Source organism: Virgibacillus dokdonensis (genome assembly GCF_900166595.1).
Classification (GTDB): domain Bacteria; phylum Bacillota; class Bacilli; order Bacillales; family Amphibacillaceae; genus Virgibacillus; species Virgibacillus dokdonensis.
In genome coordinates, this window is record NZ_LT745763.1 from 2191517 (window position 1) to 2249187 (window position 57671).

Below are 57671 nucleotides of genomic sequence, written 5' to 3' on the forward strand. Positions count from 1 at the left end.
GCAATGCTGTTTCTCCTATTTGCCAGCTTCCCCATGGAAATGGAACACTCATAAGAATGATGAAAATAGGAATTAAAAAAATACGTGATAATGTTAGCTTATTTGGTAAGTTCATTACTATTCCTCCTTCGAAAAACTTGGCTCCGCCAAATCTTTATGACGAAAAAAGCCGTCATTTTTCTTATTGTCAACCCTAAAAAATTATAGTTTAGTATAAAATGATTGACCCTTCCCAAAAAGTTGAAAGGAAGGGTCGATGATATTTATTCAGCTTCTTGTTTTAGTTCCACCCAAATATTTTGTCTTACGTTACTTGGATCAACAGGATACTCCATTTCTTTACCATTTATTGTTATGGTTAGCACAGATGCATTGCCAATTTTAAAGAATACGCGTTCTTTACCAGTAAGGTCTAATTCAAGTGGTGACTGCTCGGCATTAAACATATTTTCCTCAAAGAGGACATCTTCTTCATCAGCCTTCACACCAAGCCAAGTATCGTCTGAAGCTTCTAATGTAGCTTTTACTTCATCACCTGTATAAGAGAATGCAACTGTTGATTCTGGTGTATTACCTGTTCCTTCTTCTATAACAGTAAATTCAGGCTCTTTTGCTTTTTCATTTGTTTCTTCCGTATCTTCATCGTTACCATCTTGTTCTTCATTATCTTGATCTTCATCTGCAGTATTTTGATTAGCTTCACCGCCATCACTATCGTCTTTAATCACAATATCATTGCCTTTTCCATCATCCTGATTTACAGGATCTTTACTTTCTGTTCCCGACATGTTTTGGGCAATAAAGAAAATAGCGACCGCAATAATACCAATAATAAGTAAGCCAACAATTACTGTAGGAAATAAGGAAAAATTAGATGTACTTTTTTCTTGACTTTTACGCGAGCGTTGTATACGTGAGTATTGTTCTTCTGTAGGCTCCTCTGTTTTCGGCACTTCTTCTTTATATTCTTCCATCAGTTCATTTGGGTCCAACCCAACAGCATTTGCATATTCTTTCATAAAAGCTCTAGCATAAAATTTACCCGGAAGAATTTGCAAGTTCCCTTCTTCAATTGCTAGTAAATACCGCTTTTGAATTTTTGTAATTTCTTGTAGCTCTTCCAAAGAAAGATTCTGAGCTTCCCTTGCTTCTTTTAGTCTTGCTCCGATTTGCATTTCCAACACCATCCATTTTAGAAATCAAACATTGAAAATTCATTTTCTTGACTGAACTGTCTTGATTCAACAGGCTCATATGTAATTTCTTCTTCTTCATGACTTCTTAGTTCAATAATGTAATCAAAATCCTCTATTTTATATTCTGTCATTTGTACAAACGCATCTGGATGCTCTACTACTTTGACAGCAGGTAGCTGCATTACTTCTCTAATCAACTGCCAATGCTGCTCGGTTGCACGCCGAGTGGATACAATGCCATCAATAATATAAACATTATCGGGATTGTACTCACCTTCAATAAGCTTGCTCCGCACTGTTTGCCTTAATAAGGTACTGGAAACAAATAACCAACGTTTGTTTGCACACACACTTGCAGCTACTACCGATTCTGTTTTCCCTACTCTTGGCATACCACGGATCCCTATTAATTTATGGCCATCTTTTTTATACAATTCTGCCATAAAATCAACAAGCAAGCCTAAGTCATCGCGAATGAAACGAATTGTTTTATGATCATCTACATCGCGATATATGTATCTACCATGGCGCACAGCCATTTTATCTCTAAGTTTTGGCTGTCTTAACTTGGTTACTTTAATGGTTTCCATCGTTTGTAAAATTGACTTGAGTCGTGTTATATTTTCGTCATATTTAGATAAAAGTAACATACCACGCTTTGCGTCCTCGACCCCATTAATCATAATAATATTAATTCTTAGCATCCCAAGTAAAGACGATATATCACCAAGCAAGCCTGGTCGGTTAATTTGAATTTCGTATTCAAGATACCACTCTGTTCTCGTCATATAATGCTCCTTTATAATAATGAGGTTTTCAACTATTTATAGAAAAACTTGATTAATTTCGAAGTATTAATGGCAGAAGCTCTTATACTATAAAATTAAAATAGCTATTAGAAAATAAAACTAAGCTATGTACAATAAATATATTTAATTAGCTACTGAATAATTACCAACCCTTAGTTTTAATTAACAAACTCCGAGTATAAAAACACTTAGATAGCCTTTCACCTGTACTTAAACCACATGCAATAAACTTTAATGCGTTTTAAATTATTAACAATTACAGTTTATATAAGTATATCATAAAGCATTTTTTCGCAAGTGAAAAGGTTAGAGGTAAACTATATCATATTTATCTTAACAGAACCATTGGTTATTGACAAAATAATTTTTTATAAAATGATTCTTCAATTCAGTAGGGGTCTTTCACTCCAACCGATTGTTTATTAGCCCAAAAAGGTATGATCTAAAGATATCTTACGAAAAAAAGGATTTAGGTGCTGTCATCTCCACTTAGACTTTCCAGTTTACACCTTCATAGATCCCCCGGGATAAACAGAAAATGTTCTATGTGCATCCTGCGTTCGTAGAATAAATAAGTATCATACACCTGTTTTTCCAATAAATTCTGCCACGCTACAGACGAAGCGTGGCAGACAATTGGAATTTCATATAGATTGTTCAATTTCCTTGGTTTTGAACATATTTAATCATCGTATTAGCTAGTACTTGCTGTTCTTCATCAGAAGCTGAATTCCATAAGTCACGCAGTACAGCCTCTTCTTTGTTTTTAGCATCAACGTGCTGTGCTAAATAATCACCAATCTCATGAGCAATATTTTGAACTGTTTCATTACTCATTCCTTGTTGTTGTGCTTGTGTAAGCTTATTAGCTAAAAAGCTTTTCCATGAATCAAAATTATCAAGAACGGACATCTTTTTTCCTCCTTCCAATTTATACATGCATAGTATTTGAGAGATTTTCAAGTTTATGCATGTTGGGTAGAAGAAAAGTTACCAACCGCCTGTTACATCTAAAATTGCCCCTTGTATATAGCTCCTTTCACTAGCTAATAGAAAAGTTACAAAAGATGCAATTTCTTCTGGTTTCCCCGCTCTATTCATTGGAATTTCTGTTAAAATTGCTTCTCTTTCTTCCTTACATAAATGATGATTCATCTTTGTTTCAATATAACCTGGGCTAATGGCGTTAACCGAAATCCCAGAAGGTGCAACTTCTTTCGCAAGTGCTTTAACAAAGCTATTTTGTGCTCCTTTAACTGCAGAGTAAACGACTTCGTTACTGGCACCTTGTTCTCCCCAAATCGATGTTATAAATAAGATGGAACCTGCTTGTTTTGCAATCATATCCGGAAGAAGGTATTTGGTAATAAGCCAAGGTGATTTAACATGTAGTTGAATCATAGCATCCATCGTTTCCTCACTAGTATCTTGAAACAAACCGTAATGTGCTTTCCCGCTTGCAAAGACCACTCCATCAATAGCGAAGGGTAAACTCTGCATCAACTGTTCACAAGATCTGTTTTTACTTAAATCTGTTTGATACGTGGCTAAAATAGATTCAGGATATGCGTCACAAAGTTCATCAATTACTCGTTTGTTTGTATAATAGTGGAGTATTAATTGGTAACCATGTTGTAATAATTGTTCAGCTATTGCTGAACCGATATCTCCACTAGCCCCTATTATAAGAATGTTTCTTTTCATTGCAGCTTACTCCGCATCGATCGTACAAACTGATAACCGTTCTTCGTCTATCCAAGAATACATAAATTGCTTCGCATCCTCCAAAGTTAACTCTCGAACAGCTGAAAGTAATGTAAAGAAGTCAATACCTAGCATATGATAATGTGTATAAGCGTTTGCTATGTTCTCTAAGCGGTTCATCATACGTAGCAGCTGACCTATTTTCTTCTTCTTTATACGCTGGAAAGTTTCTTCATTTAAATTCGCTTCCCGGATACCAAGTAACATGGATTTTAAGCGTTCGGAAAAGTGTTCTGGGTGTCTCGTATTACTACCAATCAATACATACCCAAAATCTCGATCAATATTTGATTCAAAAAAGAAACTATCATCAATTAGATTTTCATTATAAAGTTCCTCGTAAAATGGTCCGCCTTTTGAAAAATAATAGTCCAATAACATATCCTGAAGTAAATCTTCTATTAAAAGCTCATCTTTAGACAGTTGCTGATTAACACGTTTTATTCCTAGCGTACATTTAGGAATCGAGACAGGCATAGTTATTCGCTTTTCTCGCTCTGCTACCGCATTTGGCTCATTAGGGAACTTCCGTTTTAACTGCTCCATCTTGGCAAACTGTTTTTTGTCTTGATTCTCTCTAATTAACTGCCCCATTTTTTCCGGTTCAAAGTTTCCAGCAATAAATAAAACCATATTCTCAGGATGATAAAAGGTATGGTAGCATGTATATAAATCTTCTTTTGTGATTTGGTAGATCGATTCAACTGTCCCTGCAATGTCTACATTAATTGGGTGATTTTGAAACATTGCTTTAATGGTGCCCATAAAAGCTTGCCAATCAGGCTGGTCATCATACATCCTTATTTCTTGAGCAATAATCCCCTTTTCTTTCTTTACGGATTCATCTGTAAAATAAGGATGTTGGACAAAATCAATGAGTGTTTCTACATTTTTCTCAATTTGATCAGTTGCTGTGAAAAGATACGCTGTTTTCGTAAATGAAGTGTAAGCGTTCGCTGAAGCACCTTGTTTAGAAAAGTCATGAAATACATCCCCTTCTTCACTTTCGAAGAGCTTATGTTCTAAAAAGTGAGCTACTCCTTCTGGAACAGTAATTACTCCATCTTTACCTATAGGCGCAAAATGCAAATCAATTGAACCATAGTTCGTCGTAAACAAAGCATGTGTTTTTGCTAGTTCTGGTTTCGGTAATAAAAATACGGTTAATCCATTAGCTAATTTCTCCGTATATAGCGTTTCATCAATATCACTATATATGTGCTTATTCATGACTATCTCCTTTCTCTGCCGTTAATAAATAAGTTGTGTCTTCTTGCAAGCGTTTAGCAACAGCAACAATCTCTTCTTTTGTCACCTTATTCAATTGCTCTACAAAATGAAGAGGAGTAATTTTTTTGTTTGCTAAAACTTGTTGATATAAAAATTCAATTGTTCCTTGCGGGCTGTCGAATGTCTCTAATAGTTGGTTAGTAATAACGGCTTTGGCTTCCGCAATATCTTGCGTTGTAAAGTCTCCTTGCTTCATTGCTTCCACCTGTTTTTTTATAATGTCTCTTGCCTTTTCAAAATCTTCTGGAGCAATACCACTAAAAACAAACAATAATCCTTTATGACTTTCCATACGAGAAGCAGCATAATAAGCAAGACTATTCTTTTCTCGAACATTAATGAACAATTTTGAACTTGGAAAACCACCGAAAATCCCATTTAGCACATGAAGAGCATAATAAGCAGGCTCTCCAAACGTAACGTTTGTGCGGTAACCGATATGTAATTTTGCTTGCTGAACCTTATCTGTTTCCACAATTTCTTTTGGTGTAACATCAGTTTTGTTAAAATGGCGTTCTTTCAAATCTTTATGCTTTAATCTTGGTTGATTTTTGTTTGCTTGTTGAAATACTTTCTTTATTGCCTCTTCCATATTTTCCTTTGAAAGATCCCCTTGCACATAAATATCAATTTGATCGTTTGCAACTACTTGTTGGTAATAAGAAAAAAGAGAAGCCGGAGTTATTGTTTCCAAGTCATCCAAATATCCATGCACATGAACTGCATAAGGCTCGCCTTTACACATTTCATCAATTAAACGGAGGTTAGCATAACTCATCTTGTCATCTTTTAAGCTCAGGTTTTTTTGTTTTAAGGTCTCCTTCTCTCGTGAGAATATAGACTTATTGAAGCCTTGGTCATCAACATTTGGATTAAATAACACATCATAAAGCAGCTGTAGACCTTCTTCAAATACAGAAGAATCTCCTGCTAAAAACTTCTGATTGGCAATATCTAGTCGCACACTAATAATATGGTTTTCTCCTTTTTTGGCGCCGTCTATAGAAAGAGAAGCTCCGTATAAGCCATCTAATTTTATTTGCAGTTCTTGTTTAGATGGGTATTGTTTCGTACCTTGCTTTAGTACATATGGTAACAATGCTCTTTTTGTAATCGTGTCCCTATCTAAAGGTGCACGCAACTTTAAAACAACAGTCAATGTTTTATACTTTTGATTAGGAATATAATGAACATTAAAACCGTTAATATCTTTTATGTTTTCCTGAATTTCTTGCATGGTAATCCTCCCTTATATAGACTTTTCATTTATTCTGCTCACATTTATCATTCGTCATCCATTATAAAGCAAAAAAAACTCGCTTGCGACTTTTTTTACACAAACAGAGCTTTTTTATCTTTTTAGAGAAACTTGGCTATCGCCAAGTAATTATGGCGATAGCCGTAGTTTTGCTTATACTATAATTCATGAAAATTTTATACTTTCCTATAGTGTAAATATAAAAGATTCACCTGCATGAATTTCTTTGTGGCGTTACTCCTATACTTGTATTTATTAAAGAATATGACCAAGTAAGTTTTTAGCGGTTCCCCTTAATATAAGGCACTCCATTTGCTTTTGGCGCTTCTGCACGACCAATAAAGCCAGCTAATGCTAAAATAGTTAATACGTAAGGAGCTATGAGTAAAAATACTTGCGGCACATCTTCTAATAGCGGAATACCTCCACCAATAACACTTAAGCTTTGAGCGAACCCAAAAAACAAAGCAGCGCCCATTGCACCGAGCGGGTGCCATTTTCCAAATATAACGGCTGCTAGAGCCATAAATCCTTGTCCTACAATTGTTGCATGTGAGAAATTGAAAGCAATCGTTAAAGCAAATACTGATCCACCTAAGCCACCCATGGCACCAGAAATAATCACAGCGATGTAACGCATCTTATAAACATTAATACCATTTGTGTCAGCAGCCATCGGATGTTCACCTACTGCACGTAGACGTAATCCAAACGGTGTTCTGTATAAGATATACCATGACACAAAAGCAAGGAAGATAGCTACATAGGAAGTTGGGTAAATTCCTTGAAAGAAAACAGATCCAATTAAAGGAATATCTGCTAAAACAGGAATATCTGTTGTATAAAATGGTTGCGTCACCATATCTGTTTGACCTTTATCATACCACTGCTTTGTTAAGAAAATGCCGACTCCTAAAGCTAAAAAGTTAATTGCTACACCACTAACTACTTGATCGGCATAAAAAGTGACGGAAGCTAAGGCATGAATGATGGCAAAGATAGCACCAACTCCCATGGCAACAAGAATAGATACCCATGGCGTCCAAGCACCAAATACGTCAGCAAAGGTGAGATTGAAAACTATACCTACAAATGCTCCCATTACCATTAAACCTTCCAAGCCAATATTAACGACTCCTGAGCGTTCACTGAATACCCCGCCTAAAGCAGTAAAAATAAGTGGAGCTGAATAAAAAAGTGCAGTTGGGATTACAGATTGTAATAATTCTATAAAACTCAATTATTTTCCCTCCCTTTTAAACCGTAATATTATCCAGCGAATGAGATAGCTTGAGGCGACGAAGAATATAATTAAAGCAATAATAATATCTACCAACTCATTTGGAACTCCAGCTTGGGTTGGCATATTTAAGGCCCCTACTTTTAAAGCTCCAAATAGGAATGCTGCAAGAACAACACCAAATGCATTGTTTGCCCCTAAAAGTGCTACAGCAATTCCATCAAAACCGATATTGGAGAAACCAGAACTCGCAGTCATATTACCGTACGTACCTAACCCCTCCATAGAACCTGCTAAACCAGCAAACAAGCCAGAAATAACCATAGCCAAAATAATATTACGTTTTACACTCATACCTGCATACTTCGAGGCATGTTTGTTATACCCTACTGACTTTAGTTCAAAACCGAGTTTTGTCCGTTCAATGATAAACCACATGGCAACTGCTGCCAGTATTGCTATGAATATGCCATAGTGCATTCTGGAAAAATAAGTGGCATTTGCTAACCATTCAGAAGCTAATGAAGCAGTCGAAGCAACCATATCCGTTTTATCTGCGTTTTCCGTTAAAACGCTGCGGATGATGGCATTAGAACTATATAGGGCAACATAGTTTAGCATAATCGTTATGATTACTTCGTGTACTCCCAATCCTGCTTTTAGCAAGCCGGGAATAAATCCCCATAATCCTCCGGCAATTGCTGCTACAAGTAAAGCTAGTGGTAGGTGAATATACATCGGAGCGTCTATTGCTGTGCCTACCCAAACAGCTGCCAACCAACCAACAATGACTTGCCCTTCAGCCCCAATATTAAATAAGCCAGCTCGAAATGCAAATGCAACGGCTAAGCCTGTAAATATGTAAGGCGTTGTCTGTCTAATAGTTTCACCAAAAAAGTATAAATCACCGAATGCTCCTTTAAATAAAGCAATGTAGCCTTGTATAGGATTATAGCCAAAAAACAACATAATCAAAGCCCCAGCAAAAAGACCAATGAGAACAGAAATAATTGGTACAAGGATGTTAAACCATTTATTTTCCATCACGATTCTTCACCATCCTTTACACGACCGCTCCCAGCCATTAATAAGCCTAATTCCTGTTCACTTGTCTCTTCTGGCTTTACATCTGCTACAATTTTCCCATCATAAATAACAGCGATTCGGTCGCTAACGTCTAGAATTTCATCCAATTCAAAAGAAACTAATAAAATTGCTTTTCCTTTATCTCGCTCTTCTATGAGCTTTTGGTGAATGAATTCAATCGCCCCAACATCTAATCCTCGTGTAGGCTGAGCAGCGATTAATAAATCAGGAGATCTATCAATTTCTCTAGCTATTATAGCTTTTTGTTGATTCCCCCCAGACAACGCACGCGCTTTTGTGTATGGAGAAGGTGTACGAACATCATACTCCTCTATTAGCTGTTCTGCCTTTTGCAAAATTTGCTTATAATTTAATACTTTGAATTTAGAATAAGGTCGTTTATAATAAGTTTGTAAAACGAGATTTTCAGCAACAGAATAGTTCAACACAAGCCCAAATTTATGTCTATCTTGAGGTATATGGCCGACACCACTCTCTGTTACTTTACGAGGAGAGAGATTTGTAATTGGTTTTTCATTTATAACAACACTCCCGCTATGCGCTTTGCGAAGACCAGTAATTGCTTCAATTAATTCACTTTGTCCATTCCCATCAATACCTGCAATACCTACAATTTCACCAGCACGTACATTTAAATTTAGCCCTTTTACCATGTCTACTTTTCTGCTATCTCTTACAAATAGATTATCAATCTTCAGAACGGTTTGTTTAGGTTCAGCTGGTTGTTTGTTCGTTTGAAAAGATATATCTCTACCAACCATTAAAGAAGCTAACTCTGTAACAGTTGTTTCTGCTACGTTTACGGTGCCAATACCTTTACCTTTTCGAATAACGGTACAGCGATCACAAATTTCCATAATTTCTTTTAGTTTATGCGTAATTAAAACGATAGATTTTCCTTCTGCAAGTAAAGTTCTAAATATTTCCATTAACTCAGCAATCTCTTGTGGTGTTAAAACAGCAGTTGGTTCATCAAATATAAGCACATCTGCTCCACGATAAAGCGTCTTTAAAATCTCCACACGTTGCTGCATACCTACAGAAATATCACTTATCTTTGCCATTGCATCTACTCGAAGACCATACCGATCAGACAATTCTTGCACTTCTTGCTCTGCTTGCTTTAAATTAATTTTCCCCTTGTTTGTTGGTTCAATACCGAGAATAATATTTTGGGTAACAGTAAACGGTTCGACTAACATAAAATGTTGATGTACCATACCGATTCCTAAATTGTTAGCAATGTTGGGATCGGTGATGGATACTTTCTTACCCTTCACTCGAATTTCTCCTTCCTCAGGTTGATATAACCCAAAAAGGACGTTCATCAAGGTCGATTTTCCTGCACCATTTTCACCCAATAAGGCATGGACCTCTCCTCGCTTTAATTGGATGGTTACATCATCATTAGCAACTACTCCCGGAAACTCTTTTCTTATATGCAGCATTTCGATCACATAATCTTCCAACTACATCACTCCTTTACTACAAAAACAGTTTCCCCTTAAGAGGCTCCTGTTGATCATCTTTCGAGTAAGGCTCAACATTTCATGTCTAGACTTATATTTCATAAAAATTCAAAAGAGGCTGGCTGACTCCAGCCTCTTTTTTTACAACGACTTTTCAAATTCTTCTAGATCTTTTCGCGTTTGCGGTACATCTACTTCTTCGTTAATAATTTTTTCTTTCCACTCATCAACTGCTGAAGCAATTTCTTCTGTGTAAGCATTCTCATTCGTATCAGCAAGATAGACACCGTCGTCTTTTAAAGCGAATTCCAATATTTCACCGCCTGGAAAATCCCCATTTAAACCAAGATTACTTACTTCTTGAACAGATAAGTCCACTCGCTTTACCATAGATGTAAGTGTTACATTATCTTCGCCTATTTTCCCTTCTTCATGCTGATCGCGATCTACACCAATCACCCAAATTTCATTATCAGGATCGTTCTTTTTCATATCTTTTGCTTGGTTAAATACGCCATTTCCAGCTGCACCTGCTGCATGATAAATAATGTCTATATCGTCACCATACATCCTTGTAGCAATTAACTTTGCATCATCAGCTGAACTAAAATCACCAACATATTGAATATCCACTTCAATATCTGGATCGACAGATTTTGCCCCCGCAACAAATCCAACTTCAAATTTATTAATCAAATCAGAATCCATGCCACCAACAAAACCAAGCTTGTTTGTTTTGGTTTTCTTAGCAGCTGCAACACCTGCTAGAAATGAACCTTCATGTTCAGCAAATGTAATACTTGCAACGTTAGGAGCTTCCACAACGGTATCGACAATGGAAAAACTTGTATCAGGATTTTGTTCTGCTACTTTTGAGATCGCATCTTCTAGTAAATATCCAACACCAAAAATCAAGTTATAGCCATCTCTTGTTAAACGAGTAAGGTTTGGCAAATAATCAGACTCATCATTAGACTGTGCATAATCATAACCGTTTCCTTTTGATAATCCATGTTCTTCTCCCCATGCTTGCAGCCCCTCCCAAGAAGATTGGTTAAATGATTTGTCATCAACTCCGCCTTCATCTGTTACCATAGCGATGGAATAATCCGTAGACCCTTCGCTTTCTTCTGTTTTTTTACCATCATTTCCACCACTTGTTTTATCTTCATTATTAGAACCACCACACGCAGCTAAAACTAAACCAAAACTAATAAAAATAGTTAGTAATAAAATAAGCTTTCTACTTTTCAAAACAATAGCCCCCTCTTTTATTTTTTGTTTCCGACAACGATTGATCACACTATTTTCGAGCGCACCACCTCCTTTATTTGAAATCGCTTCCATTTTATTATAAATGTTGTTTTACGTACGTTTACGTAAAACATGAAAGCTAAACATATCGGATCGAAAATAGTTTGCTGAGTATAAAACCGCTTCATCTTCGGAAGTATAGTGCATTTGCCTAAGCAACAATAATGGTTGTTCTTTGTGGCAGTTTAAAGTCTTATAAATGCGTTCATGGTAACCAATTGGCTCAATATATGTCACGGCATAGGCAACCCTTTTATTAGCGTAATCCTCCATTAATTTAAAAAAGGAATCTGCTTGTTGGACACTTTCTACCGGAATGATCTCTTCAGGAATTTTATCAACACAAAATACAACTGGTTCCCCGTCGGCTGTACGAACGCGCTCAATTTCAACTAATTGCTCTACAATATGAGGAGCAAATCGACTCTTTTCCTTGTCCGTTGCTTCTCTTATATCTGTAAATAAATATTCTGTTCCGGCTTTTTTTCCTGATTGCTCAATCATGTATGTAACACTTGTAAGTTGTTCAATACCAGAAGAAAATACAGGCTTAGGGTTTACAAATGTACCAACACCGTGTTTCCTAGTGACAATATTATCTTCTTCTAATATTCGAAGTGCTTCTCTTAAAGTTGCCCGAGAAACACCTAGCACCTTGGATAATTGAAATTCCGATGGGAGCTTTTCATTCTCCTTGTACGTGCCATTATGAATATCTTTTTTTATTTGATCAATAACTTGTAAATATAAATGCCTTGAATCATGTTTAATAGACAAACTTCATCACCCCAAAACTGTATTCCCGATTAGATATCTGACCTCTGACATTCTACTAGTTTATAATTTCATCATAGCATGAATAGATTTAGAAAGAAATACCTTTTCAACAAAATTCAACAATTATATAAATCTAAAAAATAAATGGCGTGTGCGCTAAAGGGTAATGATTCGGGGGACCATAGAATTATGTCATTGAAAAGCATTGACTTTTCTTCTACGTACAATTCTTTGAACAGCAACTTGTAAAACCAATCACTTGTTCATTACAAAAAGCTCCTTAGCAAAACTTGGCTATCGCCAAAGTAATTATGACGATAACCAAGTTTTGCTTACGCTATTAACTCTAAATATTAATACTTTCCTATAGTGCAAAAAAGCTACAATGGCATTTTCAGCAAGCTCTTGCGTTAAAGAATTTACTTATGAGGCTTTATTCCAACATTAATGTGAAGAAGTATGTTCTTCAGCTGTTTGACTGATAAGAACTGTACGTGGCTTACTCCCCTCATACGGACCAACAATACCTCTTTGTTCCATGGCATCAATTAGCCTTGCCGCTCTAGTATAACCAATTCTAAAGCGGCGCTGTAACATAGATACACTAGCGCTTTGCATTTCGGTGATTAATTGAACAGCATCATCATACAATTCATCGTCTACTTCTTCTGCAACCTCATTGACTTCTTCTGGAATCATTTCTTCTTGATAAGACGCCTTTTGCTGTTCAATACAGTGGTCTACTACGCGTTCAACTTCTTCATCAGACAGAAAAGCACCTTGTACACGAGTTGGCTTAGAAGATCCAACCGGGATAAACAACATATCTCCTCTTCCCAATAACTTTTCTGCTCCGCCACTATCCAAGATGGTTCTAGAATCTGTTGCCGAAGATACACTAAAGGCAATCCTAGAAGGAATATTCGCCTTAATTACCCCTGTAATAACGTCTACAGATGGACGCTGGGTGGCAATAATGAGATGAATTCCCGCAGCACGTGCCATTTGAGCTAATCGAGTAATTGCATCTTCCACATCACTTGAAGCTACCATCATTAAGTCTGCTAATTCATCTACTAACACGACGATGTATGGAAGATTCGGCTCTGGATCTTCAACATGTTGATTATGTTTTCTAATATATTCATTGTATCCTTCAATATTACGTGTTCCTGTATCGGAAAAAAGTTCATATCGTCGCTCCATCTCTGCAACTACTTTTTGTAGAGCTCGAGAAGCTTTTTTCGGATCCGTTACAACGGGAGCAAGTAAATGTGGAATACCGTTATACACATTTAATTCAACTTTCTTAGGGTCAATCATCATCATCTTCACTTCATGTGGTTTAGCACGCATTAAAATAGTAGTAATTATCCCATTTACACAGACACTTTTCCCGCTTCCTGTAGCACCTGCGATAAGTAAATGTGGCATTTTATTTAATTCGCCAACGATTGCTTCTCCGGATATATCTCTGCCAAGAGCAAATAGTAGTTTAGAAGATTGTTTTTGTGCGATACTCTCTAGCACTTCTCGTAAAGATACCATGGCTACTTCTTGATTTGGAACTTCGATTCCGACCGCAGATTTCCCTGGAATTGGTGCTTCTATCCTTAAATCTTTTGCAGCTAGGGCTAATGCCAAATCATCATGTAAATTAACTATTTTACTCACCTTTACACCAGCTTCTGGATATATTTCATATTTCGTTACCGCTGGACCTACATGCACTTTCGTAACACGCGCTTTTACTCCAAAACTAGTAAATGTACTCTCTAATTTTTTAACCGTCGCTTGAATTTGCGATTTTTCCTGTTGCTGCGAATTGTTTGTTGGCTCTGCCAATAATTGCATAGAAGGAAGAATATATTCATAGTTTTCTACTTCCGTCATCGGCATATTATCTAAACTATCATTTGCTTTTTCCTCTTGTTGAACCATAGAAATTTGTTCTGTTTCTTCAGGAAATTGTTCATTTACCGTAGTATGGTCTGTAAAATCTTGAATCACAGGTTCTGAGATAACATGCTCAGTAATCTCTTCGCCATTTTGTTCAAATTTAGGTTCGTTTTCTTTTATGGAACGTTTCGCAGTTCGTTTTTGCCTCCATGTATCTTGCAAGTGTTTTACGTTACTTGCAATCCACTTCCACATTTTAGAAAACACATCGCCTACTGATAAATCAGTCATAAAAATAATACCGATAATAATGGAAAAAACAGCTACAATTTTAGCACCTGTTAAGGAAAATAAGTAATAGGAAAAGGTAAGCAATAAAGCTCCAGTCATTCCTCCTCCTAAATATTCGGATGATAGTTGATTTTCCATATAACTAGAGTAATTTTCCCAAGTCGATCCAAGTATTGATATTTCTTGAGTGGATGCAATTACTTCATCAAACATTTGTGTGTGTGTCATGAGTAATACGCCACCAAATATAATATAAAAGCCAACCATTCTTTTTGTTGCAAAGTTAGGTAATTTCCGTTTTACTACTAATTTAATACCTGTTATTAATAAAAAAACCGATGCAACAAAATACCAAATCCCTAAAAAGAAGCGAAATAAGTGCTCAAGGCCCCCTGGTATAGCTCCATCACTTATGGCACTAGCTCCACTTCCAAAAATGCCTAAGAAAATGAATAAGAGACCTATTAGCTCTAGTTTTAATTGTTTTTTTAATTTGCTGCTGCGTCTTTTTTTCTTTCTTGCCATACTTTCACCTCAATCATTTTTGGCAATCTAATTAGATGGTAACATTCATTGGATAAACACTTTTTTCTTTACTATCGATCAAATGATTCATGTCAACAATCAATTTGTTCTACATTTAAATATTACACTAAAAAAATTTCCATTCTATTATGAAGTTATGGAAAATATAATTATAATATATGTATAGCCGATTTAGTCAACTTTCATATTCTACCTTATCTATGTCATTAACAAAAGCAATTCCGCTCTACTTAGTATATCATAATGTCAATAAAGTGACATTGAAACAATGGAAAACGATTTAATCAGAACAGAGGCGCAAGCGCCGTTTAGTAACGCAATGAATGGCACACATTAACGGAGATAAAGGAATAAAAGGGTATGTCGACGTCGAGCGGCAAGCCGTTTTTAGTCGGCTTTCCTCTTAACGACGAACCGATGATGACTTATCGTAGGGCGATTTCGTGAAGTTACTTAGTTATTAGATGATGGAACAGTAGTCGCTATTCGTTATTTCGTTATCCGCAAGCACCTCATTTTACACTTTCTTATCTTTTTTAAAAAACTGCCTTCAACCAAAGATTAAAAGCAGTTTTATTACATTCAGTTTTCATTCATCTGAGAAATAATCGTACCGGGGGAAAACTGATGATTTAAAAAGTCCTTTGGATCGGTTGATAATAATTTAACAATTTCTAAGGATCCATCTGCTCTTTTTTCACAATATAATGGTTTGCCATTGTATGAAATCATTTGTCTTTCCGTGTATTCCTGGGAGGTATAAAAAATATCTTCTTTTGATAGTGGTGTATAAATAATCATTGCATCACCTGCTGTTCGTGATTGCCATTTTGCTTAATCAATTCATTCACTTTTTTCATTGCTTCTTTAACACCGCCAACATCATCAATTAAGCCATATTCTACTGCTGTTTTCCCAACAACATTTGTACCGATATCACGTGTTAAATTACCTTTTGCAAACATTAAATCTTTAAATTTTTCCTCTGTTATATTAGAATGATTTACGACAAAGTCAACCACACGATTTTGCATTTCATCCAAATACTCAAACGTCTGTGGTACACCGATAACTAAACCTGTTAAACGAATTGGATGTATCGTCATCGTAGCAGTCGGTGCAATGAAAGAATAGTCCGTAGCAACAGCTATAGGCACCCCAATGGAGTGACCTCCTCCAAGCACAATCGAGACTGTAGGTTTAGATATAGAAGTAATCATTTCAGATAAGGCTAACCCCGCTTCGACATCACCACCAACCGTATTTAATAAGATAACTAAACCTTCAATTTTCGGATTCTGTTCAATGGCAACTAATTGTGGCAATAAATGCTCATACTTTGTTGTTTTGTTTTGTGGTGGGAGTTGTACATGCCCTTCTACTTGTCCGATAATGGAAAGCACATGTATATTTGAATCTGGCGCTTGTGGTACATTAGATTGTCCTAGTTGTTGAATCTTTTGCACTAAAGCAGAGGAATTATTATCTTGCGTTTGATCGTCCTTTTTTTCTGGCTGTTTATCCATTTACTTACACACTCCTCATTAACAAGTTATTCCTCTCATAGTATGAACGGAACATCCGATAATCATGCAGGCTTCTTTTAAGAAATATTACTGTGTTCTTTTTCCGGTAAAATTTGTTTCACCTTACCGGTTAGACAAATAAAAAAATCATTTATTTTTACACTTGACGACAGTTTATCAAATGAAACAGGTAAACATTTACCAATCAATCTCATAACTATGGATATTTTTTATGCTACCTTAGAAAAACTTGGCTTACCGCCAAATCTTTATGGCAGGAGCTTTAGTTTTTCTTATACTATAAACCTTAAAACTGTATACTTTCCTATAGTATAAGAAAATACCGGCATTATATACCGGTATTTTCTAAGATCGTTGTTAATTTATCTTTATCCTGCTGCGATAGTTCAAGTAGTGGCAAACGCAAACCACCAACTTCTATTCCTTTTATGCGAAGGGCAGCTTTTACAGGTGAAGGAGAAGGCGCCATAAATAACCCTTTCATAACAGGCAACAATTGACGATGAAGCTTAGCTGCCTGACACGTGCTTCCTTCTTCAAACAATTGAATCATTTGCTGCATTTCATTTCCTATCACATGAGAAGCTACCGAAATAACACCTGTACCTCCAACAGACAATATTGGTAATGTCATACTATCGTCACCACTATATACAGAGAACGAATCATCTGTTAGCTCAATTATTTGAGACACTTGATCAAGATCACCACTAGCTTCCTTGACAGAAACAATATTATCTATTTTACTTAACGCTACAGTTGTCTCCGTGGTTATATTTACAATCGATCTTCCTGGTATATTATAGAGCATCACAGGTAGCGATGTGCTTTGAGCTACAGTTTTGAAATGTGCAAATAGACTACGTTGATCTGGTTTATTGTAATACGGTGCTACAAGCATCACCGCATCCACACCACAACGTTCTGCTTCCTTGGTTAAATCTATCGAAGCTTGCGTGTTATTCCCTCCAGTCCCTGCAATAACAGGAACGCGTTTATTTACTTGACCAACGACATGTTTAAACAGACTCACTTTTTCTTCAGAAGTTAAAGTTGGTGATTCACCTGTTGTTCCTGCAATGACTAAACCCTCTGTACCATTTTGCAACAAGTGTTCAATAAGTGCATCTGTCTGCGTATAATCAATATTTCCATTTAAATCAAAGGGTGTGACCATTGCAGTTAACACTTTACCAAAGTTCATTCTAATCACCTTTTCTATTCATTGTGCGGAGTTGATTATGTGACTCAATTCAAAAGCTTCATGCAATGCATTTACTGCCGCTTTTAAATCTTTTTCATGTACGAGTACCCAAATGGTTGTATGACTGTCTGCTGACTGCAGAATTTGCACATTCGCATCAGTCAATGCTTGCACAATTTTTGCAGCAACACCAGGAACATCAGTCATGCCAGCTCCTACAGCTGATACCTTTGCACAGTTCTCAGTAATTTCATGTTCAAATCCAAGCGTGTTTAATATGTGTACAGCCTTTTCTGTGTAAGCATTTGGTACAGTATAGATCACCCCTGTAGGTGAAATGGTAATGAAATCAACAGAAATCCCTGCTTCAGCCATTGCTTTAAATACGTCTGACTGCATCCCAAATGCTGCCTCTTTCGTTTGTACTTGAATCTGAGTTATAGCATCCATATGTGCAATTCCAGTAATTAATCGATCAATAATGTCCATCCCTTCTACACGTGAAGACGTAACAAGCGTTCCTTCATCTTTGGAGTAGGTAGAACGCACACGCATAGGAATTTTCCCTTGCATAGCAATTTCTACTGCTCGGGGATGAATGACTTTTGCTCCTTGATATGCCAAGTTACAAATTTCAGAATACGTAACTACATCAAGTGGTCTTGCTGTTTCAACAACCCGTGGATCAGCAGTCATAATACCATTTACATCTGTGAATATTTCAATCCGCTCAGCTGATAAAGCAACACCTAATGCTGCAGCTGTTGTATCACTTCCACCACGTCCTATTGTCGTAATGTCACCAGATGTAGTAGTTCCTTGAAAACCTGCGACAACTACCACATCATGCGTTTCTAATTCTTGCAAGATTCGTTCTGGCTTTACTTCTTTAATTTTTGCTTCTGTAAAGTCATCTGTTGTAATGAATCCTGCTTGTGAGCCAGTTAGAGCCGTTGCAGTAATATGTTGCTTTTGTAATTCATTAGAAAGTACAACGGATGAAATAATCTCACCACACGACATGAGCATATCCAATTCTCGTGAAGCATTTTTATTCGCCGGAAAATCTACCAGACTGAGTAGCGTATCTGTAGCATAAGGATCAGGTTTTCTGCCTAATGCAGAAACGACAACTACAAGTTTATATTCTTTTACTAAAGCATCTTTTATATGTTTAATTACATGGTCTCGGTTTTCTTGTGACTGTACCGAAGTACCACCAAATTTTTGAATGAGTATTTCCATTCGTACACCTCTATCGTTGCAACCAATTATTTTGAATTAACTCTTGGGCGATTTGTACCGTATTCCAAGCTGCGCCTTTTAATAAATTATCAGATACAATCCATAGATGGAACCCGTGTTTATTGTCTAAATCCTTGCGAACTCTACCAACAAATACATCTTGTTTACCCTCTGCAGCTAAAGGTGTTGGATAAATCTGCTCTTTTGGATTATCCTGCAACACGATCCCCTCTGCATGCTGTAACACTTCCCAAATGTCCTTTACCATTACATCTTCATTCTCTACTTCAATATATACACTTTCTGCATGAGACGTAAAGAATGGCAAACGTACACAAGTTGCAGCCACTGATAGGTCTGGTGCATGCATAATTTTCTTCGTTTCATTAATCATTTTTAATTCTTCAAAAGTATAACCATTTTCTTGAAAGAGATCAATTTGTGGTAGTGCATTAAATGCAATTGGAAAATGGTTTTCATCTCCTTTAACAGGGAGGATAGTTGCTTTCATTTCTTCATTAGACAAATAAGCTTGTGACTGATTCGCTAACTCATCACATGCTTCATTACCTGCACCTGAAACGGCTTGATAAGTGGATACGATAATACGTCTTAAACCAAATTTAGCTTTTAGTGGCTCTAACGCTGCCACCATTTGAATGGTAGAGCAATTTGGATTAGCAATAATTCCCTGGTGATCTTTTAAGTCTTCTTTGTTGACTTCAGGAACTACAAGTGGCACAGACTCATCCATACGAAAGGCGCTTGTGTTATCAATTACTACTGCACCACGTTTCACAGCTTCTGAAGCGAGCTTTTTAGAAACTGAACCACCCGCTGAAAACAAAGCAATATCAACGCCTTCAAAACTTTCAGGTACTGCTTCTTCGACCATGATTTCCTCTTGGTTAAAAACCTGTTTAGAACCAGCAGATCGTTTGGAAGATAAAAGCTTCAATTTATTTATTGGAAAATCTTTCTCTTGTAATAATTCCAGTATTTTATGACCAACTGCGCCTGTTGCTCCAACCACAGCTACATTATAGGCTGATTTTTGCGACATGAATTTATTGCTCCTTTCCAAAACTAGATTATTAGACTTCTAGCTTATCATTTTATCACAGATCAGCTTCGATGAGGAACAATAACTGGTTGTAGTTGTTTAAATTCAAGTGCAGATTCAATAGTCTCTGGTATTAATTCCATTTTTGCAACAAGTGAGTTTGGCTTTAAATAAGGATCATCTTGCCCATATGGAACAAAGTAAATAAACTTACTAGCCATTAAACGCATTAGATTAACTCCATTTAAACCAAGTGCATCGTTTGTAGAAACACCCACTACTACAGGTTGTTGATTACGCATTGTTGCCTTAGCTGCCATTAAAACTGGTGAGTCTGTTAAAGCGTTGGCAAGTTTGCTTAAGGAATTTCCGGTTAGCGGAGCAATGACCATACAATCTAATGGCATTTTAGGCCCTAGCGGTTCTGCCTCAGGCATCGTAGTTATAATTTCTTTCCCAGTAATGGCTTGAATCTTTTCCATATGGTCCTGAGCATCACCGAACTTCGTGTCAGTCGTTCTTACTGTGTATGTTACAATTGGAACAACTTCAGCACCTAGATCCATTAATTTCTCCATTTGTGGAAAAACTTGGTCATATGTGCAATGGGAACCTGTTAAGCCAAAACCAATTCTCTTACTTTTTAAACGCATTGATCGTACCTCCTATGGAAATTAGTATTTATTGTGTAGGATTTCTATCCTTATGAAAAATTGCCATTAAAGCTGGCAAATGAATCTTTTCCTTTTTTATCTAGCACTGAAATAACTTTCAAAAACACAAATAGCTAAATGTTCAATACGGATTTTGAATGATTTCTTGTTTTATAACATTAGCTAATATTTTTCCTGCAGTTTTAGGTGCAACTATACTTGGTAAACTGCGCGCCAACATGGCTTTAATACCACGCTGTTTTGCATACGTAAAATCAGTTCCTCCAGGCTTTGAAGCCAGGTCAATGATAACTGCATGCGATGGAAGATGTTTCATCTCCTCTTTTCTAATTACAGGAGCTGGGATAGTGTTAATCAGTAAATCACACGCTTGCATATGAAGCGCTAATTGATCTAGTGGGATTGCTGTTAAGCCCATTTCAGTTACTCTTGCTAGATCTTTCATGTGAGTCGCGCTAACGGATACTTTTGCACCTAGAGAAGAAAATTTATTTGCAACCGTATGTCCCACTCTGCCAAACCCAACTACAACGACACAGGAGGAATGGATCGTGAAATCTGTATGTTCAATGGCCATCATAATCGTACCTTCTGCCGTTGGAATAGAGTTATATATAGCAACATCATCTCGGTCTAACAGAGGAACTAACTTGATATTTGCTTTGCTTATGGCATTTTTCAAATAAGCATTGGCTATTCCAGAAAATACAATTGTTGATTTTTTCAGTTGTTGAAACCAGTTCGTGGAGAGGTGGATTTTTTTTTCTGAAAAAACAGGTTCTACCATCCCATTAGAATCCGTACCAGTTATAGGTAAGATAACCGCGTCTAATTCGCTCGGTGTGACTTCATCAATAGCCAATTGTTTTAAGCCTGTGAATCCTTGCTCTAATTTATCAAACCCAATAAGCAAAAGTGTTGTATCTGTTAATGCTTGGAGTTGGCGAATTAATTCTAAATAACGGGCGTCTCCGCCGACTATTGCAATTGTTCGGTTCATGTTTGTAAAGACCCTCCAAACGTACCATTTTCATTCACATTTCTTTATAGCTTATGTATGGAGATCGAGTTAGTGATTACATTTTATGAAAACAATTACTATACACAAATTTAAGAAGCAAAATTCTAACTGGGAAAGACGACTACATAAAAGATAGCATCATTTTATGGAAAATTCATACGTTTTTTAAAAGGGCTTTTACAAAACAGGACGTATGCTGTATTCCTTCTCTAATTCTGAGGTAAAATCTTACATCATCTTGTGTTGGGGCAAATAGTTACCAAGATGATTTTCAATTGTGTGGCAAAGAACAAATGTGCGGAGCGCCCGTTTAGCAACGTAGCGAATGGAACGAATCAACTAAAGATTTAGGAATCATTCCACTAAAACAGCAGTATGCCGAAGTCGGGCGGCAAGCCCGTTTTTAGTCGGGCCTTCCTCTTAGCGATGAATAGATGATGACTTATCTAGGTCAATTTTGTGAATTCACGTCGTTGCTGGACGATGGAGCTAGAAATGGCTATTCGGTTATTTCGTTATCCATAAGCACTTCATTTTATCATTTCCTATGCAAATAAAAAAAGCCTTCCAATTTGGAAGACAGCAACGTTTGATTTAGCACTGTTTAAAAAATCAATGTGGGAGAAGTTTTCATCTGAATCATGGTTTAATATAGGGATACGACCTAAAGGTCTCTTCAAAGATGGGGATTTAGCTGCTGTTATGTCTCGCTTAAACTTGTCAGACCGCATCTTCCAATTCCTCAACTGGGTGTACTAGCAGCTATTTGATAAAATGTCATATACTGTTCTCTGTATCGATAATAATCATATCCTCGCCCACTTTTTTAATTGCATTCCAGCGAATTTTGGTTTCTTCCGCTTCCTTTTTTAAACCAAACCATTTGTAATTTGGAATAATAAAAGCTTCAATTTGACCAGTAGTTTCATTAATTTCTAAATCTGTTTGTCCCAATACGCCTAACCTTGCTCCTTCTTGTACGTTTACAATTTCTTTTCCACTTATTTCTTTATACCGCAATTCATTCCCTCCTGTTTTTATTATTTGTAAAATCTATAGGCAAAAAACCTATGATTTCATAGGTTTTTAACACAATAGGACAAGATAAATTTTTATGTTTTTATCATAGAATAAGCTACAAATATAGTTACGTATTTTCCTGTTTGCTCGTGTGAAGAGATATCCCTAATTTCCTTTTGGAGATATTAATGCAATAGATGGTGATTGTTGAAAAACAATATCCATAACCTGTTGAATATGAGTATGGTTCACATCATCAATCATTTCTACTATTTCATCTAATGTATAATGTTCTTTTAAAACCAACTCATTTTTCCCATTTCTGCTCATGCGACTAGTTGTACTTTCCAGGCCTAAAAGCAGACTTCCTTTTAATTGCTCCTTACTACTTTGTATTTCTTTATCAGATAAACCCTTAGTAATAAATTTATCAATTGTTTTTTGTATGACGTGAAGTAATTGCTCCGATTGATCTTTTGCGGTGCCGGCGTATATGGTTAGTAGTCCGCTATCCATATAAGAAGAATGATAAGAGAAAACGGAATAGGCTAATCCTTTTTTCTCTCTAACATCTTGAAATAATCTAGAACTCATACTTCCGCCTAACACATTATTCATAATGATCAAGCTATAAATAGCGGCTTCATGGACTGCTAAGCCGTTGTATCCTAAACACAAATGAACCTGCTCCGTATCTTTATAGCGCTCAATCTTTTCACCAAGAAAGGTTGGTTTAACAAGGGCTTCAGATGATTTTGTAAATGTGTAGCTCCCAAAATACGCTTCAACTGTTTGAATAAAAGAAGTATCTACATTACCTGCAACCGAAATAACCACATTATCCGGTGTATACCTTAATTGCATATAATCTTCTAGCATCTTAGGTGTGAACGTAGCTAGCTTTTCTTCCGTCCCTAGAATCGGTAACCCTAATGGATGGCTACCATAAGCTGCCTTAGCAAGCAAATCATGCACTAAATCATCTGGAGTATCTTCATACATTTTAATTTCCTCGTAAACGACTTTCTTTTCTTTTTCCATTTCCTCTTCTTGAAATTGGGAGTGGAAATACATATCTGCTAAAATATCTAAAGCTTTATACTTATATGTATCAACAACTTTGGCATACAAGCATGTATATTCTTTTGATGTAAATGCATTTACTTGGCCACCAATCGCATCAAATTCTTCTGCAATATCCTGTGCAGTTCGTGTTTTCGTACCTTTAAAAAACATATGCTCTAAGAAATGGGAGATACCGTTTATTTCAGCATGTTCATGACGTGAACCCGTTAGGATCCATATCCCTATCGTGACAGAACGAACTGTAGGAACTTTCTCTAGTACAACACGTAAACCATTTTTACAAGTGTGTTTTTCTATCAATGCATATCCTCCTAAAAATATAAAGCGACACAAATTATCGCTTCGTTTCTACCAATTTTTCTATCGTATTTAACTTATAGTTTTTTTCTTTAATAGAGGATATTAATTGCTTTAATCCTCTTTTAGTTGCTTCTGTAGGGTGCATTAAAATTGTGGCTCCAGGGTGAAGTTTTTCATTCACTCGGTTAAGCATAACAGAAACAGACGGGTTCTTCCAATCAATTGTATCCACCGTCCATAGTACTGTTTCCATTTTAAGATGATTGCTAACTTCCACCACGTGACTATTATAGCTACCACTCGGAGGAGCAAACCATTTCGGAGTTGAACCAGTTATCGCTTTTAAAATATCGTTGGTCTGTACGATTTGATCAACGATGCTTTGATTGGATAACTTATCCATATCTGGATGATTATACGCATGATTACCAATGAGATGACCCTGTTCTGCAATCATTTTAACTAATTCAGCATTGTTTTTCGCCCATTTCCCTTCAATAAAGAAAGATGCTTTTACTCCATTGTCTTTTAAAATAGAAAGCATATCAGGAATGTATTCTTCTCCCCACGATACATTTATTAAGAATGACACCATTTTTTTCTCGGGATGTCCTCGATAAATCGGAGATGCAGGTAAATCTTTTAAACCAACTTCGGGAGTAATTTGATCGAATACTAACAGCGATTCTTGAAAACCTTCATCCTTACGTTTCATTTTTGTATATGATTTTTCTACATTAACTGTTAAACCATTTCTCCCGGGAGTCTTTTTCCAAACTTTGTCAATATATGCATTTTTCGCAGGTTCTTCATACTTTTTTGCTTTTTGTTTAATTTCTTCGTATAGTGGGTCAGTAGTTTTCGAAGTTTGGATAATAACAGGTGATTCGACTGGGATAAATGGGTTTTTATTCATATCAAAGGTAAGCCCTACTATAATAACAAACACAACAACATGAAGTAAATTTCGATATCGCCGCATCCTTATGTATCCCTCCCTTACCCTTACTTATATGATATTAAGGGACAAGTTATGATAAAGACTTTTGATTTCTTCATTTTTGGTAGGGACATTAGGAGGGGCGGAAACGTTTTATACATATACACGATAAAAGTAAGCATAGAATTTTGGCATTTATCGTATAAGCAAAAAAGACTTACAACATAAAGGTTTGGTGATAAGCCTTCGTTTTGCTTATTTGGTACCTTCTAAATTGATTATAGAAACAACATCACTTTAAGTTTATGTAAAATAAATTAGAAAAACTACAGCCTGCGTTATAAAGTCTTGACGATAAGCTAAGTTTTTCTAACACTGCGCCCAAACATTGATGGAGTATTTTTAGTTCATGTTCCACCCCAACATGTATTTTAGAGCCTAATATAAAAAAAGAAACTGGGTTGCCAGCTTCTTGTTTACTGCGTTGAACTACTGATTTTTTGCAGCTTCTTTTCTTTCCCGTTCTTCTTTTAAAACTGCTTTTCGAGACAGGTTTACTCTTCCTTGATTGTCAATTTCTTTTACTTTTACTAAAATTTCATCACCAATAGAAACGACATCTTCTACTTTATTTGTACGTTCTTCAGCCAATTCAGAAATGTGAACCAAACCGTCTTTACCTTTAAATAATTCAACAAATGCGCCGAATTTTTCGATTCGTTTTACTTTTCCTAAATATAATTGACCAACTTCAACTTCACGTACTAAGTCCTCAATGATTTTCTTCGCTTTTTCATTCATTGCTGCTTCCGTAGATGAAATAAACACACTTCCATCTTGCTCAATATCGATTTTCACACCTGTCTCATCAATGATTTGATTAATTTGCTTTCCGCTTGGGCCAATGACGTCACGAATTTTATCTGGATTAATTTCCATCGTTAAAATTTTTGGTGCGTATTCGGAAAGATTGTCTTTTGGCTTTTCAATTGTAGCAAGCATGGATTCAAGAATATGCATTCTTCCTTTTTTTGCTTGGTGTAATGCTTCTTCTAAAATTTCTTTAGATAAGCCGTCTATCTTAATGTCCATTTGCAATGCAGTAACACCTTTAGCCGTTCCAGCAACTTTAAAGTCCATATCGCCAAGAGCATCTTCCATACCTTGAATATCGGAAAGAATAGAATAATCATCTCCTGATTTAACAAGCCCCATCGCAATTCCTGCTACAGGTGCTTTAATTGGGACGCCAGCATCCATCATCGCAAGTGTGCTAGCACAAATACTTGCTTGTGAAGTTGAACCATTTGATTCTAACACTTCTGATACTAAGCGAATGGTGTATGGGAAATCTTTTTCAGATGGTACTACTTTCTCTAATGCTCGTTCTCCTAACGCTCCATGACCAATTTCTCTTCGACCAGGTCCTCTCATTGGTCCTGTTTCTCCCACACTATATGCAGGGAAATTATAATGATGCATAAAACGTTTGGATTCCTCTAAATCAAGACCATCTAAAATTTGCACATCCCCTAAAGCTCCAAGTGTACAAACGCTTAATGCTTGCGTTTGACCTCTAGTAAATAAACCAGATCCGTGCGTACGTGGCAATACATGTATTCGGGATGATAATGGGCGTATCTCATCAATTTGTCTACCATCAGGGCGAATTTTTTCTTTCGTAATTAACCGACGTACCTCAGCTTTTACTATTTGATCAAGAATTGTTTTTACTTGCTTGCTTGTGGCTTCATCTTCTTCATAAGCAGCTAGCACGTCTTCTTTAACCGCAGATATCGCTTCTTCCCGAGCATGCTTCTCTTTAACTTGAATAGCCTTTACTAACTTATCTTTTGCTTTTGCCTCTACTTCTGAACTTAATGCTTGATCTACATCAAATAAAGTAGGTTCTTGTTTTTTCTTTCCTACTGTTTCCATGATTTGCTCTTGGAACTCCACTAATCGGATGATTTCCTGATGTCCAAACATAATTGCTTCTAACATGACTTCTTCAGGAACTTCATCGGCACCTGCTTCTACCATATTAATGGCATCTTTTGTTCCAGCAACAGTTAATTCAATATCGCTTTTTTCCTCTTGCTCCACCGTAGGATTAATAATAAATTCCCCATCTACACGACCTACGTTTACTCCTGCAATTGGCTCAGCAAATGGAGTGTCAGAAATGCATAAAGCGATGGAAGAACCAATCATTGCTGCTATTTCTGAAGGACAATCTTGATCAACACTCATTACCGTGCTAATCACTTGGACTTCATTTCGATACCCATCAGGAAATAAAGGTCGAATCGGTCGGTCGATAAGACGTGAAGATAAAATGGCTTTTTCACTTGGCCTACCTTCTCTTTTAATAAACCCTCCTGGTATTTTACCTACTGCATATAACCGTTCTTCATAGTTAACTGTCAAAGGAAAAAAAGGAAGATCCTTAGGCTCACTTGAAGCTGTTGCTACAGATAAAACGGCTGTATCTCCATAATGAATCATACAAGCACCACTTGCTTGTTTTGCTAATTCTCCAGTTTCGACGGTGAATGTTTTGCCGGCTACTTCTATAGAGAATTGTTGTTTTTCTTCTGCCATTAGTTCATGTTCTCCTTTCAAATTGCATTATACTATCCATTTTATAGTTTAAAAGCATGATTGTAAATTTTATGTAGCTAAATCAAGGGTTGACCAATTTTTATGTACATATACCATAAACAACCATCTCGGTTCTATTATATACATCGAATACTAGTAAGAAAAGTACAAGCCATTAAATGCTTTCGTAATTATCTTAATTTAAATATTTTCAACGGTATCTCTTGCCTTAGCTTTCAATATTAGAAAAACTTTGCCTGTCGCCAAGTATTATGGCGAAAAACTAAAAAATCTTATGCTTTCCTAGAGTGCCAAAAAGTTTTCGTAGTGGCATAGCCACAGAAAAAAGCAGGATCTCTCCTGCTTTTTTCTTATCGGCGTAAACCGAGCTTTTTAATTAATTCACGGTAACGTGTAACGTCTTTATTACGTAGGTAATTTAATAAGTTACGGCGTTTACCAACCATTTTCAATAATCCACGACGTGAATGATGGTCTTTTTTATGAACACGTAGATGTTCGTTTAACGTAGTGATTTCTTCCGTTAGTACAGCAATTTGTACTTCTGGAGAACCAGTATCGCTGTCATGAACCTTGTATTCATTAATAATTTCATTTTTACGTTCTTGTGAAATAGCCAATTGGTTCACCTCCTAATTACATTTGAAATCCCCAATTCCCTAGCAAACGTCGGAGTTGCGTTTTGCCAAGCAATGGTTCAATATTTCCATCTTACATTTCTTTCTTTGAAAAAGCAAGTAAAAAATATACTATCCTTAAAGGATTTAATCATAAGGCATTTACAACTATGACATAGAGTAACTGATCTTGTACCCTTGTTATTCACATTCGGACAAATCATTTTGATAGGTGGCAAATAATTGCCGAATTTGTTTTTCGTCCTGAGCAATTTGAACTTTTAAATGGTCCATTCCATCAAACTTTATTTCATCACGAACAAAAGAATGAAACTCAATTAATAGCTCCTCTCCATAAAGCTCATTATTATAATCAAATATGTGAACTTCAAGGATGGGTTCTTTCAAGTTATCTTCAAAAGTAGGATTAAATCCTAGGCTTGCCATTCCTTCATATTTTTCCTGTTTATAAAATATTTTGACTGCGTAAATCCCCGGTTTGGGTAGTAAAGCCTCATGGTTTGTCATCACATTAGCAGTTGGGTACTCCATCTGCTTCCCACGTTGTGCACCTTTCACAACAAGTCCATCAACAAGTAACGGTCTACCGAGTAATACATTTGCTTTTTCAACTTCACCTGAAGAAAGTAACTTGCGAATTCTTGTTGAACTAATTTTTTCATTATCATATTCGACTTTATCTACCTTCGTAAAAGTAAAGGCCCCTTTTGCATGGTCGTGTATTGTATCTATATTCCCGCTCCCTTTATGACCATAAGAAAAATCAAATCCAGCAACAAGATGCTTTATATGGAGCCCTTTTATAAAGTGGTTAATAAATGCTTCTGGTTGAAGTGCAGCTAACTCAGAATTAAAAGTAATAATGTATAATTTATCTACACCTAATCGTTTTAAAATTTCTTGTTTTTCGCGTAGTGGTGTAATGTATTTAACTTGCTGTTTCTCTTTTCGTAATACGACAGAGGGATGAGGATAAAACGTAATAACCGCACTTTCCATATTTCTATTCTTCGCTTCGTTTATAGCTGTTTTAATAACATGTTGATGTCCTTTATGTATTCCATCAAAAAAACCAATGGCCGCAACTGTTTCGGGAAGTTCTTCTAATATGAGTATGTGCGGATATGTTAACTCAATTGTTCGCAACTTTCTTCACCTACACTTTTTTATCTACTAAATACACGGACAGGTTTTACATAACCAGTTTGTTTGTCATACACTTCATAAATGGCTAGTACACAGTTGTTGTGCACAACAACAAATGGGTCTGTTTTAAATTGGACGTTGCAAGGAAGCTTTTGTCCATATAAAACTTTTTGGGCTACTTCTTGATCTACATTCCATATATCTAAATGTGTTAACCCGAATTGAAGTGGGTATAGGATGTTTGCTGTACGTTGATTTAAAATAGCCCCTTCTATTGTAGCAAATGTAACCGCATTTTTGTTAGAAAATGCTCCTGTTGCTTCTCTAACCAATGAAACCATATGTGCAGGGTATCCTAAGGCTTTACCTATATCTACACATAATGTACGAATATAGGTTCCTTTTGAACAGACAACGCGAAAAGATATAGTATGTTCTTTGTTGTCTGGAGGCGATAGTAAACTTATTTCTTCAATGCTTACCGTTCGCACTGGACGTTCTACGTATTGATTTTCTCTAGCGTATTCATACAATTTCTTCCCTTTTACCTTAACAGCTGAATACATAGGAGGGGTTTGTTTAATTTCTCCAGTGAACTGAAGGCATACTTCTTCAATCTCCTTTTGAAGTGGCATCACATTAACCACTTTCTCCTCCACTATCTCACCTGAAGCATCTTCTGTATCTGTAGCAGCTCCTAACTTAAGCTTAGCCACATATACCTTTTTCGTATTTGTTAAAAAAGGAACAATCTTTGTTGCTTTTCCAATACAGATAGGTAAGACCCCTTCCACATCTGGATCTAACGTACCTGTGTGTCCAACTTTCTTTGTTTGAAACATTTTGCGAATTTTAATTACACAATCATGTGAGGTAAGACCTCTTGGTTTCCATAATGGCAAAATTCCATGCAACTGTGAAAACCTCCATTCCATATAAAGTGAACCTTCAACAAACTGAGAAATTATAGATGGAAAAAATCTGACCCTATAACATCAGGTCAGATTTTTCTCCAAGCCAAATTTAATCCCGATTACTCTCTGCGAACATATGCATTTTATTATTGAAACATCAGTTATTTAGATCTCTTAAAATTGTCTCAATACGATTACCATATTCATATGCTTCATCAAATTCAAACATCAACTCAGGTGTTTTGCGCAAGCGAATACGTTTGCCAATTTCTGACCGGATAAATCCTTTTGCTTTTGCTAAACCTAGCAGCGTATCTTTTTTTTGCTTATCATTACCTAAAACAGAAATAAACACTTTTGCTTGCTGCAAGTCACCAGTAACTTCAACATCTGTAACTGTTACAAAGCCAACTCGTGGATCCTTGATTTTGCGAGTTAGGATTTCACCTAGCTCTTTTTTCATTTGCTCGCCCACTCGATTAGCACGTAGTTCAGCCATTTCATTCACCTCTTATACTAAACCCATCCAGGGCATGCTTCTAAATTCTTTCTATATGGGTAATGGTTCGTTCTAGCTCTGTATAGGAATCAATAACGTCCATTACACCTTGTAATACTTGCTCTGCGTGTGCTCGCTCTGTTGATATAGTAACGATCCCAAATTTTATACGACGCCATAAATCATGATAATCCAATTCTGTAATAGCTATATTAAAATCTTTTTTACATTTGGTTAGCACAGGCTTTATAATCGATCGCTTCTGTTTTAAAGAGTTGCTCTCGTATAAAAAGCATTCCACTTCCGCATACATAATCATACAGGCTTGATTTCTTCCATAATAAACGCTTCAATGATATCTCCTTCTTTAATATCATTAAAGTTTTTAATAGTTATACCACATTCGTAATTCTGCGCGACTTCCTTCACATCGTCTTTAAAACGTTTTAATGCAGCAATTTCACCTTCAAATTGGACAACGCCATTACGAATTAAACGCACTCCAGAATCTCGCGTGATTTTCCCATCTGTTACATAGCTTCCAGCAATTGTACCAATTTTTGAAACTTTAAATGTTTCACGAACTTCAGCCTGGCCAATTACTTTTTCTTCGTATTCAGGATCAAGCAACCCTTTCATTGCTGCTTCTACTTCTTCAATTGCTTTATAAATCACACGGTGTAAACGAACATCTACTTTTTCCCTGTCAATCGCCTTTTTCGCATTCGCGTCTGGGCGTACGTTAAAGCCAATAACAATAGCGTTAGATGCTGCTGCCAAAATTACATCAGATTCCGTAATGGCGCCGACACCTGTATGAATGATTTTAATATTGACACCTTCGACTTCGATTTTTCTTAGTGAAGAAGCGAGCGCCTCTGCTGATCCTTGCACATCAGCTTTAATAATAATATTAATTTCTTTCATCTCACCTTGTTTGATTTGTTCAAACAAATCATCTAGGCTAACTTTTGTTTGTTCGCTACGGCTTTCCTGAATCTTCTTCTGTTGCCTTGCTTCACCAATTTGACGAGCTTTTTTCTCATCTTTGAATACGAGGAATTGATCTCCGGCTTCGGGTACACCATTTAATCCTGTGATCTCTACAGGTGTAGATGGGCCAGCTTCTGTTACTCTTTGACCAACGTCGTTAACCATAGCACGGACACGACCGTGCGTGTTTCCAACAACTAGTGAATCTCCAACATGTAATGTTCCATTTTGTACAAGTAAAGTAGCTACAGAGCCTCTACCTTTATCCAATTGCGCATCAATAACAGTACCAAATGCGGTGTTACTTGGATTAGCTTTAAGCTCCTCTATTTCAGAGACAAGAACGATCATTTCTAGCAACTCGTCAATTCCTTCCCCTTTGATTGCAGATAGGTTGACAAATATCGTGTCCCCTCCCCAATCCTCAGGTACAAGTCCATACTCGGTCAACTCTTGCATAACACGATCAGGGTTTGCGGCTTCTTTATCCATTTTGTTAACCGCTACAATAATCGGAACTTCCGCCGCTTTCGCATGGTTTATTGCCTCCACTGTTTGTGGCATAACTCCATCATCAGCAGCAACAACTAGGATAGCCACATCTGTAACTTGGGCGCCTCGAGATCGCATGCTTGTAAAAGCTGCGTGCCCTGGCGTATCCAAAAATGTGATCTTTTTCCCATCGTTTTCAACTTGATATGCTCCAATATGCTGTGTAATGCCGCCCGCTTCACCAGCAGTAACCTTTGTATGGCGAATGGAATCTAATAATGTTGTTTTCCCATGATCAACATGTCCCATAATTGTTACAACAGCAGGGCGTTCTACCATATCTTCAGGCTTATCTTCTGCGATATACTTGTCTAAATCCGTATCTTCAAGAATAATTTCTTTTTCAACTTCTACACCAAATTCAGCACAAATCAATTCAATGGAGTCATCATCTAAATCTTGATTCTTGGTAGCCATTACACCTAGAAACATCAATTTTTTAATAATTTCAGATGCTTCTTTATTCAATTTATCAGCAAGTTCGCTAACTGTTAGCGTTCCATGATACTTTATTGCTTTTGGTGTTTCTTTCTCCATAGCTGCTTGTTTTGGCTGTGCTTTCGTATTCGCTTTGCCTTTCTTAACTTGTTTCCCCTGTGGTTTCTGTTGTTGTTTCTTAGGCTTCTGCGAATTATTTGGTTTGTTTTGCTTCTTATTATGAGTTTGGCTTTGTTTCAAATTTGATTGATTATCGCTTTGCTTTTCCATTTTTTGTTGTTTAGATTCTTCCTTTTCCTGCTTTTGCACTTTAAATTTTTTATCAAGCAGCGCTATTGTATTAGGGGAAATCGTCGACATATGGTTTGTCACATCGATATCCTGTTCTTTAAGAAAAGCAACAACTGCTTTACTAGATAGATTATTTTGTTTTGCATATTCATATACACGCATTTTACTCATACGTTCACCCCCAAAATTATTCCCCGAGTAACGTGTTCATTTTTGCAGCAAATCCTGCGTCTAAAATAGCTATTGCTACTCTTTGGGTCTTTCCGATAGCATTCGATATTGTTTCTCTGTCATCTACTATAACATATGGAATTTTATATGTTTTGCATTTGTCTGTTATTTTCTTTTTGGTTTGTGGACCAATATCATTCGCAAGTAAAACCAATACAGCACGTCTAGATCGAATATCTTTCAATATCGCATCTTCACCAAGCGAACATTTTCCAGCTCGAAAAGCAAGACCAAGTAAGTTTAAATAATTATTTTTCATTCGTTGTACCTGCTATTAGATTCCTTAATTCTTCATAGATAACTGAATCAATGGTTGCATTTAAATGTTTATTTAATACGTTTGTTTTTTCTGCTTGGTCAATAACAGCAATGTCTTTACACAAATAGGCTCCCCGGCCATTTTTTTTGCCAGTGGTATCTACAAATACTTCTCCATCTTTATTTCGTACTACACGAATTAAATCTTGCTTTGGCATCATTTCATTGGTTACTACACATCTGCGAGTAGGGATTTTTCGTTTTTTCACCATTCCCAATACCCTCCTTATTCAAACAAGCTTTCTTCATTGTCAGAATAGGTTTCTTCTACTTCATCCAATAACCCTTCTTCTCTTGCATCTGTCTCACTTTTTATATCAATTTTCCAACCAGTTAACTTAGCCGCAAGCCTTGCATTTTGGCCGCGCTTCCCTATGGCAAGAGATAGTTGGTAATCAGGAACAACAACAGTAGTTGACTTTTCTTCTTCATTAACTAATACTGTTAGTACTTTTGAAGGGCTTAAGGCATTTGATACGTAGACAACAGGATCTTCAGACCATTGTACGATGTCAATTTTCTCACCCTTCAGTTCATTTACAATGGCTTGCACTCTCTGTCCCTTTTGACCGACACATGAGCCTACAGGATCAATTTCAGGATCAGGCGCATGAACAGATATTTTAGAACGGTCACCTGCTTCTCGGGCAACAGATTTTATTTCTACAATTCCGTCATATATTTCTGGTACTTCCATTTCAAATAACCGTTTTAGTAGTCCCGGATGAGACCTTGAAATATATATTTGTGGACCTTTACTTGTATTTTCCACTTTTGTTACATACACTTTTATCCGGTCATGCACATGGTATTCCTCGGTAGGCATTTGTTCGGCTTCAGGAAGTTTTGCTTCTACTTTACCAAGGTGGACGTAAACATACCGGGGATCTTTTCTTTGAATAATTCCCGTCATTACGTCATCCTCTCGGTCAGAGTACTCTGAAAAGATAACACCACGCTCGGCTTCTCTTACACGCTGTGTAACAACTTGTTTAGCAGCTTGTGCAGCAATACGACCAAAGTCTTTTGGTGTAACTTCCACTTCCACTACATCATCGAGTTCATAGTTCGGATTAATTTCCTTTGCTTCTTGAATAGGTATTTCTTGTTGTGGATCTTCAACTTCATCGACAATGGTTTTTCTAGAATACACAGCCATTTTCCCAGTATCTTCATTAAGCTCAACACGAACGTTTGTTGCGGATTTGAAATTCTTTTTATACGCTGAAATTAAAGCAGCTTCTAGGGCTTCCATGAGGATTTTTTTATCAATCCCTTTTTCTTTTGCTAAATAATCAATTGCATCGAACAATTGCGTGCTCACTTTTTTCTCCCCCTTTAAAACGATACAGCCAATCTAGCTTTGGCTATCTTCTCAAATGGAATCTCTACAGTTTGATTACGAGTTTTCAATTTATATGAAATAGTTACTACATCATTCGCAAAGTCAACTAGTTTTCCTTCATATTCTTTTTCACCATTTATTGGTTCATATAACTTGACATAAATTTGTTTATTCATATTCTCTTCAAAATCTTTCTTTTTCTTTAAAGGGCGCTCAGCTCCTGGTGAAGAGACTTCTAAAAAATAGGCCTCTGCGATTGGATCTGTTTGATCCAATCGTTCGCTTAATTCCTCAGACACCTCTCCACACTCTGTAATGTCAACACCGCCTTCTTTATCAATATACACACGCAAAAACCAGTTTTTTCCTTCTTTCACATATTCTACATCGACTAATTCAAGATTTTTTTGTTTTAGGATCGGGAGAACTAATTCTTCCGTTGTTTGTATTACTTTTGAACTCAACACATATCCTCCTTTTTGTGCTATTTTTTCACGATATAAGGTTACTTCGGATGAGCCGATCGTTATATCTACGTCCTAATCCAGGCGAATAGAATTCCATTAAAAACGTACGCTTCATACAAAATGCAAGTCAAATTATGATGTCTACAAACGCTATTTACTCAAGTTATTCCACTTTTTTGTAGTATAAGCCAAACGACGACGTTCTGTCGCCATAAGGACTTGCGATAGCCAAGTTTTTCTAAAAAGATAAGAAAGTATAAAATTATTTGCTTCGGATAACGAAATAACCGAATAGCCACGTCTGGCTCCATCGCCAGCAACTAGACGATTTCAAGAAATCGCCGTACGATAAGCCATCATCAGTCGTGACTAAGAGGAAGGTCGACTAAAAACGGGCGCCCCACGCTTTTGTTCCTTATAATACTATTAGTATAAACCATATGTCGTGATTTCATTTACAAACAGCTAAATGCGTATAGAAGAAACACTGTAAACACGTTGTATCTCATAAAGTTACAAATGCTGTTTATTTATAAGTTTTTGGCTAACAGTAGCTTGATGTTTCCCTACTACAAACAACATGTGCCAATTTCAATACAAAACCCCTGCCGAGAGGTGTGGCAAGGGAGTTGAGGGCACAGGTTGAAGTATGAAGAAAGAGTGGGTTGCTACCCACTCTTTCAAAACGTTCGTATCGTTACTTACCAAAATTAGTATATCACAAGGAAAAATAGGTTGCAAGTTAGAACAAAGATAGCTGATTTTGTTCTGCCATTCCTTCTAAGCAGCCATGGTTATCCAAGTATTCCAATACAGTTTTAGAGATTTTACTTCTTTCTCGTAAGTCTTCTTTTGACAAAAATTCTCCTTCTTCTCTTGCTTTTACAATGTTTATTGCAGCATTCGTTCCCAAACCGTCTACAGCATTAAACGGTGGAATAAGAGAATCCCCAGCGACAATAAATTCTGTTGCACTAGATTTGTATAAATCCACTTTTTTAAAAGAATAACCTCGTTCACACATTTCTAGAGCAAGCTCTAAAACTGTAAGTAAACTTTTCTCTTTTGGAGAAGCTTCATTTCCTTTAACAGTAATGGTTTCCATTCGTTTTCTAATTGCATTAGAACCTTTAATCATGGTATCGAGTTCAAAGTCATCTGCTCGAACAGTGAAGTATGCTGCATAAAAGAATATAGGATGATGTACTTTAAAATAAGCTATTCTTACAGCCATTAATACATAAGCAGCAGCATGGGCTTTGGGGAACATGTATTTAATCTTTTTACATGATTCAATATACCAATCTGGGACATCATGCTTTTTCATTTCTGTAATCCACTCATCCTTTAGCCCTTTCCCTTTACGAACAAACTCCATAATTTGGAAAGCTAAAGAGGCATCTAGCCCTTTATGCATAAGATAAACCATAATATCGTCACGACAACCGATAACATCCGGTAGTTCACATATACCGTCATTAATTAATTCCTGTGCATTACCTAACCAAACGTCCGTACCGTGTGACAATCCTGAGATAATAACAAGTTCTGCAAACGTGTTTGGTTTTGTATCTTCCAACATTTGACGAACAAACTTCGTCCCAAATTCTGGCACACCTAATGTACCAGTTTTACAGTTAATTTGTTCAGGCGTTACTCCAAGCGCTTCGGGGCCAGAAAAAATAGTCATTACATCTGGATCGTCGGTAGGAATGGTTTTAGGGTCAATCCCACTTAAATCTTGTAGCATACGAATAACCGTTGGATCATCATGTCCAAGTATATCCAATTTCAATAAATTATCATGAATGGAATGGAAATCAAAATGCGTCGTCCTCCATTCACTACTTCTGTCATCAGCCGGATACTGAATAGGAGTGAAATCAAAAATTTCTTTGTCGTCAGGAACAACAATAATACCTCCTGGATGCTGACCTGTAGTTCGCTTCACCCCAGTACATCCTTTTACTAGTCGATCAACTTCTGCATTTTTATAAACGAGTTGTTTATCAGAAGCATACCCTTTCACATAGCCATAGGCTGTCTTCTCAGCAATAGTACCAATTGTTCCAGCACGATATACATTGTCGATCCCAAACAATTCTTTCGTATAGTTATGCGCCCTTGGTTGATAAGAACCTGAGAAGTTCAAATCAATATCTGGTACTTTATCACCTTTAAAGCCTAAAAATGTTTCAAATGGGATATCTTGACCATCTTTTGTTAAGCTTGTCCCACATGTTGGACAATGCTTATCTGGTAAATCAAATCCACTTCCAACTGAACCATCCGTAATAAACTCATGATAATGGCAAGACAAACATACATAATGTGGTGGTAAAGGATTTACTTCTGTAATTTCTGTCATCGTTGCAACAAAGGATGAACCTACTGAACCACGAGAACCTACTAAATAACCATCGTCTAGTGATTTTTTAACTAGTTTTTGTGAAATGAGATAAATAACACTAAACCCATGACCAATAATACTTTTTAATTCTTTCTCTAAACGTTCTGTGACAATCTTTGGAATCGGCTCACCATAAATTTTCTTTGCCCTTGTATAACAAAGGTCACGTATTTCTTGATCCGCCCCTTCTATCGTCGGTGTGAACAAGCCGTCTTTTACTGGTGCGATTTCTTCAATTTCATCTGCAATGGCTTGTGTATTCGTAACGACAATTTCCGTTGCTTTCTTTTCACCTAAAAAGTAGAAGGATTCTAACATTTCATTCGTCGTTCGAAATGGGGTTTGTGATAATGTGACTCGGTTTAATGGATTTCCTGCTTGGGAAGCAATGAGAATCTGTCTGTAAATCTGATCCTGCTCGTCTAAATAATGGACATTTCCCGTCGCAACAACCTTTTTGTCCACACGTTCACCTAACTGGACAATTTTTTTTATGATATCCAATAGTTGTGCTTCATTTTGCACTAAATCTTTTTCAATTAAATGCATGTAATTTGCAGGTGGTTGCACTTCTATATAATCATAAAATTGAGCTACTTTTTCTGCCTCTTCTGCTGATTTTTGCATCATCGTCTCAAAAACTTCTCCTTGATCACAAGCAGAGCCTATTAAAATGCCTTGACGGTATTTCTGTAATAAGGAACGTGGCAATCTTGGAACACGATAAAAATAATCAATATGGGCATGAGAAACAAGTTTATATAAGTTCTTTAATCCTTCTTCTGTCTGCGCAATTAACGTACAATGAAAAGGTCTTGAACGTTGATATGCATTACCTTCTCCCATATGTTTATTCAGCTGGTTATGGTTGATTATGTCTTTCTCTAATAGAGCTTGAACGAGTTTCCATAATAAATAGCCGGTTGCTTCCGCGTCATAAATCGCCCTGTGATGCTGCGTTAATTCAATATCCAGAAATTTACACAATGTATTCAATCGGTGATTTTTTAAATGTGGGAATAAAAATCTTGCTAATTCCAACGTATCAATAACAGCATTTGTAGCTTTTGGAAAATCAATTTTCTTAAAACCTTGATTTAAAAATCCCATATCAAAACTCGCATTATGGGCTACTAAAATATCATCTGCCATCCACTTGCGAAAATCTGCTAATACTTCGTCAACTTCTGGTGCATGCTCTACCATTTCATCCGTAATACCTGTAAGATCAATGGTTGTCTGCGATAAAGGATGGTGAGGATTTGCAAAAGATTCAAACCGATCCACAATTTCTCCTTGATGAATTTTCACAGCAGCTAATTCAATAATGGTGTCGTATACAGCTGATAAGCCTGTAGTCTCCACATCAAATACAACGTATGTAGCTGTAGCTAAATCTACATCTTGTTCATTATAAGCAATAGGAACACCGTCATCGACTAAATTCGCCTCTACACCATAAAGCACTTTTATACCATGCTTTTTTCCTGCGTTATAGGCATCAGGAAAACCTTGTACGCCTGCATGATCAGTAATAGCAATAGCTTTATGTCCCCATTTTGCTGCTTGAGCAACTAAATTTGCTGGTGAGACTACTGCATCCATTTGACTCATTGTCGTATGGGCATGTAATTCAACCCTTTTATCTTCATCCGGTGCCGCATCTTTCCTAGGCTCTACTTTTATTTCGTGTATGTCATTAGCCATCATTGCCAGTTCATTTGTATACATATCTGTTTGAATACTTCCCCGAGCTTTAATCCACATACCCTCTTTTACTGACTGAAATTTTTCAGCGTCTTCATCGCCTTTTGAAAACATTTTAATTTGTAATGAATCCGTATAATCCGTTGCTTTAATGATAAGCAAACTGCGACCGGAACGCAGTTTACGAATATCTACAGCGAAAATATAACCTTGAACCGTTATTCGACGCTCTTCTTCTAAAATTTCTTCCATATGAACAGGATCATCTTGAATCTTATAACCGAGCATCACAGGTTTATTTTCAGGCTGCAGTTTTGCGTGATCACGTTTGGTTTTCTCTTGCACGGTACGTTGAACAAGTTGCTGATCTTCTGCAGCTTTTTGTTCTTTAAACTGCTGAATAGCTTCTAATTTAGCTTTCACTTCTATTTGCAACTGAAAAACCGGTAAACCTGATTGCAAACAGAAAGATTTAAATGGCTCCTCGAGTCTTTTTTTCACAGCTTTGCTTTCTGCTTCATTTCTGGCGGTTAACATAATATTATTACCGTTAACTTTCGGTGTTTGTGATTGCACCATATCTTTATAGGCAGGTGACAATTGTGAAAGAGACTGAATAAAATTTCGCCAATATTTTAACGTCATTTGCTCATCGCAAGCTTTATTTGCCGTCTCAATGGTTAATTCGATCGTAGCAATTTGCGCAAAACTTGTTTGTAGTCGGTGTTTAAATACTTGATATACTTCGCAAGGCAATATTTGATTCGTATAAATATGAAAATGCCACGTCTTCGATTGCTTAAAAATTTCTAGCTTTTTTAAATAACTATCAGCAAAATAAGGCAATTGTTCTTCGGAAATTTCCAGTTGCTTTAACAGTACATCCATTTTCTTCTTTTTCGATATATCCATTGCTATCCTCCTGTCCCATTTCTAAATAGAAAGCTGTAAAACCCCTGTCACTCTTATGGACAAGGGTTTTTGTAAATACATCTCTTTCCAATTAAAGAAATAAACGTTGAATATCGTTCCATGTCACAACAATCATGAGTAACATGAGCAGTGCGAAACCTATAAAGTGGAACAAACCTTCTTTTTCTGGAGAAACCGGTTTTCCACGTATCGCTTCAATCCCAACAAACAACAATCTTCCTCCATCCAATGCTGGAAGTGGGACAAGATTGACAATCCCCAAGTTAATACTTAACATGGCCGTCCATAACAGGAAGTTTGTAAAACCAGTTTGTACAATTTGGTCTGTGGCATCATATATTCCGACTGGTCCTGATAAAGCATCAATGGACAATTGTCCCGTAATTAACATCCCTAAGTTTGTTAAAATGAGCTTCGATGTTTCATACGTCTGTGAAATGCCATATGGAATAGTACCTAAAATTGATTTTTCAAACGCTTGATATACACCAATTTGGCCAAATGATTCTTCCCCTTCAACACCTTCTGCTTCATTTGGAACTACCGTTAAAGCAATTTCTTCTCCATCGCGCAACACGGTCACATTGAGCTCTTCACTCGGGCTACTTCTTACGATCGTGTGAAATTCTTCCCAGGTAGAAATAGAGTCTTTCTCAATTTGGATTATTTCATCCCCCTCTTTTATACCTGCTTCAGCTGCCGGGCTATCAGCTATAACTTCTCCCATTTGTGCTTCTTCTACAGGCACACCTTGGATAATCCCAAGGATTAAGAAGATAAAAATAGCCAACACAAAGTTCATCATTGGCCCTGCAAATAATTGCATGGCTCGCTGTGTTACTGTTTTGGAAGCGAACTGCCTATCATAAGGAGCAATTTGTGTTTCTCTTTCGTCCATAACGAAGAAAGCTTTCGGGTCAACATCAAAAACAAGTTTTTCCTCTTCACCGACTTCATATCCTTTTATTTGCAATGCATGATCTAAATCCGCTTCTTCAATTTCAATAATACGGGCATTTGGATGTTTGGTTTTGTGATTTACAATAATTTTATTTACTTTTCCAAACTCATTAAATTCTAACCCTACATGATGACCAGGTTTTAAATCAATGATCTCTGGGTCTTCTCCGGCAACTCGCACGTAGCCACCAATTGGAAGGAGCCGGATGGTATAAACAGTTTCGTTCCTTGTAAATGCAAACACTTTTGGGCCAAAACCAATGGCAAACTCACGCGCTAACATGCCAGCTCGTTTAGCAAAAATTAAATGCCCCCATTCATGAATGAATACAAGGAGACCAAACATTAGAATAAACGCAATGACTGTATTCAAATAAAAGCACCTTCCTTTAAAAGTATCGGTTAATCATTCAATGCATCATTGATAAGTAAAATTGGTTTCAATGAATGGATGTAATCCTTATCTTTCCTATGAAGTCTATTAATTAAAAAAACCAACAAGATGTAATATTGGTAAAACAAATAATAAGCTGTCAAAGCGATCTAGAATACCGCCATGACCTGGAAGTACATTTCCTGAATCTTTCACCCCAAAGTGACGTTTGAACGCAGATTCAACCAAATCGCCAATTTGTCCAAATACAGATGCAATAATTGCTACCCCAATCATGCCAACTAAGCTATCTCCAATAGGATGAACAATTTGAAAGATAATACTTACAATAATCGCTAACAAAATACCGCCTAAAGCACCTTCTATTGTCTTATTTGGGCTGATTTTAGGCCATAGTTTATGCTTCCCAAAAGCTCGCCCTACAAAATAGGCTCCTGTATCTGTGGACCAAATAAGAAGAAATATGTAGAGGATCGTTGCTAATCCGCCTCCACCTTCTCCCCCCCTAGCTAAAAGCAAATAATAGAACCCCATCCCGACATAAATCGCTGAAATAAGAACAACGCCCGCATGGTCAAAGGTAAATTTATTTTTAACTAATACAGTATAGGACAATAGTAACAGGACAATAAGCATTAAAATTTCTGATTTCGTCAGCCACATAAACGGGATAGCATCCATATGTTCTGCCTGCAAAAGTACCCATAACAGCCCAATACCTAAAATGGAGGGGATGGAGTATTTAGCTATATTCCCCATCCTTAATAATTCTAAAAAACCAATTGTTGCCATTGCATACACTAAAATCTCAAATGGAAGGCCACCAATGATAACAAAGGGAACAAATATGATTAATGCAATGATGGCTGTAATAATCCGTTGCTTCATATACTACCTCACCTTAAATACCGCCATAACGACGCTGGCGTTGCTGATATTCTTCAATTGCTTGTTTAAATACTGCTTCATCAAAATCAGGCCAAAGAACTTCTGTAAACCAAAATTCAGTGTAAGCAAGTTGCCATAATAAAAAATTACTTAACCGTTGCTCGCCACTTGTTCGTATTAGTAAATCTGGATCGCTAAGTTCTTTTGTATATAAATATTTATCGAAGACTTCTTCGCTTATAGCTTCCAGATGAAGCTTTTCATTTTGCACATCTGTCACTACGTGTTTCATTGCTTGTATAATTTCATACCTACTACCATAGTTTAAAGCAAAATTTAATAATAATCCATCATTATTCTTTGTTTTATCCATCGCATACTGAACCGCTTCTTTTGTATGCTCTGGTAAAGCTTCAAATTCCCCAATGGTTTGAATTCGAACATTTCTTTCCATTAATTCAGGTAAGTGAATATGTAAAAATTCCTTAGGAAGCTTCATTAAAAAGTCAATTTCTTTTTGCGGTCGTTTCCAATTTTCTGTTGAAAATGCATATAAAGTTAAAATGTTAACATTACTCTTATGCGCTGCACGAACGGTCTTTACTACGGAGTCCACCCCTTCTTTATGACCCGCAATACGTGGTAATGACCTTTTTTTAGCCCATCTTCCATTTCCGTCCATAATAATTGCAACATGGTTTGGGATATTCTCTGTATTCTTTAATGGTTCTATTTCTTTTGTTTTCTTTTTTGTAAAGGGAAGTCTAATTGACATAGTTTGTCCTCCGAATATGTGTCAACGTTTCTAGTTCTCTATCTGCACCTATTTTATGACGTGCAAATAGATTATATGATATATGAATCATCATTATATCATGTAAACCAAGTTTTATTATACCGATTTTTTCTAAAATACAAAAGCCCCCTTTAAAAAAGAGGGCGATTTTCTGCTTATTTTAGTTGGAATAGCATTAAACTTCCATAATTTCTTTTTCTTTTTCTTTCGCTAGTTGGTCAATTTTCGCTATATATTTATCTGTTACTTTTTGTACATCGTCTTGTAAAGCCCGTACATCGTCTTCTGAAATACTGTCTTCTTTTTTCAATTGATCATTTGCTTCACGTCGTATGTTTCTTACTTGAACACGTGATTCTTCGGCATATTTACCTACTACTTTAACTAAATCTTTACGACGTTCTTCTGTTAATGCTGGGATATTAATCCGAATTACATTACCATCACTAGAAGGTGAAAGACCTAGATCTGCTTTTTGAATCCCTTTTTCCACGTCAGAAATAGCTGATTTATCATATGGTGTAACAACAAGTAGTCTTGCTTCTGGTGCGGAGACCGAAGCAATTTGGTTTAATGGCGTACTCATTCCATAGTATTCCACAAAAACACTGTCTAATAAACTTGGATTTGCCCTTCCAGCTCTAACAGTAGCCAGATTTTTAGAGAAAGCTTGTACAGCTTGTTCCATTTTTTCATTCGTTTGTTTCAATATACCATCAGACATGTTATTTCCCCCTTATTGTAGTTCCAATTACTTCACCTTGAACGACCCGTTTAATATTGCCTTCTTCCATTATAGAAAACACAACTAAAGGAATATCGTTATCCATACATAAAGTTGAAGCTGTTGAGTCCATAACTCCAAGTCCTGCATTGAGCATTTCCATATAAGAAAGGTTCTCATACTTCTCTGCATTTTCATTCAATTTAGGATCCGCTGTATAAACGCCATCCACATTATTTTTTGCCATCAAAATGACTTCTGCTTCAATTTCAGCTGCGCGTAATGCTGCAGTTGTATCCGTTGAGAAGAAAGGATTTCCTGTACCAGCAGCAAAAATGACAACACGCTTTTTCTCCAAATGGCGAATTGCTTTCCTTCTTATGTACGGCTCAGCCACTTGTCTCATTTCTATTGATGTTTGTACTCTTGTAGGTATACCGATGTTTTCCAGTCCATCTTGAAGTGCTAAAGCATTCATAATGGTTGCTAGCATCCCCATATAGTCAGCATTGGCACGATCCATACCCATTTCACTGCCTACTTTGCCGCGCCATATATTTCCTCCGCCAACGACAATCGCAATTTCTACATCTAATTCAGCAACTTCTTTTACTTGATCAGCGATAGACTGAATAATTTTAGGCTCAATGCCATATCCAAGTTCGCCACTTAATGCTTCTCCACTTAGTTTAAGCACGATTCTACGGTAACGAGCTGTTGTCATAATAACCTCCATAGAAAATAAAATAGTTTGTTGTAATAAGCATTCTTAAGTTATATGGAGAAATAGGGAACAATTGCTTGCTCCCTATCAACCAAGTTATTTTTTGATTTGACTCATCACTTCGTCTGCAAAGTTCTCTTCACGTTTTTCCATTCCTTCGCCTACTTCATAACGTGCAAAAGTTTTCACAGTTGCTCCTTTATCCGCAACGAACTTTTTCACTTTTTGGTCTGGGTCTTTTACAAAACTTTGCTCTAACAAACAAATTTCTTCAAAAAACTTGCCAAGACGACCTTCTACCATTTTTTCAACAATATGTTCTGGTTTACCTTCATTTAAAGCTTGGGCTTTTAATACTTCACGCTCATGGTTTACTTCTTCTTCTGCAACATCATCACGAGAAATATAACGTGGATTTACAGCTGCAATATGCATCGCTACATCTTTAGCAACATCTTTATCTGTAGTTCCTTCTAACAAGGTAAGCACACCGATACGTCCACCCATGTGCAAATACTCACCAAACGCATCGTTATCCGTTTTCGTTACAATTGTAAAACGACGAAGGGATAATTTTTCACCAATTTTTGCAACAGCAGCTTTAATATGGTTTTCAACTGTTTCTCCAGTCGCTTCCATCGTTTGCTGTAGTGCTTCCTCTACTGTCTCTGGCTGGTGTTTTAACAAATGAGTTGCTAATGTAGATAATAGGTCTTTAAACTGGTCATTTTTTGTTACGAAATCTGTTTCACAGTTTACTTCTAGTAAAACAGCTGTATTACCATCTACTTGAATGTACGCAGACCCTTCAGCAGCAATACGGTCAGCTTTCTTTGCAGCTTTAGACAGACCTTTCTCACGTAAGAAATCAACAGCAGCCTCTAAATTGCCATCTGTTTCCTGAAGTGCTTTTTTACAATCCATCATTCCTGCACCAGTTTTTTCACGTAATTCTTTAACCATTTTTGCAGTGATTGCCATTTGAAATCCTCCTTAAAATCATCGACTAATTCATATTTTCTTTTAAAAAAGGTGATAAAAGGCTCACATCCTCTTATCACCCTCACCTTTTCCTTCTTTACTCTTGTTCTGTTTCCTTTGCTTCTTCAGACGCTTGCTCTGATTCTGGAGCTTCATTCATTTCTTCGCCTTGTTTCACTTCTAAAATAGCATCTGCCATTTTGGAAGTCAAAAGTTTCACGGCACGAATCGCATCATCATTAGCAGGGATTACATAATCAATTTCATCTGGATCACAGTTTGTGTCCACAATTCCGATAATCGGAATATTTAATTTATGAGCTTCAGCAATAGCAATTCGCTCTTTACGTGGGTCAATTACAAACAACGCATCTGGAAGTTTATCCATTTCTTTAATTCCACCAAGGAACTTCACTAAGCGATCTTTTTCTTTTAGAAGATCAACAACTTCTTTCTTTGGTAGCACTTCAAAAGTTCCATCTTCTTCCATGCGCTCAATGTCTTTCAAACGGTTAATGCGTTTACGAATGGTTTGAAAATTAGTAAGTGTTCCACCTAACCAACGTTGGTTAACATAGTACATACCTGAACGAATGGCTTCGTCACGTACAGATTCCTGAGCTTGTTTTTTCGTACCAACGAATAAAACGGTTCCTCCGTCGGCAACAAGTTGCTTGACATAATTATACGCTTCATCAACCTTTTTCACCGTTTTTTGTAGATCGATGATGTAAATACCGTTACGTTCTGTAAAGATGTATTTTTTCATCTTTGGGTTCCAGCGACGAGTTTGGTGACCAAAATGTACACCAGCTTCGAGTAGCTGTTTCATTGAAATAGCTGACATTAAAAATTCCTCCTAATTGGTTTTTTCCTCCGTAATAGATCCTTTTTGTAAATAGACCAATTATTTTGGCACCTTATTTACAAATCCCTACACGTGTGTAATCGACATACTAGCACTTTTTAGTGCACAACATTATCTTCACACCACAAGATAATATATCATAAGAAGGAAGAGGATTCAAGTATTTTTATCGTGCATAAGAAAATGGTTTTAACAGTTCTATATTTATGATATTAAAATAAGCAGTATTATTACACTCTTTACAGACTAGTGCGGTACAGGTATGAGCTTAATCCACAAAGTAGGAATGCTTATACTGAATAAATGATTCAATGAGTTTATTCTTCTTTTTACAGAATAGGAAAACGAAAAAATGTATGTGCAAACCATGCTACCAAATATGGAAGATTTCATGAGTATTGCGGGATTATTACCAACAGAGGAATGCTTATTCGATGCACTCCTCTACATTAAACCTCAACATGATGCTATATTGGATAAATAAAACAATCGAGTTGAAAGCTATTTCGATGAATTAATCTTTGAATTCTGCTGAAACTTAATCGTTAATGCTACTTCTGTTTTTCCACAATTTAATTGTTGAGCGATTTCTGAAGCTGTGTGCCCTTGACTATGTAATTGTAATATTTTCGCTTGTAGCGAAGTTGTCATCTCGTCTTGCTGTTCATTATTGTATGGAACGTCTTTTTCCTCTTTTTTCACTAGTTGTATTTGATCCGTTTCCACATTTTCTCGTTTGTTTAATGTAATCAACTGCTGTTGTAAACGTATGTTCTCCTGTTTTATTTCATCAATATATGCTGCTAGCAAAGCGTCAATTTCAGAAGTATCCAATTGTTGATTTGTATTCATTCGTTTATACAATTGAAAAATAACTGTGAAGGCAACCATATGTAATAGAAAACTGACCAAAATTAATATAGATGTCACCAATTGTTTACCTCCATTCTATCCGTTCACATCAATTTCTGTTCCCAAAAAAGGATGTTCATTTATGCTGACCTGTTGTTCCTTTTTATTTACCTTCCGTTCCTTCATAGTTGTCGTTTGTTGATCGCTCTTTACTGAGTCTGATTGATCCGTGCGACGTACCTGTTTCCTTTTTCGCTGTTCTTCCATTAATTGCTGCCGCGAAAGAGAAGCTTGATAAAGTTGGCTTTGGTGAAGAAGTTGTTGTTGCATTTTACTTGCATCTAGAGAACGAGGAATAGCTACTTGCAATTCAATGGATTTCCATCCCATGTTATATCACTCCACGTCATATATACATATATCCATAGAAGCCCCATTTGTGCCTCAACTTTTAATAACCAACCATGTATTTATTTGAATATGGTGCATTTCTAGGTGAAGCGCTGAGAGTCAGGTTAAAGGAGAAGTAACAATTTCATTGTCTACTAGCTGCACTTTAACACCTTGATAATTCCCATTACTAATGCGGTAATATTTTCCAAATGCCACAACGACATTTGCATGTAGATAGTTGCGGACTACCAATGTCGCATCTTCCACGTTTCCAAGATTTGTTGTCAATTGATTTAATAAGCGGTTTACCTCTGCTAAACGTTCTTTTGTTTTTTGTAACGAGTGCTTATATCGAAGCAGCGTAATTTTTAGTTTAGAATCATTTTCTATTTGCTGTCCATTTAATTTTTTTTCTAGTAGAGCTAGCTTAGAAAGCGTGGCCTCCAGTTTTTTCTTTTCGTCTAATAAATCTCTCTTTTCCTTCTCCGTTTTTTGATCTAGCCCAAACATAACTTCTGTTTTCACACCTACACGATTTCCTACATCTTTTGCTTCTATCCTCTTTCCAACTGATAATGTACCACCAATAATATTTCCTCTATGACAGATAACACGCTCACGTACTTTACACTGGCTATGAAAAATAGAATTTTCTACAAATAAGTCCTTCCCAGCAATAATATTGCCTTGGTTCACATAACCAACATGTATATTTTCGTCTGCTTGAATCGTTCCTGCCCCTTGCCCTGCGACTCCTTCTGCTACATAGATCGAACCACCAGCAAGTACTGTAGCAGCTTCCACCATCCCAAATATTTTGACATCTCCTTTTGCTGTAACTGTATAACCAGCAGGAACATCACCACGAATAATAATAGTGCCGATAAAATCTATATTGCCCGTTTTCATAGATAATGTTTGATTTACTTCATATACCGGTTGGACTTGAATATACTTTCCGCGCCAGCTCAACTGCCCATCTGTAGTAGCATAAAAACTTTGGTCAGCTTCCCGATAAACAACGTTCTTGCCTGCTTTTACAAGAACTTTTTTGCCAGGGTATGATGGAATAATCGCTCCGCATACGTCAAAACCCGCTTCACCATCGGTCGGTGCAATAAGGGTTGCGATTTTTTCCCCTTTTTTCACCGATGGTATTTGCATAATGTCTCGAAAATCCTGCTTTTTTTCCCAAGCATTATCAGGATTAAAGTCAGAGATATATTGTATTTGACCATCTTTGCCATGGACTGGTTTTTTTCCTTTAGCAATTGTAATTGGATAAGTAACATTTGATGTATCGTTGACGATCGAAAAAATCGCTTCTTCCAAAATTCCATTCGTAACGTTATTTTTTTGTAGAAATGCAATCACATCTGATTTCGTCATTTGTAGTGTTGTAAAATCTTCTTCCTGTTCGCTTACGTCTATTTCTGCTAACATTTTATTTTGGGAGACGTTAACTTTAAATATATTTTCTAATAATTTCATTCCCGCACCCTCCCTAGTAAATAATTTTTAAATTATAGAAAAAGGTTATGCACATCCGTCACTTTCTTTTTGTATCTCGCCTTGTTAGTGTATGCGCATGTCAGACTCCATTTTATTTTATAAAGAAAAGTAGTTAAAAAGTTATACTTCATGCAAACAAACTAAGATATAGCTTGCAGTTTCTTTAAGATCGTGTGCAACTTAGTAATCGATTTCTTATGAATTTGTGATATTCGAGACGTCGTCAACCCTAACACTTCTCCTATTTCAGTTAATGTTAATTCCTCTTGATAAAATAAACTGATTACTAATTGCTCATTCTCATTTAAATTTTTCATACTAGCTTTTAATTCTTGTTTTAGTTCGTTTTTTACAACTTGATTTTCTGGAGAGACCGATTTAGTATCCGGAATGGAATAACCTATTCCTTCTTTAAGCTTTAGTTTCGGATCAGTAGGCTTTTCTTCAATGGAAAGAATATTAGCGAATAAAGAATCGTACATCGCAGTTTCCACTTCTTTAACCGTCATACCAGTATGCTTTGCAATTTCTTCCGTACTTGGTATTCTTTGATATTGTTGTTCTAATTGATTTGTTACGTGCTCAATCTTTTTTGTTTTTTCTCGTAAAGAACGGGGAAGCCAATCTTCTTTTCGAAGCCCATCAATAATCGCTCCTTTAATACGAAACGAAGCGTACGTATCGAATTTTAGTTGACGAGTGCGGTCAAACTTTTTTAATGCATCGTAAAGACCCATTAGTCCAAAACTTTTCACATCATCTTTCATTACATTATTTGGCAAATGGCTGGCGATTCTCTCCACATGAAAGTTAACCAAATACATATAATTTTCGATTAGTTCATTTGCTGCCTCCATGCAATGGTTATTAAGCCAATCATCCCAAAGCTTCTGCTCATGCGGAGATGAAGTTGCTTTCATCTTTATCACTCCTTCTTACCATAGCTTCATCCGTCCTGTTACTATGCGATAATAAACGGACACTCCTATTGCCTTAAGTTAAAAGTCCATCCATCAAGATGGCTTTTTGCTTTTTAGTAACTTTTATTGAACAAGCTACACTCTCCTTAAATATAAGCTCAAGTTTCTTAAAATAAGAAGTTCGTTTTTGCGACACAGCGTTTCTACTTTGGTTAGCTAGTATCATTTCTATAAATTATTCAGTCCATTATTTTTCAATGGTTCTAAATTTAAATAAATGTTTCACCTTTATTTACCGTTCGCACTTTCAAGAGACTTGTCTGTATATCAAATTCTATTGTCCGTCCAGCGTTACCACCTGTGTCAGATGCAAGAACAGGGATGGAAAGATGCTTCAGTTTCTCCAAAACAGATTCTACATTTCTTGGACCAATTCGCATCATATCCGATCCCGATGAAAATTGAAACATTTGTGCCCCTCCAGCTACTTTAGCTTTTAATAGATTACTTCTTGCTCCAAGACTAGATAATTGCTCCACCAAAAGTGGTATTGCTGTATCGGCATATTTATAGTGATTAAATTTGTTTTGTCTAGCTAATTTCGAATCTGGTAATAGAACATGTGCTAGCCCAGCTACTTTTTTTCTTTCATCATAGATAACAACACCTACACAGGATCCTAGACCAGATGTTCGAATCTTATTAGGAGCTTTGGTTACCTTCAAATCTGCTATCCCGACTTTTACAACATGAGAGGAAGAAATTAGTTTAGACATCGTTCGTAACTCCTAATGCTTTAAACAGTTTTGAAAATGAATCAGGGTCAGGAATAAATAAAAAATTTCCTTTAATTTGGCTTACTTGATAAGATGAACTGATTTTTGCATCAATAATTAAGGCATAGTCTGCTACTTGCGATACTTCAAGCAGTCCCACGGTCAATATTGCACCAGCCATATCAATACTTAAATAAGGTACAGAAGGCTGCATAGTAATATTGGTAAAGTCACCTAAGGCTGATAAATAAGCACCTGTTACGATATTACCTGCTTCTTGAATGACGGAAATGGCTAGCTCATCATTAACATCTAAACGTAATGCATCGTTATTCGTAATTTCCTTAATTAAAGCTTCTGCCTCTTCTATAGAAAAGATGAAATATACAGTACCAGGGGCATCTCCTTGAATGCGAAATAACAAGGCGACAACAACAGACTCTGGGCCACCAATGCGTTCCATCATCTCGTCAAAACTAACAATGTTCACAGTAGGCACATCCATGTCTATTTTTCGATTTACTAATTTAGACATGGATGTTGCAGCATTTCCAGCACCAATATTTCCTATTTCCCGTAGCGCATCTTTTTGCATTTGCGTTAACTTTGTTAGATCCATGAGCTTGGCCTTACCCTTCCACTGACTTTAATTCTTCTATCTCTTCTTCTGTTAATACTTTTTGCATATTTAATAGAATAAGTAAGCGGTTTTCGAGCTTTGCTACCCCTTCAATATATTTCGTATCAACAGTTCCTATCACTTCAGGAGTAGGCTCTATTTCAGATTCTGGGATATCAATAACATCATTAGCAGCGTCTACCACTAAGCCAACTTCCATATTTTCCAAAATAACAATAATAATACGATTTGAATCGCTGTAAGGTGTTTCTTCCATACCAAAACGTAATCGTAGATCAATAACCGGAGTTACAACTCCTCTTAAATTAATGACCCCTTTTACAAAATCAGCTGTTTGAGGAACTCTTGTAATTGGCATTAGCCTTTCAATTGAGCTTACCTGCTGTACAGAAACTGCATATTCTTCCTCACCAAGTTGAAATACAATGACCTTTCTATTTCCAGACATATTGTTTTCCATCTACTATCCCTCCATTTTTATTTTACTAGCGCATTACTATCAATAATCAAGGCTACTTCTCCATCACCGAGGATGGTAGCCCCAGAAATAGCGAAAGTGTTCGTTAAATAATTGCCTAGCGATTTTAAGACGACTTCCTGTTGACCAATAAATGAATCTACGACAAGTCCTACCATTTTATTACCTTTCTTGACAATGACAATGGATAAGTATGAATCTTTATTTGCTTCTATCGTTTGCTTCACGTTAAATATGTCATTTAAAAATGCTAATGGCACCACTTTGCCACGAAAATCAATTACTTTTGTATGATGTGCATGCATGACATCATCTTTATGGACAATTGCTGTTTCTATAATCGATGATAGTGGGATGGCATATTTTTCTTTCTGTAGCTCAATTAGAAGGACAGAAATAATGGATAATGTAAGCGGCAATTGAATAGAAAAGACTGTTCCTTGCCCCTCTTTAGAATCAATTGCTATTTTTCCACCTAAAGATTCAATTGTATTTTTAACAACATCTAAACCAACACCTCGGCCAGAAATATCTGATACTTGATCAGCAGTTGAAAAACCACTGGACATAATTAATTCAAATACTTGCTGATCGGATAAAAGTTCCGCTTGTGATTCAGATAAAACTCCTTTTGAAATTGCTTTCTTTATCACTTTATCCTTGTGAATGCCTGCACCATCGTCCACAATTTCGATAAACACATGGTTACCACTATGGTAAGCTTCAAGCTTTAATGTGCCATATTCAGGTTTCCCTTTATTTATTCTTTCTTCTTTTGATTCAATACCGTGATCAATTGCATTACGAATGAGATGAACTAATGGGTCACCAATTTCATCAATTACCGTTCGATCTAATTCTGTATCAGCGCCAATAACTTCCACTTCAACTTGTTTATTTAACTCCCGAGCAACTTGTCGTATCATCCGCGGAAACCGATTAAACACTTGTTCAATTGGCACCATGCGCATCGTCAAAATGATGGACTGAAGATCATTAGAAACACGCGACATATGTTCAACTGTATCTTGCAAATCTTTATTATCTAAGTCTGCAGCTAATTGCTCTAATCTCCCACGGTCAACAACTAATTCTTCAAATAAATTCATTAGTACGTCTAAACGATCAATATTTACGCGAATGGTTTTATTTGCTACCCCATTCGCATGTCGTTGTTTGCTTTGTTGCCCCTTAGGTTGCGGCTGCTCTTCAGATTTTTCTACACTTTTCTCTGTTTCCTGAATCTGATCAACGTTAAAAGGAACAATGTGAACTGTTTCAATTTCAGAAACCTTTTCAATATTCGTTTGTATCGTTTCTTTTTTATACTCAGAGATAAATAATACTGTAAACGTCTGATCAAATTGTTCTTCTTCCAATTCCGTTACAGACGGCTCAGATTTAACAATTTCACCAAGCTTTTCCAAAACTTCAAACACCATAAATACACGAGCGCCTTTTAATAAACAATTTTGGCTTAGAGCAATAGTAATTTCATAGTTTGTATATCCACGCTCTTTTGACTCTTGTAAAATAGTAAGCGCAAATTCGTCTACATTTTTCATTTGCATGCCATTTGATTTGGCTTGCTTTAAGGTATTTAGTGGTGCACTATCTTTAGCCAATGAGTCTCCTTGCTCTAAACATTTCAATTGTTCGACAATATCCGTTACGTCTTTGCTCCCACTACCACCAGAAGCAATATCCTCTACCATTTCATGTAAATAATCAACTGCAGAAAACAAAATATCAATCATTTCTGATTGAACGTTTAGCCGTCCTTCTTTAATGGCATCAAAAACATTTTCTAACTTATGCGTGAGATTAGCTAAATCTTGGTACCCCATCGTCGCTGACATTCCTTTTAGCGTATGGGCTGCTCGGAAAATTTCTTCAATGATTGCCCTTTCCTGCGGGTTTTTCTCTAGCGCTAGTAACTGGTTGTACAAAACTTCCAAATGTTCGTTGCTCTCATCTATAAAGACAGTTAAATATCCAGAAGTATCCAACTCTATCCCTCCAACTAAATTAATTGAGTTATTAACCTACTTACTGCATGCAATGGGACTTGCTTATTAACCAAATTGGTAGCCATTGCCGCTTTTGGCATTCCATATACAATTGCAGTTTCCTCCGATTCTGCAATAATGTATGTGTGTTTATCATATTTTTTTAAGCTTTTAATCCCATTTGCCCCGTCATTTCCCATCCCTGTTAAAATCACCGCCATCTTGTTAACTTCTTTAAGTGGCGCGAGGGATGTAAAAAGCATATCTACAGATGGTCTATGGCCACGTAATGGTTCTTCATCTGTTAGATCGATAAAAACGGAAGAACCCATCTGTTTTACTTTCATATGCCATCCACCTGGCGCAATATATACAACACCCCGTCGTAATCTCTCACCATGTGCCGCTTCCTTCACCACTATGTCAGATTTATAGTTCAGTCGCTCAGCTAGCGATTTTGTAAATCCGGCTGGCATATGCTGAACAATCAACACAGCAGCTGCCAAATCCTTTGGTAATTGTTCAATAATATGCTGAAGTGCTCTAGGACCACCTGTTGAAGCCCCAATGACTACGATTGTCTGCTTATACGTTCCTAACTCATTTACAGGATTCTCTACTATATTTTGCCTAACCCCCTCTTCTTGCTGACTTGGCAATTTAACCGAGGCAGCAGTAATCACTTTACGAATGATTTCTTGTTTCATAGTCTCAATATCAATTGAAATAGCACCAGAAGGCTTAGCAATAAAATCTACCGCTCCACTAGAAATAGCTTGAATGGTTTTAATCGTTGCATCTTCTGTTACACTGGACAACATAACAACAGGTATTGGATTTGTTTGCATGATGTTTTTCAAAGTCGTTATTCCATCCATTACTGGCATTTGTACGTCTAGTGTGATAACATCAGGTGAAAATTTGTTTATTTTATGTAGTCCATCTTCACCATTTCGAGCTGTAGCAACAACCTCTATCTGTGGGTCACTCGATAGCATATCTGTAAGAATTTTACGCATAAAAGCTGAATCATCAATGACAAGGACTCGAATTATATTCATAATCGATTACCTCTCCATCCATAATCGTTTTAATTTTTGTAGAAAACTAGAACTATTTCCTTTTTCCGCTTTATATTCATCTACTTCTGTCAAGTAAGTTCGTACTAATCTCTTGGTTGCTTTACTAATTGCTGACTTTTCTTGAAAAATAATAAACGGTGTTTGGTGAATAACAGCGGCTCTGACAGTTTGATCTTCAGGTAAAGAACCTAATACATGTATATTTATTTGTAAGAATTGTTGTATAACCTTTTGAAAACGCACAAGCATGTTATGGCCTTGCATATTGGATTGCGCACGATTCATAATGACTCGAATAGGCAACATGTTATTGTGACTTGCGATATGCTTTATCATGCTATACCCATCTGTTATAGCCGTGGGCTCAGGAGTAGTCACAAGAATGCACTCTTCTGCAGCTAAAATAAATGATAAGCTGTCATTGGTGATTCCTGCCCCCATATCAAAAAATATATAATCATAATGAATAAGCAAAGATTGATATTGCTGAAAGAAAAACTCCTTCTTCTGCGTATCTATCGCATAAATATCTGAAAACCCTGACCCTGCAGCAATATAATCTAAGTTTTCTGGACCTTGTTCAATAATTGACTGAATAGGAAGTCTACGCTGAAACATGTCAACAATTGTTCTTTCAATCTGTCTACCAAGCAATATATCAATGTTTCCCATACCTATATCCATATCCATGATTAGAATCTTTTTTCCATGCCGCAGTAAACCTAAAGCAAAATTTAAAGTGATATTAGACTTTCCTACTCCTCCCTTGCCACTAATAACCGCAATTGTTTTCGCTTGTTTGCTCTCTCGCATCGTTTCTAATTTGTTTCTAAGTCCTGTTGCTTGATCAGTTTTCATAAGCATGCTCCATTATGCTAGATGACAAAAACTCAGGTGTTGGGTGTACTAAGTCATCCGGAACATCTTGCCCATTTGTTATGTAACCGACGCCGATTGATTTTTTAAAGATTATATTTAACATGCCGCCAACTTGTCTTGTCTCATCTATTTTTGTAAAAATCACTCGAGAAATAGGTAAGGGCTCAAATTGATCATAAATGTTCAATAAGTCTTGAGATTTAGCTGTTAACGATAAAACTAAAAACATAGTAGCTTCTTTATTTATCAATACATCTTCTTGAAGTTGTTTAATATAAGCATCTTCTCGAAAATTTCTTCCTGCTGTATCGATGAATATAGTATCATATGTTGACAATTTGTGAATGGCTTTTACCATATCATCGTTGGAATAGACAACTTCAATAGGAACAGATAAGATATCAGCATATGTTTTTAATTGTTCAACAGCTGCAATTCGATACGTATCTGCTGTTATAAAGGCAACATTTTTTCCATCTTTTAATTTGCTTTCAGCTGCCAGTTTAGCAATTGTAGTGGTTTTTCCCACTCCTGTTGGTCCAACAAAATAGACAAGCTTTTGATTATAGGTTAAGCCTTGAAATGGAACTGCTTGCAGTCGTTGCGTTATTTCCTCTTCCACCTTTTTTACTATTTCTTGATAGGTTGGCTGTGACTTAGCGCTATATTTTCCCATCACTGATTCTATTAAACTTTTAGCAAGTGGTTGGTTTACTTCTTGCTCTAATAAATAATGATAAGCAGATTGATAATCAAAAGGATAAGTCAATGTATGAATAGCGGATTGGTGCAATAACTTTTTAACTTGCCTTAGTTCCTGTAGTTCAGGAGAAACAACATCTGTATTTGTATTATCCTTTCTTTCTTTTATCCTCATTTCTTGCTTCGGTGATACCTGTTTTTTAGGAGCTATTGGCTGTGGGTCTTTAACAGCTACCACTTCTATCTGTGGTTTTTTAAACAAACCTAAAAATTTGCGCTTATTCACTTGTCTCGATTGAAGGATAACAGCTTCTGCTCCCAGTTCTTTTCGTATTTGTTTCATGGCCTCAGGCATTGATCCTGCCGTATATTTTTTTACTTTCAAGCAATATTCACCACCCCAACACTTTGTACTTGTACGTCTGGCTCTAACTCGTTATAAGATAAGACAACAACTTGTGGTAAAAAACGATCCAATAATTGTTTTACATACATCCTTACAGCCGGTGAGCATAGTAATATCGCT

At 36.6% G+C, this 57671-nt stretch carries 55 protein-coding genes (2 of these 55 running past the window's edge); 1 reads left to right on the forward strand and 54 read right to left on the reverse strand.

Going from position 1 to position 57671, the window contains the following annotated elements:
• The 42 genes from pgsA to rpsB all read right to left on the reverse strand — a co-directional run.
• Positions 1–115, reverse strand: partial view of a CDP-diacylglycerol--glycerol-3-phosphate 3-phosphatidyltransferase gene (pgsA, locus tag B2C77_RS11855; protein WP_077703930.1) — the 5' portion only. 464 nt of this gene lie to the left of the window's left edge; only the first 115 of its 579 coding nucleotides appear in the window; the start codon lies at positions 113–115; its stop codon lies beyond the left edge, outside the window.
• A gap of 148 nt (positions 116–263) precedes the next feature.
• A complete protein-coding gene (locus B2C77_RS11860) occupies positions 264–1175 on the reverse strand; it encodes a helix-turn-helix domain-containing protein (protein WP_077703932.1) in 912 nt (303 codons plus the stop codon).
• Positions 1176–1192: 17 nt separating this feature from the next.
• Positions 1193–1984, reverse strand: coding sequence for a YmfK family protein (locus B2C77_RS11865; protein WP_077703935.1), 792 nt, complete (start codon positions 1982–1984; stop codon positions 1193–1195).
• Between the two features lie 678 nt (positions 1985–2662).
• Positions 2663–2917 carry a DUF3243 domain-containing protein gene (locus B2C77_RS11870; protein WP_073004948.1) on the reverse strand — a complete coding sequence of 85 codons (255 nt, stop codon included), beginning with the start codon at positions 2915–2917 and terminating at the stop codon, positions 2663–2665.
• A gap of 78 nt (positions 2918–2995) precedes the next feature.
• On the reverse strand, positions 2996–3709 hold the full coding sequence (gene ymfI / locus B2C77_RS11875; RefSeq protein WP_077703938.1) for an elongation factor P 5-aminopentanone reductase: 714 nt from the start codon (positions 3707–3709) through the stop codon (positions 2996–2998).
• Positions 3710–3715: 6 nt separating this feature from the next.
• A complete protein-coding gene (yfmH, locus tag B2C77_RS11880; RefSeq protein WP_077703940.1) occupies positions 3716–4999 on the reverse strand; it encodes an EF-P 5-aminopentanol modification-associated protein YfmH in 1284 nt (427 codons plus the stop codon).
• Positions 4992–6296, reverse strand: a complete 1305-nt coding sequence (gene yfmF / locus B2C77_RS11885; protein ID WP_077703943.1) for an EF-P 5-aminopentanol modification-associated protein YfmF — start codon at positions 6294–6296, stop codon at positions 4992–4994. The genes yfmH and yfmF overlap by 8 nt, the downstream gene beginning before the upstream one ends.
• Positions 6297–6597: 301 nt before the next feature.
• A complete protein-coding gene (locus B2C77_RS11890) occupies positions 6598–7557 on the reverse strand; it encodes an ABC transporter permease (RefSeq protein WP_077703945.1) in 960 nt (319 codons plus the stop codon).
• Positions 7558–8604 carry an ABC transporter permease gene (locus tag B2C77_RS11895; protein ID WP_269467139.1) on the reverse strand — a complete coding sequence of 349 codons (1047 nt, stop codon included), beginning with the start codon at positions 8602–8604 and terminating at the stop codon, positions 7558–7560.
• On the reverse strand, positions 8601–10112 hold the full coding sequence (locus B2C77_RS11900; RefSeq protein WP_077706899.1) for an ABC transporter ATP-binding protein: 1512 nt from the start codon (positions 10110–10112) through the stop codon (positions 8601–8603). The genes B2C77_RS11895 and B2C77_RS11900 overlap by 4 nt, the downstream gene beginning before the upstream one ends.
• 162 nt (positions 10113–10274) lie before the next feature.
• A complete protein-coding gene (locus B2C77_RS11905; RefSeq protein WP_077703951.1) occupies positions 10275–11387 on the reverse strand; it encodes a BMP family lipoprotein in 1113 nt (370 codons plus the stop codon).
• A gap of 111 nt (positions 11388–11498) precedes the next feature.
• Positions 11499–12224, reverse strand: coding sequence for a GntR family transcriptional regulator (locus B2C77_RS11910; protein WP_077703954.1), 726 nt, complete (start codon positions 12222–12224; stop codon positions 11499–11501).
• Between the two features lie 444 nt (positions 12225–12668).
• Positions 12669–14939, reverse strand: coding sequence for an FtsK/SpoIIIE family DNA translocase (locus B2C77_RS11915; RefSeq protein WP_077703957.1), 2271 nt, complete (start codon positions 14937–14939; stop codon positions 12669–12671).
• Positions 14940–15542: 603 nt separating this feature from the next.
• Entirely contained in the window at positions 15543–15761 is a 219-nt protein-coding gene (locus tag B2C77_RS11920; RefSeq protein WP_077703960.1) for a YlzJ-like family protein, read from the reverse strand.
• Positions 15758–16486 carry a ClpP family protease gene (locus tag B2C77_RS11925; RefSeq protein ID WP_077703963.1) on the reverse strand — a complete coding sequence of 243 codons (729 nt, stop codon included), beginning with the start codon at positions 16484–16486 and terminating at the stop codon, positions 15758–15760. The genes B2C77_RS11920 and B2C77_RS11925 overlap by 4 nt, the downstream gene beginning before the upstream one ends.
• A 349-nt stretch (positions 16487–16835) precedes the next feature.
• Entirely contained in the window at positions 16836–17711 is an 876-nt protein-coding gene (gene dapA / locus B2C77_RS11930) for a 4-hydroxy-tetrahydrodipicolinate synthase (protein ID WP_077703966.1), read from the reverse strand.
• A gap of 18 nt (positions 17712–17729) precedes the next feature.
• Entirely contained in the window at positions 17730–18956 is a 1227-nt protein-coding gene (gene dapG / locus B2C77_RS11935) for an aspartate kinase (RefSeq protein WP_077703969.1), read from the reverse strand.
• Between the two features lie 10 nt (positions 18957–18966).
• The gene (gene asd / locus B2C77_RS11940) at positions 18967–20019 is read right to left on the reverse strand and encodes an aspartate-semialdehyde dehydrogenase (protein WP_077703972.1); all 1053 of its coding nucleotides are present in this window, start codon (positions 20017–20019) and stop codon (positions 18967–18969) included.
• 62 nt (positions 20020–20081) lie between these two features.
• Positions 20082–20672, reverse strand: coding sequence for a dipicolinate synthase subunit B (dpaB, locus tag B2C77_RS11945; RefSeq protein WP_077703974.1), 591 nt, complete (start codon positions 20670–20672; stop codon positions 20082–20084).
• Between the two features lie 142 nt (positions 20673–20814).
• Positions 20815–21693, reverse strand: coding sequence for a dipicolinic acid synthetase subunit A (gene dpaA / locus B2C77_RS11950; RefSeq protein WP_077703977.1), 879 nt, complete (start codon positions 21691–21693; stop codon positions 20815–20817).
• Between the two features lie 798 nt (positions 21694–22491).
• A complete protein-coding gene (locus tag B2C77_RS11960) occupies positions 22492–22734 on the reverse strand; it encodes a YlmC/YmxH family sporulation protein (RefSeq protein WP_077703983.1) in 243 nt (80 codons plus the stop codon).
• Between the two features lie 165 nt (positions 22735–22899).
• Entirely contained in the window at positions 22900–24120 is a 1221-nt protein-coding gene (locus B2C77_RS11965; RefSeq protein WP_077703986.1) for a M16 family metallopeptidase, read from the reverse strand.
• Between the two features lie 34 nt (positions 24121–24154).
• Positions 24155–25102, reverse strand: coding sequence for a polysaccharide deacetylase family protein (locus tag B2C77_RS11970; RefSeq protein WP_077703988.1), 948 nt, complete (start codon positions 25100–25102; stop codon positions 24155–24157).
• Positions 25103–25549: 447 nt separating this feature from the next.
• A complete protein-coding gene (gene pnp / locus B2C77_RS11975; protein WP_077703991.1) occupies positions 25550–27664 on the reverse strand; it encodes a polyribonucleotide nucleotidyltransferase in 2115 nt (704 codons plus the stop codon).
• A gap of 371 nt (positions 27665–28035) precedes the next feature.
• The gene (rpsO, locus tag B2C77_RS11980; RefSeq protein ID WP_073004994.1) at positions 28036–28305 is read right to left on the reverse strand and encodes a 30S ribosomal protein S15; all 270 of its coding nucleotides are present in this window, start codon (positions 28303–28305) and stop codon (positions 28036–28038) included.
• 198 nt (positions 28306–28503) lie between these two features.
• The gene (locus tag B2C77_RS11985) at positions 28504–29469 is read right to left on the reverse strand and encodes a bifunctional riboflavin kinase/FAD synthetase (protein WP_077703994.1); all 966 of its coding nucleotides are present in this window, start codon (positions 29467–29469) and stop codon (positions 28504–28506) included.
• 20 nt (positions 29470–29489) lie between these two features.
• Positions 29490–30383 (reverse strand): tRNA pseudouridine(55) synthase TruB, encoded by an 894-nt coding sequence (gene truB, locus B2C77_RS11990; protein ID WP_077703997.1) that lies wholly within the window; start codon positions 30381–30383, stop codon positions 29490–29492.
• Between the two features lie 157 nt (positions 30384–30540).
• Positions 30541–30882 (reverse strand): 30S ribosome-binding factor RbfA, encoded by a 342-nt coding sequence (gene rbfA, locus B2C77_RS11995; protein ID WP_077704000.1) that lies wholly within the window; start codon positions 30880–30882, stop codon positions 30541–30543.
• Between the two features lie 40 nt (positions 30883–30922).
• The gene (locus B2C77_RS12000) at positions 30923–31201 is read right to left on the reverse strand and encodes a DUF503 domain-containing protein (protein ID WP_077704002.1); all 279 of its coding nucleotides are present in this window, start codon (positions 31199–31201) and stop codon (positions 30923–30925) included.
• Positions 31198–33327 (reverse strand): translation initiation factor IF-2, encoded by a 2130-nt coding sequence (gene infB / locus B2C77_RS12005; RefSeq protein ID WP_077704005.1) that lies wholly within the window; start codon positions 33325–33327, stop codon positions 31198–31200. The genes B2C77_RS12000 and infB overlap by 4 nt, the downstream gene beginning before the upstream one ends.
• Before the next feature lie 16 nt (positions 33328–33343).
• Positions 33344–33646, reverse strand: a complete 303-nt coding sequence (locus B2C77_RS12010; protein WP_077704007.1) for a L7Ae/L30e/S12e/Gadd45 family ribosomal protein — start codon at positions 33644–33646, stop codon at positions 33344–33346.
• Positions 33636–33917 carry an RNase P modulator RnpM gene (gene rnpM, locus B2C77_RS12015; protein ID WP_077704010.1) on the reverse strand — a complete coding sequence of 94 codons (282 nt, stop codon included), beginning with the start codon at positions 33915–33917 and terminating at the stop codon, positions 33636–33638. The genes B2C77_RS12010 and rnpM overlap by 11 nt, the downstream gene beginning before the upstream one ends.
• A gap of 14 nt (positions 33918–33931) precedes the next feature.
• On the reverse strand, positions 33932–35029 hold the full coding sequence (nusA, locus tag B2C77_RS12020) for a transcription termination factor NusA (protein WP_077704013.1): 1098 nt from the start codon (positions 35027–35029) through the stop codon (positions 33932–33934).
• 14 nt (positions 35030–35043) lie between these two features.
• Entirely contained in the window at positions 35044–35514 is a 471-nt protein-coding gene (gene rimP, locus B2C77_RS12025) for a ribosome maturation factor RimP (RefSeq protein WP_077704015.1), read from the reverse strand.
• A gap of 745 nt (positions 35515–36259) precedes the next feature.
• A complete protein-coding gene (locus B2C77_RS12030) occupies positions 36260–40546 on the reverse strand; it encodes a PolC-type DNA polymerase III (protein WP_077704018.1) in 4287 nt (1428 codons plus the stop codon).
• A 91-nt stretch (positions 40547–40637) separates the two neighbouring features.
• Positions 40638–41900, reverse strand: coding sequence for an RIP metalloprotease RseP (gene rseP / locus B2C77_RS12035; RefSeq protein ID WP_077704021.1), 1263 nt, complete (start codon positions 41898–41900; stop codon positions 40638–40640).
• A 108-nt stretch (positions 41901–42008) separates the two neighbouring features.
• Entirely contained in the window at positions 42009–42809 is an 801-nt protein-coding gene (locus tag B2C77_RS12040; protein ID WP_077704024.1) for a phosphatidate cytidylyltransferase, read from the reverse strand.
• A 13-nt stretch (positions 42810–42822) separates the two neighbouring features.
• Positions 42823–43584, reverse strand: coding sequence for an undecaprenyl pyrophosphate synthase (gene uppS, locus B2C77_RS12045; RefSeq protein WP_077704027.1), 762 nt, complete (start codon positions 43582–43584; stop codon positions 42823–42825).
• Between the two features lie 196 nt (positions 43585–43780).
• Positions 43781–44329 (reverse strand): ribosome recycling factor, encoded by a 549-nt coding sequence (gene frr, locus B2C77_RS12050; protein ID WP_077704035.1) that lies wholly within the window; start codon positions 44327–44329, stop codon positions 43781–43783.
• A gap of 1 nt (position 44330) precedes the next feature.
• Positions 44331–45053 (reverse strand): UMP kinase, encoded by a 723-nt coding sequence (gene pyrH, locus B2C77_RS12055; protein ID WP_073005022.1) that lies wholly within the window; start codon positions 45051–45053, stop codon positions 44331–44333.
• A gap of 96 nt (positions 45054–45149) precedes the next feature.
• A complete protein-coding gene (tsf, locus tag B2C77_RS12060; protein WP_077704037.1) occupies positions 45150–46034 on the reverse strand; it encodes a translation elongation factor Ts in 885 nt (294 codons plus the stop codon).
• Positions 46035–46131: 97 nt separating this feature from the next.
• The gene (gene rpsB, locus B2C77_RS12065; RefSeq protein ID WP_077704040.1) at positions 46132–46881 is read right to left on the reverse strand and encodes a 30S ribosomal protein S2; all 750 of its coding nucleotides are present in this window, start codon (positions 46879–46881) and stop codon (positions 46132–46134) included.
• A 373-nt stretch (positions 46882–47254) separates the two neighbouring features.
• Between rpsB and B2C77_RS22375 the strand changes: the two genes are divergently transcribed.
• Positions 47255–47386, forward strand: a complete 132-nt coding sequence (locus B2C77_RS22375) for a hypothetical protein (protein WP_257790349.1) — start codon at positions 47255–47257, stop codon at positions 47384–47386.
• 17 nt (positions 47387–47403) lie between these two features.
• On the opposite strand, the gene B2C77_RS12070 is transcribed toward B2C77_RS22375, so the two are convergent.
• From B2C77_RS12070 to flhA, 12 genes are all read right to left on the reverse strand, one after another.
• Positions 47404–47835, reverse strand: a complete 432-nt coding sequence (locus B2C77_RS12070; RefSeq protein WP_077704043.1) for a DUF6115 domain-containing protein — start codon at positions 47833–47835, stop codon at positions 47404–47406.
• Between the two features lie 15 nt (positions 47836–47850).
• Positions 47851–48144 (reverse strand): hypothetical protein, encoded by a 294-nt coding sequence (locus B2C77_RS12075; protein WP_077704046.1) that lies wholly within the window; start codon positions 48142–48144, stop codon positions 47851–47853.
• 120 nt (positions 48145–48264) lie between these two features.
• Positions 48265–49638 carry a flagellar assembly protein A gene (locus B2C77_RS12080; RefSeq protein WP_077704049.1) on the reverse strand — a complete coding sequence of 458 codons (1374 nt, stop codon included), beginning with the start codon at positions 49636–49638 and terminating at the stop codon, positions 48265–48267.
• Positions 49639–49799: 161 nt separating this feature from the next.
• A complete protein-coding gene (locus B2C77_RS12085) occupies positions 49800–50579 on the reverse strand; it encodes a FliA/WhiG family RNA polymerase sigma factor (RefSeq protein ID WP_077704051.1) in 780 nt (259 codons plus the stop codon).
• Between the two features lie 269 nt (positions 50580–50848).
• Positions 50849–51355, reverse strand: coding sequence for a chemotaxis protein CheD (locus B2C77_RS12090; protein ID WP_077704054.1), 507 nt, complete (start codon positions 51353–51355; stop codon positions 50849–50851).
• Positions 51348–51974: a chemotaxis protein CheC gene (locus B2C77_RS12095; protein ID WP_077704057.1), complete on the reverse strand. Its 627-nt coding sequence runs from the start codon at positions 51972–51974 to the stop codon at positions 51348–51350. Before B2C77_RS12095 ends, B2C77_RS12090 begins: the two co-directional genes overlap by 8 nt.
• 10 nt (positions 51975–51984) lie before the next feature.
• Positions 51985–52455, reverse strand: coding sequence for a chemotaxis protein CheW (locus tag B2C77_RS12100; RefSeq protein ID WP_073005038.1), 471 nt, complete (start codon positions 52453–52455; stop codon positions 51985–51987).
• 17 nt (positions 52456–52472) lie between these two features.
• Positions 52473–54482 (reverse strand): chemotaxis protein CheA, encoded by a 2010-nt coding sequence (locus tag B2C77_RS12105; RefSeq protein WP_077704060.1) that lies wholly within the window; start codon positions 54480–54482, stop codon positions 52473–52475.
• Positions 54483–54496: 14 nt separating this feature from the next.
• On the reverse strand, positions 54497–55543 hold the full coding sequence (locus B2C77_RS12110) for a protein-glutamate methylesterase/protein-glutamine glutaminase (protein ID WP_077704063.1): 1047 nt from the start codon (positions 55541–55543) through the stop codon (positions 54497–54499).
• 6 nt (positions 55544–55549) lie between these two features.
• Positions 55550–56422, reverse strand: coding sequence for a MinD/ParA family protein (locus B2C77_RS12115; protein ID WP_077704066.1), 873 nt, complete (start codon positions 56420–56422; stop codon positions 55550–55552).
• Positions 56412–57530, reverse strand: a complete 1119-nt coding sequence (gene flhF / locus B2C77_RS12120; protein WP_077704069.1) for a flagellar biosynthesis GTPase FlhF — start codon at positions 57528–57530, stop codon at positions 56412–56414. The genes B2C77_RS12115 and flhF overlap by 11 nt, the downstream gene beginning before the upstream one ends.
• Positions 57527–57671: the 3' portion of a flagellar biosynthesis protein FlhA gene (flhA, locus tag B2C77_RS12125; RefSeq protein WP_077704072.1), read on the reverse strand. Its footprint extends 1889 nt past the window's final position; 145 of the gene's 2034 nt are visible here — the last part of the coding sequence; its start codon lies off the right edge, out of view; it ends in the stop codon at positions 57527–57529. The genes flhF and flhA overlap by 4 nt, the downstream gene beginning before the upstream one ends.

Coding starts and splice junctions, on each gene's coding strand:
- B2C77_RS11860 (WP_077703932.1), bottom strand. CDS start 1,175: ATGCAAATCGGAGCAAGACTAAAAGAAGCAAGGGAAGCTCAGAATCTT.
- B2C77_RS11865 (WP_077703935.1), bottom strand. CDS start 1,984: ATGACGAGAACAGAGTGGTATCTTGAATACGAAATTCAAATTAACCGA.
- B2C77_RS11870 (WP_073004948.1), bottom strand. CDS start 2,917: ATGTCCGTTCTTGATAATTTTGATTCATGGAAAAGCTTTTTAGCTAAT.
- ymfI (WP_077703938.1), bottom strand. CDS start 3,709: ATGAAAAGAAACATTCTTATAATAGGGGCTAGTGGAGATATCGGTTCA.
- yfmH (WP_077703940.1), bottom strand. CDS start 4,999: ATGAATAAGCACATATATAGTGATATTGATGAAACGCTATATACGGAG.
- yfmF (WP_077703943.1), bottom strand. CDS start 6,296: ATGCAAGAAATTCAGGAAAACATAAAAGATATTAACGGTTTTAATGTT.
- B2C77_RS11900 (WP_077706899.1), bottom strand. CDS start 10,112: ATGCTGCATATAAGAAAAGAGTTTCCGGGAGTAGTTGCTAATGATGAT.
- B2C77_RS11915 (WP_077703957.1), bottom strand. CDS start 14,939: ATGGCAAGAAAGAAAAAAAGACGCAGCAGCAAATTAAAAAAACAATTA.
- B2C77_RS11920 (WP_077703960.1), bottom strand. CDS start 15,761: ATGATTATTTATACACCACTATCAAAAGAAGATATTTTTTATACCTCC.
- B2C77_RS11925 (WP_077703963.1), bottom strand. CDS start 16,486: ATGGATAAACAGCCAGAAAAAAAGGACGATCAAACGCAAGATAATAAT.
- dapA (WP_077703966.1), bottom strand. CDS start 17,711: ATGAACTTTGGTAAAGTGTTAACTGCAATGGTCACACCCTTTGATTTA.
- dapG (WP_077703969.1), bottom strand. CDS start 18,956: ATGGAAATACTCATTCAAAAATTTGGTGGTACTTCGGTACAGTCACAA.
- asd (WP_077703972.1), bottom strand. CDS start 20,019: ATGTCGCAAAAATCAGCCTATAATGTAGCTGTGGTTGGAGCAACAGGC.
- dpaB (WP_077703974.1), bottom strand. CDS start 20,672: ATGCGTTTAAAAAGTAAGAGAATTGGTTTTGGCTTAACAGGTTCCCAT.
- dpaA (WP_077703977.1), bottom strand. CDS start 21,693: ATGAACCGAACAATTGCAATAGTCGGCGGAGACGCCCGTTATTTAGAA.
- B2C77_RS11970 (WP_077703988.1), bottom strand. CDS start 25,102: ATGCGGCGATATCGAAATTTACTTCATGTTGTTGTGTTTGTTATTATA.
- pnp (WP_077703991.1), bottom strand. CDS start 27,664: ATGGCAGAAGAAAAACAACAATTCTCTATAGAAGTAGCCGGCAAAACA.
- rbfA (WP_077704000.1), bottom strand. CDS start 30,882: ATGGCTGAACTACGTGCTAATCGAGTGGGCGAGCAAATGAAAAAAGAG.
- B2C77_RS12000 (WP_077704002.1), bottom strand. CDS start 31,201: ATGATTATGTATGCGGAAGTGGAATGCTTTTTATACGAGAGCAACTCT.
- infB (WP_077704005.1), bottom strand. CDS start 33,327: ATGAGTAAAATGCGTGTATATGAATATGCAAAACAAAATAATCTATCT.
- B2C77_RS12010 (WP_077704007.1), bottom strand. CDS start 33,646: ATGAAAAATAATTATTTAAACTTACTTGGTCTTGCTTTTCGAGCTGGA.
- rnpM (WP_077704010.1), bottom strand. CDS start 33,917: ATGGTGAAAAAACGAAAAATCCCTACTCGCAGATGTGTAGTAACCAAT.
- B2C77_RS12030 (WP_077704018.1), bottom strand. CDS start 40,546: ATGGATATATCGAAAAAGAAGAAAATGGATGTACTGTTAAAGCAACTG.
- B2C77_RS12040 (WP_077704024.1), bottom strand. CDS start 42,809: ATGAAGCAACGGATTATTACAGCCATCATTGCATTAATCATATTTGTT.
- uppS (WP_077704027.1), bottom strand. CDS start 43,584: ATGTCAATTAGACTTCCCTTTACAAAAAAGAAAACAAAAGAAATAGAA.
- frr (WP_077704035.1), bottom strand. CDS start 44,329: ATGTCTGATGGTATATTGAAACAAACGAATGAAAAAATGGAACAAGCT.
- pyrH (WP_073005022.1), bottom strand. CDS start 45,053: ATGACAACAGCTCGTTACCGTAGAATCGTGCTTAAACTAAGTGGAGAA.
- tsf (WP_077704037.1), bottom strand. CDS start 46,034: ATGGCAATCACTGCAAAAATGGTTAAAGAATTACGTGAAAAAACTGGT.
- rpsB (WP_077704040.1), bottom strand. CDS start 46,881: ATGTCAGCTATTTCAATGAAACAGCTACTCGAAGCTGGTGTACATTTT.
- B2C77_RS22375 (WP_257790349.1), top strand. CDS start 47,255: ATGTATGTGCAAACCATGCTACCAAATATGGAAGATTTCATGAGTATT.
- B2C77_RS12075 (WP_077704046.1), bottom strand. CDS start 48,144: ATGGGATGGAAATCCATTGAATTGCAAGTAGCTATTCCTCGTTCTCTA.
- B2C77_RS12080 (WP_077704049.1), bottom strand. CDS start 49,638: ATGAAATTATTAGAAAATATATTTAAAGTTAACGTCTCCCAAAATAAA.
- B2C77_RS12085 (WP_077704051.1), bottom strand. CDS start 50,579: ATGAAAGCAACTTCATCTCCGCATGAGCAGAAGCTTTGGGATGATTGG.
- B2C77_RS12090 (WP_077704054.1), bottom strand. CDS start 51,355: ATGTCTAAACTAATTTCTTCCTCTCATGTTGTAAAAGTCGGGATAGCA.
- B2C77_RS12095 (WP_077704057.1), bottom strand. CDS start 51,974: ATGGATCTAACAAAGTTAACGCAAATGCAAAAAGATGCGCTACGGGAA.
- B2C77_RS12100 (WP_073005038.1), bottom strand. CDS start 52,455: ATGGAAAACAATATGTCTGGAAATAGAAAGGTCATTGTATTTCAACTT.
- B2C77_RS12110 (WP_077704063.1), bottom strand. CDS start 55,543: ATGAATATAATTCGAGTCCTTGTCATTGATGATTCAGCTTTTATGCGT.
- B2C77_RS12115 (WP_077704066.1), bottom strand. CDS start 56,422: ATGAAAACTGATCAAGCAACAGGACTTAGAAACAAATTAGAAACGATG.